The organism is Lutibacter sp. (assembly GCF_013139515.1).
GTDB lineage: Bacteria > Bacteroidota > Bacteroidia > Flavobacteriales > Flavobacteriaceae > Lutibacter.
Genome location: NZ_WTAR01000108.1, coordinates 1 through 42834, shown reverse-complemented (window position 1 = coordinate 42834; position 42834 = coordinate 1). Strand labels below are relative to the sequence as shown.

General features: G+C 30.0%; 36 protein-coding genes and 1 pseudogene. 20 read left to right on the top strand and 17 right to left on the bottom strand.

The window, feature by feature from the left end:
* Positions 1 to 228: 228 nt before the first annotated feature.
* Positions 229 to 387 carry a hypothetical protein gene (locus GQ540_RS09845; RefSeq protein ID WP_291800534.1) on the top strand — a complete coding sequence of 53 codons (159 nt, stop codon included), beginning with the start codon at positions 229 to 231 and terminating at the stop codon, positions 385 to 387.
* A gap of 45 nt (positions 388 to 432) precedes the next feature.
* Positions 433 to 2223 (top strand): chloride channel protein, encoded by a 1791-nt coding sequence (locus GQ540_RS09840; protein ID WP_291800532.1) that lies wholly within the window; start codon positions 433 to 435, stop codon positions 2221 to 2223.
* On the opposite strand, the gene glpQ is transcribed toward GQ540_RS09840, so the two are convergent.
* Entirely contained in the window at positions 2220 to 3212 is a 993-nt protein-coding gene (gene glpQ, locus GQ540_RS09835; RefSeq protein WP_291800530.1) for a glycerophosphodiester phosphodiesterase, read from the bottom strand. The genes GQ540_RS09840 and glpQ overlap by 4 nt on opposite strands.
* 71 nt (positions 3213 to 3283) lie before the next feature.
* On the opposite strand from glpQ, the gene GQ540_RS09830 reads away from it, so the two are divergent.
* The gene (locus GQ540_RS09830; protein ID WP_291800528.1) at positions 3284 to 3532 is read left to right on the top strand and encodes a hypothetical protein; all 249 of its coding nucleotides are present in this window, start codon (positions 3284 to 3286) and stop codon (positions 3530 to 3532) included.
* A gap of 7 nt (positions 3533 to 3539) precedes the next feature.
* Here the strand turns inward: GQ540_RS09830 and GQ540_RS09825 are convergent, their stop codons facing one another.
* A complete protein-coding gene (locus GQ540_RS09825) occupies positions 3540 to 3989 on the bottom strand; it encodes a nucleoside deaminase (protein WP_291800526.1) in 450 nt (149 codons plus the stop codon).
* Positions 3990 to 4136: 147 nt separating this feature from the next.
* Here GQ540_RS09825 and dxs point away from each other — a divergent pair, with 147 nt between their 5' ends.
* Positions 4137 to 5909 (top strand): 1-deoxy-D-xylulose-5-phosphate synthase, encoded by a 1773-nt coding sequence (gene dxs / locus GQ540_RS09820; RefSeq protein WP_291800523.1) that lies wholly within the window; start codon positions 4137 to 4139, stop codon positions 5907 to 5909.
* A gap of 60 nt (positions 5910 to 5969) precedes the next feature.
* Positions 5970 to 6926: a DUF3078 domain-containing protein gene (locus tag GQ540_RS09815; RefSeq protein ID WP_291800521.1), complete on the top strand. Its 957-nt coding sequence runs from the start codon at positions 5970 to 5972 to the stop codon at positions 6924 to 6926.
* Here GQ540_RS09815 and GQ540_RS09810 read toward each other — a convergent pair.
* Entirely contained in the window at positions 6923 to 11101 is a 4179-nt protein-coding gene (locus tag GQ540_RS09810) for a proprotein convertase P-domain-containing protein (RefSeq protein ID WP_291800520.1), read from the bottom strand. The genes GQ540_RS09815 and GQ540_RS09810 overlap by 4 nt on opposite strands.
* 41 nt (positions 11102 to 11142) lie before the next feature.
* Positions 11143 to 12477 (bottom strand): deoxyguanosinetriphosphate triphosphohydrolase, encoded by a 1335-nt coding sequence (locus GQ540_RS09805; protein ID WP_291800519.1) that lies wholly within the window; start codon positions 12475 to 12477, stop codon positions 11143 to 11145.
* A gap of 154 nt (positions 12478 to 12631) precedes the next feature.
* Between GQ540_RS09805 and GQ540_RS09800 the strand changes: the two genes are divergently transcribed.
* From GQ540_RS09800 to GQ540_RS09790, 3 genes are all read left to right on the top strand, one after another.
* Positions 12632 to 13009: a carboxypeptidase-like regulatory domain-containing protein gene (locus GQ540_RS09800; protein ID WP_291800517.1), complete on the top strand. Its 378-nt coding sequence runs from the start codon at positions 12632 to 12634 to the stop codon at positions 13007 to 13009.
* Positions 13010 to 13142: 133 nt separating this feature from the next.
* Entirely contained in the window at positions 13143 to 15878 is a 2736-nt protein-coding gene (locus tag GQ540_RS09795; RefSeq protein WP_291800516.1) for a TonB-dependent receptor, read from the top strand.
* A gap of 212 nt (positions 15879 to 16090) precedes the next feature.
* Entirely contained in the window at positions 16091 to 18046 is a 1956-nt protein-coding gene (locus tag GQ540_RS09790) for a hypothetical protein (RefSeq protein WP_291800514.1), read from the top strand.
* Positions 18047 to 18118: 72 nt separating this feature from the next.
* On the opposite strand, the gene GQ540_RS09785 is transcribed toward GQ540_RS09790, so the two are convergent.
* Together GQ540_RS09785 and GQ540_RS09780 are read right to left on the bottom strand one after the other, a co-directional pair.
* Positions 18119 to 18730 (bottom strand): FAD-dependent oxidoreductase, encoded by a 612-nt coding sequence (locus GQ540_RS09785; protein ID WP_291800512.1) that lies wholly within the window; start codon positions 18728 to 18730, stop codon positions 18119 to 18121.
* 13 nt (positions 18731 to 18743) lie between these two features.
* Positions 18744 to 19325, bottom strand: a complete 582-nt coding sequence (locus GQ540_RS09780) for a MarC family protein (protein WP_291800510.1) — start codon at positions 19323 to 19325, stop codon at positions 18744 to 18746.
* 89 nt (positions 19326 to 19414) lie between these two features.
* On the opposite strand from GQ540_RS09780, the gene GQ540_RS09775 reads away from it, so the two are divergent.
* The gene (locus GQ540_RS09775) at positions 19415 to 19981 is read left to right on the top strand and encodes a DUF3109 family protein (RefSeq protein ID WP_291800508.1); all 567 of its coding nucleotides are present in this window, start codon (positions 19415 to 19417) and stop codon (positions 19979 to 19981) included.
* 88 nt (positions 19982 to 20069) lie between these two features.
* On the opposite strand, the gene GQ540_RS09770 is transcribed toward GQ540_RS09775, so the two are convergent.
* Genes GQ540_RS09770 through GQ540_RS09755 form a run of 4 tightly spaced genes read right to left on the bottom strand, consistent with a single transcriptional unit; the run spans position 20070 to position 22284 of the window.
* Complete coding sequence (locus GQ540_RS09770) at positions 20070 to 20912, bottom strand: DUF3078 domain-containing protein (RefSeq protein WP_291800506.1); 843 nt, start codon at positions 20910 to 20912, stop codon at positions 20070 to 20072.
* A 53-nt stretch (positions 20913 to 20965) separates the two neighbouring features.
* Positions 20966 to 21475 carry a DUF2480 family protein gene (locus GQ540_RS09765; protein WP_291800504.1) on the bottom strand — a complete coding sequence of 170 codons (510 nt, stop codon included), beginning with the start codon at positions 21473 to 21475 and terminating at the stop codon, positions 20966 to 20968.
* Positions 21476 to 21489: 14 nt separating this feature from the next.
* On the bottom strand, positions 21490 to 21810 hold the full coding sequence (locus GQ540_RS09760; protein WP_291800502.1) for an iron-sulfur cluster assembly protein: 321 nt from the start codon (positions 21808 to 21810) through the stop codon (positions 21490 to 21492).
* A gap of 51 nt (positions 21811 to 21861) precedes the next feature.
* Positions 21862 to 22284 (bottom strand): SufE family protein, encoded by a 423-nt coding sequence (locus tag GQ540_RS09755; protein WP_291800500.1) that lies wholly within the window; start codon positions 22282 to 22284, stop codon positions 21862 to 21864.
* A gap of 98 nt (positions 22285 to 22382) precedes the next feature.
* Between GQ540_RS09755 and GQ540_RS09750 the strand changes: the two genes are divergently transcribed.
* From GQ540_RS09750 to GQ540_RS09740, 3 genes are read left to right on the top strand one after another with little or no spacing between them, the layout of a single operon-like run.
* A complete protein-coding gene (locus GQ540_RS09750; protein ID WP_291800498.1) occupies positions 22383 to 23309 on the top strand; it encodes a PfkB family carbohydrate kinase in 927 nt (308 codons plus the stop codon).
* Between the two features lie 58 nt (positions 23310 to 23367).
* Entirely contained in the window at positions 23368 to 25266 is a 1899-nt protein-coding gene (locus GQ540_RS09745; RefSeq protein ID WP_291800496.1) for an amidophosphoribosyltransferase, read from the top strand.
* 32 nt (positions 25267 to 25298) lie between these two features.
* On the top strand, positions 25299 to 27500 hold the full coding sequence (locus tag GQ540_RS09740; protein WP_291800494.1) for a radical SAM protein: 2202 nt from the start codon (positions 25299 to 25301) through the stop codon (positions 27498 to 27500).
* A 56-nt stretch (positions 27501 to 27556) separates the two neighbouring features.
* Here the strand turns inward: GQ540_RS09740 and GQ540_RS09735 are convergent, their stop codons facing one another.
* The gene (locus GQ540_RS09735) at positions 27557 to 28165 is read right to left on the bottom strand and encodes a superoxide dismutase (RefSeq protein WP_291800492.1); all 609 of its coding nucleotides are present in this window, start codon (positions 28163 to 28165) and stop codon (positions 27557 to 27559) included.
* Positions 28166 to 28270: 105 nt separating this feature from the next.
* The gene (gene fbp / locus GQ540_RS09730) at positions 28271 to 29317 is read right to left on the bottom strand and encodes a class 1 fructose-bisphosphatase (protein ID WP_291800491.1); all 1047 of its coding nucleotides are present in this window, start codon (positions 29315 to 29317) and stop codon (positions 28271 to 28273) included.
* Positions 29318 to 29432: 115 nt separating this feature from the next.
* On the opposite strand from fbp, the gene GQ540_RS09725 reads away from it, so the two are divergent.
* The 3 genes from GQ540_RS09725 to GQ540_RS09715 are packed head-to-tail and all read left to right on the top strand — an operon-like array spanning position 29433 to position 33035.
* Positions 29433 to 29912, top strand: coding sequence for a GNAT family N-acetyltransferase (locus GQ540_RS09725; protein WP_291800489.1), 480 nt, complete (start codon positions 29433 to 29435; stop codon positions 29910 to 29912).
* A complete protein-coding gene (locus GQ540_RS09720; protein ID WP_291800486.1) occupies positions 29912 to 31159 on the top strand; it encodes an aspartate kinase in 1248 nt (415 codons plus the stop codon). The genes GQ540_RS09725 and GQ540_RS09720 overlap by 1 nt, the downstream gene beginning before the upstream one ends.
* Before the next feature lie 37 nt (positions 31160 to 31196).
* Positions 31197 to 33035 carry a lysophospholipid acyltransferase family protein gene (locus GQ540_RS09715; RefSeq protein WP_291800484.1) on the top strand — a complete coding sequence of 613 codons (1839 nt, stop codon included), beginning with the start codon at positions 31197 to 31199 and terminating at the stop codon, positions 33033 to 33035.
* 3 nt (positions 33036 to 33038) lie between these two features.
* Here the strand turns inward: GQ540_RS09715 and GQ540_RS09710 are convergent, their stop codons facing one another.
* The 5 genes and pseudogenes from GQ540_RS09710 to panB all read right to left on the bottom strand — a co-directional run bounded on the left by GQ540_RS09710 (position 33039) and on the right by panB (position 36470).
* Entirely contained in the window at positions 33039 to 33530 is a 492-nt protein-coding gene (locus GQ540_RS09710; RefSeq protein WP_291800482.1) for a DUF6428 family protein, read from the bottom strand.
* A 49-nt stretch (positions 33531 to 33579) separates the two neighbouring features.
* Positions 33580 to 33909: a helix-turn-helix transcriptional regulator gene (locus GQ540_RS09705; RefSeq protein ID WP_291800480.1), complete on the bottom strand. Its 330-nt coding sequence runs from the start codon at positions 33907 to 33909 to the stop codon at positions 33580 to 33582.
* 78 nt (positions 33910 to 33987) lie between these two features.
* Entirely contained in the window at positions 33988 to 34263 is a 276-nt protein-coding gene (locus GQ540_RS09700) for a TM2 domain-containing protein (RefSeq protein ID WP_291800478.1), read from the bottom strand.
* 462 nt (positions 34264 to 34725) lie between these two features.
* Positions 34726 to 35652 (bottom strand): annotated as a pseudogene (locus GQ540_RS09695) (2-hydroxyacid dehydrogenase); the annotation flags it as partial.
* A complete protein-coding gene (gene panB, locus GQ540_RS09690) occupies positions 35652 to 36470 on the bottom strand; it encodes a 3-methyl-2-oxobutanoate hydroxymethyltransferase (RefSeq protein WP_291800476.1) in 819 nt (272 codons plus the stop codon). The gene panB and the pseudogene GQ540_RS09695, both read right to left, overlap by 1 nt.
* A 167-nt stretch (positions 36471 to 36637) precedes the next feature.
* Between panB and GQ540_RS09685 the strand changes: the two genes are divergently transcribed.
* From GQ540_RS09685 to GQ540_RS09665, 5 genes are all read left to right on the top strand, one after another.
* The gene (locus GQ540_RS09685) at positions 36638 to 37429 is read left to right on the top strand and encodes a cell wall metabolism sensor histidine kinase WalK (protein ID WP_291800474.1); all 792 of its coding nucleotides are present in this window, start codon (positions 36638 to 36640) and stop codon (positions 37427 to 37429) included.
* 119 nt (positions 37430 to 37548) lie between these two features.
* On the top strand, positions 37549 to 41595 hold the full coding sequence (locus GQ540_RS09680) for a PAS domain S-box protein (RefSeq protein ID WP_291800472.1): 4047 nt from the start codon (positions 37549 to 37551) through the stop codon (positions 41593 to 41595).
* Between the two features lie 77 nt (positions 41596 to 41672).
* Positions 41673 to 42242, top strand: a complete 570-nt coding sequence (locus tag GQ540_RS09675) for a sigma-70 family RNA polymerase sigma factor (protein ID WP_291800470.1) — start codon at positions 41673 to 41675, stop codon at positions 42240 to 42242.
* Positions 42243 to 42252: 10 nt separating this feature from the next.
* A complete protein-coding gene (locus GQ540_RS09670) occupies positions 42253 to 42501 on the top strand; it encodes a hypothetical protein (RefSeq protein ID WP_291800468.1) in 249 nt (82 codons plus the stop codon).
* 76 nt (positions 42502 to 42577) lie between these two features.
* The coding region (locus GQ540_RS09665; RefSeq protein ID WP_367206019.1) for an O-methyltransferase at positions 42578 to 42834 on the top strand (257 nt) is incomplete at its 3' end.

Below are 42834 nucleotides of genomic sequence, written 5' to 3'. Positions count from 1 at the left end.
AATTAAACTTAAAGTTAGATTTATAAAAATAACAATAGGCTGTATAAAAAGTTATAAAATTCGTCATTCTTGATAATGTCACACTGAGCTTGTCGAAGTGTTATTTTAGAATCTTATCATACTGGTTGCCAATTATTATGAGAACCTGAATCAAGTTCAGGTTGACGGAACTTCTACTTTTTAGATAACCTCTTTTTTATCTCTCAACTTTTATTTTAAATTAGCACTGTGAGTAATTCTAAAACTTCAGATATTTTTAACTACGAATTTGATTGGTATCAACCAAAAAACAATTCTTGTAAAAAAGAATTAAAAGAAATTTGTTGTGAAAAATACCTAAAGAAAAAAGAAAAACACTGCAAAAAATGCCCAGAAAAGCATTGTTAAAACTATATTTTAATACTTTTGCTACTCTTTATATTATTATAATAAATGCCAACTCAGTTAAAAAGTATATTGCGTAAGTTTTTAATTTGGAAGTATAAATATATTTCCGAAAGGCAATTTATCTATATTTTAAGTATTCTTGTTGGTTTATTAGCAGGTCTTGGAACAGTTGCTTTAAAAAATATTACACACCTTATTAAGGAATTATTAGAGGGGAAATTTATAAAAGAAATCCACAATACTCTCTATTTTATATTCCCAATTATTGGGCTGTTTATTGTGCATTTATTAGTCAAATACGTTGTAAAAAGAAAAATAAATCACGGAATTCCTTCAACCTTATTTTCTATATCAAAGCAAAATGGGATTATTGAACGTTATAAAATGTACGCTTCACTAATAACCGCTCCAATAACTGTTGGTTTTGGAGGTTCAGTTGGTTTACAAGGCCCAGCTGTGAGTACTGGAGCTGCTTTAGGTTCAAACCTAGCGCAATTCTTCCACATGAATACCAAAACACGAATGTTGTTAATTGGTTGTGCATCTGCAGGAGCAATGGCTTCTATGTTTAAAGCGCCAATTGCTGCTATTATTTTTGCCATTGAAATTTTTAGTTTAGATATTGCGTTTACATCATTGGTTCCTTTATTATTAGCTTCAGTTTCAGCAGTAGTTACTTCTTACTTTTTTCAAGGAACCGATGTTTTATTTAGTTTCGATTTACAAGATGAATTTCAAATAAACGACCTGTTTTTTTATGTGGTCTTAGGAATTGGTACAGGGTTAGCTTCCGTATATTTTTCTAAAATTTATTTTTCAATTCTTAAATTCTTTAACAAGTTCACTAGCCCAATTAAGAAGTTAATAATTGGAGGTTTAGCAATAGGTGTTATGCTATATTTTATACCGCCATTATTTGGTGAAGGGTATGGTTTGATAAATAATCTATTACACGGAGATCATAAAGCTGCTATTGGAAATGTTCCTTTTCTTGAAAATTTACCTGAAAACATTTGGGTAATTATTGGCTTATTGATTGGTATTACAATTTTTAAAGCAATTGCAATGACGGTTACTTTTGCTGCTGGTGGTGTTGGAGGTGTATTTATACCAACATTGGTAATGGGAAGTGTTTTAGGTAATGTTTTCGCTAAAATTATTAATAACATTGGCTTAGGATTTCATGTTTCTGAATCTAACTTTACGCTGATTGGAATGACTGGTTTAATGGCTGGAGTTTTACACGCGCCGTTAACCGCTATCTTTTTAATTGCTGAAATTACCGGAGGCTATGAGTTATTTGTTCCTTTAATGTTAGTTTCAGCCATTTCATTTGCAATTACTCGTTATTTTGTTTCAAACTCAATTTACACACTTGAATTAGCAAAAAGAGGTGAACTAATTACACATAATAAGGATAAAAATGTGTTAATGATGTTAAACCTTGATAAGATAATTGAAACAAACTTTATTTCATTAAAACCTGGAATGACTTTGGGTGAAATTGTAAATAATGCAGTAGCAAAATCTGATAGAAACCATTTCCCTGTGGTGAATGATAACAATGAATTTTTAGGAATTCTAACATTGAATGACATTAGAAGTATCATGTTTGACAAAAACTTATACGAAACTGTAAAGGTTAGTAGTTTAATGCATAGCGCTTCAGATATTATTTATTATGAAAAAGATTCTGCCGAGGAAATTTTAAATAAATTTAAAAGTTGCGGCGCTTGGAATTTAGTAGTTATAAAAAATGGCAAATATTTTGGATTTATTTCAAAATCAAGATTATTAACTGCCTACAGAAGAAAATTAATTGACGTTACTGCTTAGTTTTTGTTTACAAAATTGACCGCTTTATCTGGGAAATCTGTAAAAACACCATCAATGTTTGCTTCATATAAGGCTACGCTTAGTAAATCTTCAAAAGTTTTAAAAGGCCCAAGTTGATCGGCTCTAAACGTATAGGCGTGTACTTTTAAATTAAGTTTATGTGCATTAGAAACCAAGTCTGAAATTAACCATTTTCCATTTTCATCCTTTCCTTTAATAATTTGTTGAATCCAAGGGCCAATCCCATCTGCGTATGTTGCGAATTCTTCTAATCTTAACTCTTCTTCTTCAAACTCAATAAGTTGAACTAAAAATAATTCACTTTCAAGTTCAGTTCTAATTCGTTTCAATTCATGAGCGTCAAAACATTGTAAAATACAGTTATCATCTTTGGTTTTATAACCATAATTTGTTAATACTTCCAATACAATTTTTGAAATATCTTTTCCTTCTTCTAAATGAAAAGCAGGCGCTTTTATTTCAGGATAAATCCCAATATTTTTCCCTGTGCTTTTATTCAATCCTTGAATTAATTCTATTTCTTCTTGTAAAGAATGTAATTTAAACATTGATTTATTTAAAGGGAAACGAGTTGGATATACAGCTTTATCAGTCTTAGGGATAAACCGTTCTGAAACATTTAACTGTTTTAATTCTTCAAATGTAAAATCAATCACATAAAAACGGCCATCTTCTCTATTTCTGTCAGGAAATTTTTTAGCAACGTCTGTCACTGTTTCTAAATGAATATCATGAATTACAACTGCTACATTATCTTTACTTAATACAATATCTTGTTCAATAAAATGAACATTCATTGCATACGCCATTGCCTTTGCCGGTAACGTATGTTCAGGCAAATATCCCGAAGCACCACGATGTGCAATTACACTTTTTTCACTCCTGTTTTGCTTAACTGTTGTATTTACTTCTTTAGTATTACAACCTATAAAACATAAAACTAAAATTACTGCTAAATATTTGGACATATTATAAGTTTAAAACGGTTTAAATATATTACTTTTTGTAGTTTTACAACCATAATTACAAACATCTATTTATGAAATTTGTGTTAAGTACTATTTTAATTTTGGTTATTGGTTTACTAACTTATGGCTTTTATATTAAATCTAATGGCGATACCAATGGTGAAATTATTATTGGAATTTGTGTGTTAGTAGTTGCATTTATATTAATGCCTTTATTTATTTTTCACAGGTATAAAGATAAAAATGTGAGTGAATTTAGATTAGATAAATGGTTTGAAAAATTGAAAGAAAACGAAAAAGAGAACAAAAAAAATAACTAATTTTTTCTTAATTCAAATTTCGTTTTTCAATAAAAAACTTTTTTAAAAGCGTAGCGCATTCTTCTTTTAAAACCCCAGCAACAACTGTTGTTTTTGGATGTAATGTTGTGTTTAAGTTTATAAATCCCCTTTTTTCTTCAGAAGCACCATATACAATTTTACCAATTTGAGTCCAATAACTAGCACCAGCGCACATTTGGCAAGGTTCTAAAGTTACATACAACGTACATTCTTTTAAATATTTTCCACCTAAAAAATCTGCTGCGGCAGTAAAAGCTTGCATTTCAGCATGAGCAGTTACATCGTTCAATGTTTCAGTTAAATTATGAGCACGAGCAATAATTTGATTATTCATTACAATAACTGCTCCAACTGGTACTTCATTTTTATCAAATGCAAGTTGAGCTTCTTGCAAAGCACGTTTCATAAAATAAGTATCATCAAAAGGTTTCATCATAGTTCAAAAGTAATTTTTTTTATTTCAACGTACAATTTAATAGTGTAGTTTTGTATTGCATGAACCGAGTAATACAAATTTTGACACCTATAAAAATGAGGAATAGCGAACACCATCTGTTACCTCTAAAAAATAAAGTTCGAACAGATGAAAACTAATTTGTTAGCACATATTAATAATCCTACAGATTTACGTAAACTTTCTAAAAATCAACTGCCAAAAGTTGCAAAAGAACTGCGTGATTTTATTATTGATATTGTTGCAGTAAAAGAAGGCCATTTAGGTGCTAGTTTAGGTGTTGTGGAATTAACAATTGCACTACATTATGTATTTGACACACCAAATGATTTGTTAATTTGGGACGTTGGTCACCAAGCATACGGGCATAAAATTTTAACTGAAAGGCGAGATAAATTTCATACAAATAGACAATTGGGCGGAATTGCAGGTTTTCCAAATAGAAAAGAAAGTGTGTATGATGCTTTTGGTACTGGACATTCATCTACATCAATTTCAGCGGCTTTAGGAATGGCCATTGCTTCAAAAATTAAAGGTGATTTTGATAAACATCATATTGCAGTAATTGGAGATGCTTCTATTGCAAGCGGAATGGCTTTTGAAGGTTTGAATCACGCAGGTGTTACTGATGCTAATTTGTTAATTATTTTGAATGACAATACGATGGGAATTGACCCAAGTGTAGGCGCATTAAAAAATTATTTTACAAATGTAAAAGCAGGAAAAAAAGTTAGAAAAAACAACATAATTGAAGCTTTGAACTTTAATTATTCTGGTCCAATTGATGGTCATAATATTAATGAAGTTATTATAGAATTAAAACGGTTAAAATCTATTAAAGGGCCTAAATTTTTACATATAATTACTACAAAAGGTAAAGGTTTAGAAAAAGCTGAACAAGATCAAGTAACATACCATGCGCCTGGGAAATTTGATAAAATAACAGGTGAAAGAATTACAAAAAATACAAGTTTTCAGCCTCCAAAATTTCAAGATGTATTTGGTGAAACTATTGTTGAACTGGCTAAAAAAAATGATAAAATAGTTGGAATTACACCAGCTATGCCAACAGGAAGTTCCTTAAAATTAATGCTTGAGGAATTGCCTAACAGAGCTTTTGATGTGGGAATTGCAGAGCAGCACGCAGTAACTTTAGCTGCTGGAATGGCTACGCAAGGTTTAATCCCTTTTTGCACTATTTATTCTACTTTTTTACAACGTTCTTATGATCAAATTATTCACGACGTAGCATTGCAAAATTTATCCGTTATTTTTTGTATTGATAGAGCTGGAATTGTTGGTGAAGATGGTGCAACGCATCACGGAGTTTTTGATATTGCTTATTTACGTTGTATTCCTAATTTAGTGATTTTTGCACCACTAAACGAGTTTGAATTACGTAACATAATGTACACTGCTCAATTAGGAGTTGATTTTCCATTAGCAATTCGTTACCCAAGAGGAAGGGGAACAAGTATTGATTGGAAGCAGGCGTTTTCTACCATTAAAATAGGTAAAGGGGAGTGTGTTTCTGAAGGAAATGAAATTGCAATTTTAACTATAGGAACTATTGGAAATACCATTATTGAACTTCAAAAAGAATTGCCTTTAAACAAATTTGCGCACTACAATATGCGTTTTGTAAAACCTTTAGACAGGGAATTATTGCATACAGTTTTTAAAAATTTTAACACAATTATTACAATAGAAGATGGTACTATTGTAGGAGGTTTTGGAAGTGCTATTTTAGAGTTTGCTTCAAATAATAATTACAAAAAAAACAACATTAAAAATTTAGGAATTCCTGACACTTTCATTGAACATGGCACAACGGAAGAATTATTTGATTCTATTCAACTCTCTAAAGAAAAATTAAAAGATTTTTTAATAAAAGTTTTATAATTATACGATTCTTCTTTTCTTTACCGTTTATTTTATTTCAACATTAATTTTTTTATAAAAATGAAGTTTCATTTATTCATTATTTTTTCACTTTTTAGTATCGTAATTTCAAAAGCGACAGTAGTAAACGATTCTTTAGCCGTACAGCAAGATTCTTTAAGTCATTGGAAAAATAGCAATACAATTAAATTAATCTTCACCCAAAATTCATTTGTAAATTGGAATGCAGGAGGTAATAATTCAATGTCAGGAATATTAAAAATTCATTTGATACGGAATTATAAAAACAATCATTTATCATGGTCTAATGAAATAAAAAGCAATTATGGCTTGAATAAAGAAGCAGAAAGAGAATTAAGAAAAACAGAAGATTTATTAGAAATAAATTCAACTTTTGGTTATAGAGAAAATACAGCGTCTAATTGGTATTATTCAGCAAAATTCAACTTTAAAACTCAATTTACAAACGGTTATAAATACCCAAATACAGAAAAACCGATTTCAAAATTCTTTTCACCTGCATATCTTTTTTTAGGAATAGGATCTGAATATTCCTCCAAAAAAAATAATTTAAAAGTGTATATTTCACCAGTAACTAATAAAACAACATTTGTTTACAATCAAAGTCTTGCAAATGAAGGTGCTTTTGGTGTATCACCTGCTGTTTATGATGAATTAGATGTTTTAATTTTAGAAGGAAAGAATACTAAAATGGAGTTTGGAACATTGCTTACTAGCGAATGGAAAGCAACTGTTATGGAAAATATAAAAATGCAAAATAAATTAAGTTTATACTCTGATTATTTACACGATTACGGAAACATAGATGTAAACTGGGAGTTAAGTTTTGATTTAACAATTAATAAATATGTAACTGCAAATGTTGGTTCTCAACTACTTTTTGATGATGATGTAAACCATAAAGAAGATATTAATAATGATGGAGAATTAGATATTTTAGGACCTAAAATTCAATTAAAACAACTTTTAGGAGTTGGTTTTTCCTATGTTTTTTAATTGATAATTATTTTTTTACTTCCTTGAGATCTATCAGAAGTTAAACGTAAAATGTAAATTCCTGAAGTTAAATTATTGGCTTCTACAAACTCAATATTTCCAAAATTAAAATCTAACATTTTATTAAAAACTCTTTGGCCAGTAATTGTGTAAATTTCAAGAATTGTTTCGCCTAAATTGGTTTTTGAAGAAATTGAAAAATTACCGTTTGAAACTGTTGGGTAAATTGAAACTCCAGCTTCTTTTAAAAAATCTCTACGCACAGCCAATGTTTCATCAATTGAAAAAATAATGGATTGGTCAGCAATAAAGCCGTTAGTTGCATTTGTTATATCTACTTTAAACGAATCGGTTGCTGTAATAGCGCTTGTATTCACAAATTTAATGTTCCCTAAATTAATATCATCTTGAGTAAAAGTTTCTCCAATTGCAAGAGCAACATCACTAAGTCTAATTTCATTGCCTGCATCAGGTAATTCAGTTACCATATAAATTTCATCAGAAGGTACACCTCCGCTAGAAGATTCAACATCAGTTTGTTGTAAAATGTACGTGCTATTTGTTGCAACAGTAATTGGGTTATTGGTGAAAGTAGAACTAGTTATTGCTTCATTTTGACAAATTTCTAGAGACCAACTGTTTATATCTCCAGTATCTTGCCATTCACTATCAATAATTTTTAGATTCCATTCTCCATTAGAAAGTATACCATTAAATCCGGATAAAGGGTTTGCTGGTACTATTGTACCTATTGAGATGGTACCATCTCCTCCGCAAGTTATACTTGCACTTGCATCATCATCATAAGTCACATTTAAACCATCTTCATTATTACATAAATTATTAAATAACATTATCTCAGCCGCACCAGAAGCAGGAGGAGGAACTATTGAAATTGTTAAATCTGACAACCAAGTATGTGTAATATTTACAGATATATTTATATCACTTACAGTAAAGCTTGAAGGGATAGTTATTGGTGATAACCTTGGAGATCCAGGGTTAATTGGGTTTGCATCAGGGATTGAATATGTAGTTGAATTAGTAGCACTTGTACAGTTATTTTGCGTGAGTGTTTGAAATTTTTGAATAACTGAATAACCTCCAATATTACAATCGTTTTTCCCCCTTACTCTCCAATAATATATGGTTCCATTATTTAATAGTGTACTACTTGTATAAGAATTAGTAGTTAAGTTAGTTGCAGTTTCAATAATGGTATTAAAACCAGCATCTGATGAAATATCAATATCATATAAAGTTGCGTTAGTATCTTCAATCCATGTGAAATTTATGTCGTTTAAAGCTATTCCAGTAGCCAAATTATTGGGTAAAGAAGTTGTTAATGTTCCAAAATTAGCATCCACTACTTTTAATATAACAACAGTAGAAAATACTTCATTTCCAGTACCAATAACTGTTATAGTATATTCACCCAAAGCAACAGATCCTATATCACTAACAGTCATTGTAAATGTGCCATCAGTAGCTAATGAGGTAGGACTAAAAGTAATGGTTGATCCGGATGGTTCACCAGAAGTTGTAAAGTTTGTTGTAATATTATATGATTCTGTAGTAATAAAATCAAAAGTAAAAACAGCATTATCAGGTTTACAAGTTGCAACTGTACTATTTTGTGCTGAAAAAGAAAAGTCTGTAGCACTAAATTTTCCTGTAAAAACACCTCTACCATGTGTTGTAGCTAAAATACTATTATCGGCTGTTCGTAAATCTAAATCAACTACTTTAACATCTCGCATACCATTATTAGATTGTATCCAATTTGGAGCAGCATCGTTAAAATTATTGGTAGCCCAAATTCCTAATTCGGTTCCTATTATTACTTCATTGGCAACCAAAGGGTTTTGTAATATACATTTGACTGGCATATCAGGTAAATCTCCTTCTTTATTACTCCAATTTGCTCCTCCATCTGAAGAGTACCAAACACTTGTTACACCATAATTGTGAAATGTTACAAAAATATCGTTTTCTGTTGCTCCAAATTCTATAGAAGAAAGACTTCCTACAAATGAACCTCCAGAAATTTCAGACCAAGATGCTGTTGCATTTGCATTGGTTAATTTTAGCAGTTTGCCATTATCTGTGCCAACTAATAATGTAGTGCTAGCAGTTGTAAAAGGTGAAACTTTAAAGGCTGAAGGATTTCCATCTAATAAAGCGTTACTTAACTGTACTTTTGTAGCAATACTTGTTCCTAATGTATATCTATTAATTTTACCTGAACCATTAGAATACATAATGTTTTGATTATGATCTAAACTTGCAGGATTTATAAAATCTCCTTCATCGGTAGCATTTTCTATATAGTATCCGTTTCCTGTATAAGGTAAATTAAAATAAACATGAGTATTATAAACATACGAAACAACCATATAGTCTCCATCTTTATCAATTGTACTGTAGGCTCCGTCTCCACCAAAAACCTCTATGGTTGCATTTGCTCCGGCAGCAGCTCCGTTTATAAATTGAGATCCGTTGTCTTGTGCGCCAGCAATAATTAATTCATTTGAAACATCTTGACCATAACCACCATAATAAAATTGGGTAACATTATAATCAGTATTCATGACTGTAAAAACATCAGTAGTTTCTGCATTTAATAAATCATTAGCATAATAAACACCTCCATCACCACCAATAACAGCTTGGTTATTATCATCTGGTCTAAAAGTAAATGCATGTTGATCTGCATGTACTATTGAACAAGATAATCCGTCTAAACCTGGATTTGTTGACCATCTAGATATTTGTTTCCATTCGCTGGTTAAATTTGTATTTTCACCTTGGTCTGTTCTAAATAAATCAATTCCACCCACATATACTATATCATCATCTGTTGGGTCAACTTCAATTACTAAATCATAAAAAGCTTGTCCACGTGTAAAATCCGCTGCAGAGATACCATTATCAGCATCATCTGGTTTGGCTAATTCGGTTGTATTAGTAAATCCGTTTGTCGTTACAAAAATATGAGGGTCTGTACCATCTCCTTCAGTTAATGCATATATTTTAGAAGCATTTGATGAAGAAACGGCTAATTCAACTCTATTTGAAGTTGTTAGTGGTGAAACTGCTGCTTCTGTCCAAGTAGCACCATCAGAAGAACTAAACACTCTACCTCCTCCGCCACCTCCAATACCTGGAGTTGAAATAGTTCCCATCCACAATGTGTTATTAGCTGAAATTTCAAAATCATTAGGGATATAGTAAAAATCAAATCCACTCCAAGTAAAAAGCATATTTGATGATTCAATTCTGTTCCAATTTAATCCGTTATCAATTGTTTTATATAATCCAGCCGTTTGTAATCCTAAAATATTATTTGGGTTTGCCGCATCACCATAATAATGCCCTCCAACACCTACAAATATTTCTGTAGTACCTGCATTGTCCCAAGCAATAATATCATTTATATAATAAATACCTGATAAATAATCTGATGTAGAACTAGATAAATCTCCAACTCCCGCCAATTCTACAGGAACATTCACCCAATCAGCACCACCATTTGTAGTTTTGTAAACACCGTTACCAACTGCAGCGCCAAAAGTATATTGCTCACCCGTTCCAATATACCAAATATTTGAATTATTTGGATCTACGGTAATACATGAAATATTCATATTTCCAGGTACTCCTGAAACTTGTGTCCAAGTAGACGCGGCATTTGTAATATCTGGGTTTACCCATAACCCTCCGCTTACACCACCGGCAAAAACACGTTTATTAGTATTATCATTTGGATCAAATAAAACAACTCTAGTTCTACCACCAACATTATTTGGGCCTCTATCTATCCAAGCATTATTGTCAGCGTCTCCGGGGTTTCTTGCTGCAACTGTGTTGTCGTTTAATTTTTTTTGAAGCGCGAATATTTTATTTGGTTCTGGTTTTCCAGTAGCGGGATTCATAGTTAATTCCCACTCTCGTTCGTAATATTTATTTGGAGGTAATTGTATGGCTTTTCTTTGAGGTTTTGAGAGTTTTAATGTGTTTTTAAATGGACTATTTTCTAAAAATTTAGCGTGTTGAACCCTAAGTTTAGATATAGAATCGCTTGTTTCTTCAATGTTATTATTAATTAAATTATATTTTAAATTAACAACAAATAGAGAAACTACAATTAATAAAAAGAGTATTTTTTTCTTCATTGATATATTAATTAAACCGAAAAAAATGAGGGGGAAATTTTTTAAATGCCTTTTAGTTTTTTATAAAGTTGTAATGCAAATCCGTCTGATAAACTTGCAATATAACCACATATAGTTAAAATTCTAAAATATAGAGTTTCTTTGGGTGATTGTAAACTCTCGGGTAGTAAAGATATAATTAATTTATCGTAATTTGTTAATGAGCCTTCAAATTTATTGTTTGAAGCTGTTAAAAACACCTCTAATAATTTGGTAATTATGGAGTATCCAGTAAGCTCTTTTTCAACTACTTCTCTACTTTTATATATTTTTTCGACACTTAATTTTATGATGTCATTTATTTGTGCTTCGTACTTGCATTTTTCTAAAAGTGAGTACGGATATTCCCCATTTAAAATAGCGGTTTCGTTTTCTGAAAAAACAGCAACTGCTTCATTTATTAAAGTTCCAATTGCTAATGCGCGGAGATAACTTAATCGGTCTTTTTTAAATTTTAAGTTGTGATATTTTTCAGAATCAATAGTGTCTTTTACTAATTTTATTAGATATTCTAACGCAAATTCTTCTTCAATTAAACCTAAGTTTATACCGTCTTCAAAATCTATAATTGTATAACAAATATCATCAGCAGCTTCAACTAAATAAGCTAACGGATGTCTTTTATAAGCAATATTACCATTATTTCCTGAAGAAATTAATCCTAATTCTTTAGCAACATCATTAAAAAAAGGAATTTCAGATTGAAAAATTCCAAATTTTTTATCTGCTATTTGGTTTGTAGGTTTTTTAGGTAACGATTCTTTTGGGTACTTAATAAAAGCACCTAAAGTTGAGTAAGATAACCGTAAACCACCTTTAACACCTTCTTTATGTTCGGTTAAAATTTTAAACCCGTTTGCGTTTCCTTCAAAATCAATTAAATCTTGCCATTGTTTAGGTGTAAGTTGCTCTTTATATTTTTGCCCATTTCCGTTTTTAAAATACTCTCCAATAGCTTTTTCTCCATTATGTCCAAAGGGTGGATTTCCAATATCATGCGCTAAAGCTGCAGTAGCAACAATAGCTCCAAAATCGTTCATTTTATAACCTTCTTCGCTTAAATTTGGATATTTTTTTAGTACTTGTTCACCAACAATTCTACCTAAAGAACGTGCAACAACACTTACTTCTAAACTATGTGTTAAACGTGTGTGAACAAAATCGGTTTTTGAAAGTGGTACAACTTGTGTTTTATCTTGTAAACTTCTAAACGAATCAGAAAAAATAATACGATCATAATCTACTTCAAAACCTAATCTGGTTTCATCTTGATTTTTACGTAACCTTTTTTGTGTATCACCAAACCTTTTTAAAGATAATAACTGACTCCAATTCATTATTAATATTTTTGTGCAATATACTTAATTCTTTAGATTTATTGATAAGATAAAAACCACAGAACTTAACATTAAGATTATATAACAATAAAACACACGTAACATTTAATTAACATAAGCGCTGTTTATTTGTAATTGAATAAAATTATAAATAATGAGAATTTTTTGGTTTGCTATTTTTTTGTTTTCAAGCACGTTAATGCATAGTCAATCTTTTGAAGTTGGTTCTTTTTTTACTGATTCAAATAAGGAAGGAATAATTGAAGGTGTTGTATTTGATAATGAAGTTGACAATTCCCCACTATTATTAGCAAATGTAACTGTTAAGAACTCTGAAATTACTACAACATCTAGCATTGATGGGACTTTTTCTTTAAAAGTGAAACCAGGCACGTACACACTTATTTATAGTTTTATTGGTTATAAAACTGTTGAAGTTAAAAATGTTATAGTTGCTTCAAATGAAACAACACAACAACTTCAAACATTATCTGCGCTAGAAGTTACTTTTGATATTTCTTCAATAAACTAAACGCTTATTGCTCTTTAATTAAACTAATTGTTACCTAACATTAAGTTAACGATTATATGAACATTAAATAACCACGAGGTAACCCGTAGTTTATGTGTGTTCTATTTCTTTGCGCCTAGAAATAAAACTAGAAATGAAGAAAATTTTTATAGCAATATTTGTGTTTATCAATGCAATTGCATTTAGTCAAACCACAGGAACAATACAAGGAACTGTTTATGATAAAGAATTTGAAAACGCTCCGTTACCGTTTGCAAATGTATTTATTAAAGGAACTTCAACGGGAACCACTACTGAATTTGAAGGAACGTATGAAATTAAAGTAGCACCAGGCACTTACACGGTAGTTTTCAGCTTTATTGGATACAAAACTATAGAGGTGCCAAATGTAATAATAAGTGCTGATGAAACAGTTACCATTAATAAAACTTTAAGCGCTAGTGAAGGAGTTTCATTAAGTGAAATTCAAATTACAGGAAGCACAAAAAAAGAATCTGAAACAGCGCTTTTAACAGAACAAAAAAAAGCAACATTAATTGTTGAAAGTATTGGAGCAGAAAGATTATCTAAAACAGGTGTTTCTGATGCAGCTGCTGCAACATCTAAAATTTCAGGTGTTACTAAAAATGAAGGCTCAGGAGATATTTACATTCGTGGTTTGGGAGACAGGTATTTAAGTACTACAATGAATGGTTTACCAGTACCTTCTGATGATGTTGAGAAGAAAAATATAGATTTAAAATTGTTTTCAGCAAATATTATTCAAAATGTGGGTGTAAGTAAAACATATTCAACTGAAAATTACGCAGATCAATCTTCAGGTAATATTGATATTACTACAAAAGAATTTAACGGTCATAAATATTCAGTAAGTTTTAGTAGTGGAACGAACACAAATGTTATTAAGAATGGTGTTTTTAATAATTTTAAAGCAACACAGAATAGTAACTATTTAAGCGGGGGTTTTTATACAAGTAAATATGCAGTAATTGATGCTGTTAAATTTGAAAGTTGGAATACCGAAGTAAAAAATACGCCTATTAATTTTGGCGTTTCTTTTTCAGCTGGAAAAAAGATTCAATTATTTGGTAGAGATTTATCATTATTTGCAACGGCTTCTCATGATAATTCATTTAGCCATGAAAAAGGAATATTTCAAAAATACAGATCTAATGTATTAGATAATTCTTTTACAGACGCTGAATCTTACAAATCTAAAATTAATACGACAGGATTATTTAATTTAACGTACAGATTAAATGGTGATCATAAAATAAGTTATAATAGTTTGTTTGTAAATAAAACTATTGACAATTTATATGAACAAGGTAGAAATGGAGAAGGATATGTTTTTGACCAAGACCCTGCTGAAGATGGTGCTTTTGTTAGAGATCAAAATTTGAAACAAACACGTATGTTTGTAAATCAGTTTATAGGAAATCACACAATTACCGATGCAAATAAATTAAAATGGGCTGTTGGTTACAATTATGTAGTTGCAAAAGAACCAAACCGTATTAGAAACGAGGTGAATATTTTAGATGAAAACACGGTTCAATTTGCACACGTTGGTGATTTTCAACAAAGAAAATCAAATCAAAAAATTAAAGACACTGAAATTAACGGGTACATAAAAGATCAAATTACTTTTAATAAAGATGGTGATAATCCATTGAAATTAAATATTGGTGGAAATTTTCGCCAGAAAGAAAGAAGCTTTAATTCGTTATTTATTGGTGTGAGAGCGAAAGGAGTTCAGGTAGCTTCAATAGATGATTTATCTGCCGCTTTTACAAAAACTAATTTTGACAATGGTACTATAATTTTAAGAGAAAGAACACCAGATGTTTATTTTGCAAATCTTGATGTGTATGCAGGTTTTGCGAATGTAGATTTTGGATTCAATAAATTTTCAGGTAACATAGGTGTTAGATATGAAACAGATGAACTAGCAATAATTTGGGATGTTGCAAATTATGTTGGTAGAGCAGGAACTTTAGCTAATACATACGATAATGTTTTACCTAGTTTAAATTTAAAATACGAAATTAACGAGAAAAATTTTGTGAGGTTTGCAGGAAGTAAAACAGTTACGCTTCCAGAGTTTAAAGAGTTAGCGCCTTTTGAGTATGTATCTCCAACAGGTCGTGTAACAAAAGGGAATCCAGGTTTAAAAGAATCTACAAATTATAATTTAGATTTAAAATGGGAATTATATCCTTCAGCTAAAGAATTAGTTTCTTTTACAAGTTTTTATAAAAAAATTGAAAACCCAATTAATTTATCTCAATCAAGAGGTTCGTCAGGAAACTTTACGTATGGTAATACAGGTGAAAAAGCGGATGTAGTTGGATTAGAGCTTGAAACAAGATTAACAATTATTGATACTGAAAATAATAACCTTAGAGTTAATTTTAACGCTACTAAAATGTGGTTTAAACAAGATTTATTAGAAGAATTTCAATACAATGGAAAAGTTGAATCTAACTTACAAGGGGCTTCAGATTTTATTGTAAACACAGCGTTAAGTTATTCAAATAATAAAGAAAATGAACTTGTAGCAACTTTAGCTGGTAACTATTCTTCAGATAAAATTTATGCATTAGGTTCTCCTGAAGATTTTACAAATAGCGCTGTATTGTATAATGATGAAATTATTGAAAAAGGATTTGTAACACTTGACTTAGTTTTAAGTAAAAAATTATCTGAAAACCTTTCCATAAAATTTACAGGTAAAAACATATTAGATCCAGTTATTGAGAACACCCAAAAAGTAAAAAGCTTATCAACTCAAATTGAAACTACTGAGATTATAAGTTCATATAAAAAAGGAATGAATTTAAGTTTAGGTGTAAAATATACGTTCTAAAAAATTAGTTAGAATACTTTTAAAAAAGCGATTGTTATAGAATTAACAATCGCTTTTTTTTGCATTAAAATACCGTTTAACAATTACCTAACATTAGAAATTAAATCAATAAAATTCATAATAAACACTTAACATTCTCTTAAAAGCTTAGTGTTTTAAAAAAAAGTTATTTGCATTATAATTTATATCTAAAATCTAACAATAGAATCAAAATGAAAAAAACAAACTTCAAATTTATTGGAATAACAGCAATTTTTGCTTTATTATCTTTAACTAGCTGTGATAATGATGATCCAGCCCCAATTGTTGTACCAACAAATGTTGTACTTGAAAATTTAAAAGCAGGAACAATGAATGGTCAACTTGAAGAAGACTTTACATTAAACGCTGCTACTAGTTATGAATTAACAGGATCGTTTATTGTTACTGATGGAGTTACCCTTACCATACCTGCAGGTACTCAAATTGAGGCTGATAATGGAGGTACAGATGTTTATATAGCAGTACTAAAAGGAGGAAAAATAAAAATTAATGGAACAAACAACAATCCTGTTGTTATGTCTTCATTTAACGGAAACCCTGGTGATTGGGGTGGGTTAACTATTTGTGGTAATGCAACTACAACTGCTGGTGTTGATGCTGAAGCTGAAGTTGGTGGATTTATCTACGGAGGTAGTGATGATGCTGATAATTCAGGTGTAATTAAAAATTTAGTAATAATTGGTACTGGAGCTCAAATTAACTCAGAATCTCAATACAACGGTGTTTCTTTTTACGCTGTAGGTTCTGGAACAATTGTTGAAAACCTTGCTGTTATTAATGGATCTGATGATGGTGTTGAATTCTTTGGTGGAACAGTTTCTGTAGAGAATATTTACTTAGAAAATAATGAAGATGATGCTATTGACTGGACTGAAGGTTGGAGCGGAACAATTGATAATGCATATGTTGCGCATACAATTGCTGGTTTTTCAACAGTTGTTGAAGGAGATAAAGACAACAACAACCCTCATATTAACAACTTAACTGCAATTTCTATTGTAGGTGGTAAAGCATTACAATTCAAAAAAGAATCTGGAGCTACAATTACTAACTTATTTTTAAGTGGTTACGATACTAATCTTGATATGAAAGATGACGGAGCGTTATCAAATGTTCAAATTGATGGTGCTGATGCTTCTACTGAAGCTTCATATAATGAAGGTGCTAAAGTTGATATTTCTGGTTGGGATTTTATTAACGGTCAATTTGTTCCTGTTGAAGTTTTAAACGGACAATTAAATGCTGATAAAACATTAAATGCTGATACTAAATATAGCTTAACAGGCTCTTATATTGTAAATAACGGAGCAACACTAACTATTGAAGCTGGCACTAAAATTTCTGCTGATAAAGGTGGTACTGATGTTTATATCGCAGTATTGCAAGGTGGTAAAATTAATGTTCAAGGTACTGCTGATAATCCAGTTGTAATGTCTTCAGTAAATGCTAGCCCTGCTGATTGGGGTGGATTAACTATTTGCGGTAAATCTACAACAACTGCTGGTGTAAATGCTGAAGCTGAAGTAGGTGGTTTTATCTACGGAGGTGTTGATTCTGCTGATAATTCAGGATCTATCAAATATTTAGTAATTAAAGGAACTGGTGCTCAAATTAATTCTGAATCTCAATACAACGGAGTTTCTTTATATGCTGTGGGATCAGGAACTGTAATTGAAAATATTGCTATTATTGACGGTGCTGATGATGGTGTTGAATTTTTTGGCGGAACTGTATCTGTTACTAATATCTACTTAGAAAACAATGAAGATGATGCTGTTGATTGGACTGAAGGATGGAATGGAACGGTAACAAACACCTATATTTCGCACACTGTTGCAGGTTTTTCTACTGCTTTTGAAGGGGATAAAGTAAATAATAATCCAAACTTTGTAAACGTAACTGCAATTTCAACTGTAGGTGGTAAAGCTTTACAATTCAAAAAAGAATCTGGAGCTACAATTACTAACTTATACTTAAGTGGTTATGATACTAACATTGATATGAAAGATGATGGTGCATTATCTAACGTTCAAATTGATGGTGCTGATGCAACCACAACTGACGCTTATAATAGTGGTGCTCAAGTTGACATATCTTCTTGGACTTGGAGACAAGTTGGTTTATAGAAATCTTTAAAATACAAAAAAAGGGATGCTGTTTTTAGCATCCCTTTTTTTTATCTAAAAAATTAGAAATTGTTACTCAATTACATCATGAATCATAGTATGATTTCCGTTGTTCCATTGAGTTAATATATCTGTAGCAACTTGCGCTCCGCTTCCTGCAGCAATTGAAAATTGACTTCTCCATCCAGCTAAAACACCTGCAACAAATAAGCCTTCAGCTATTAAATGATTGTTATTTTTAAGCATTATACGCTCTTTTTGTGGAGGTAAATTTTTATGAGGAATCACATACTGCATTAATCCTTCAATATTAAAAAGATTTGATGGCCCAACAGCAACAACAATATTTTTAGCTGTGTAAATACATTTATTAGTTGTAATTGTAAAGTTTGAGAACACACCTTTAATGTTAGTTACTTTTTCTTTTTCAATTTGAATAACTTCAGGATATAAATTAGTTAACTGATCTAATCCTTTTGCAAGAATTTCGCCTCCTTGAGTTCCTTTTTCAAACCCTAAAACATTATTTAATAATGCGTTTTGTAATGCTGAACTTTTTTGGTGCGTTATAATTCCAACTTTTTTATTTTTAGCAAAAGATTTTGTTGAGGCTGAACCTAAAATTAATGCGCATGACAATCCTGCTGCGCCTCCACCAATAATTAATACATCAAAAGTCTTCATTTTTTAAATTTAATTATGAAAGTAGTCCTTGAATATTCGTAGCAAATAACTTTACAGCAATTGCTAACAAAATAACTCCAAATATTTTTCGAAGAATGTTAATTCCGTTTTTACCAATTAGTTTTTCAATTTTTATAGATGTTTTTAAAACAATGTACATAAAAAGAATATTAATAATAATAGCTATTACAATGTTAATGGTTTCATACTCAGCTCTTAACGATAGGATGGTTGTTAAGCTACCAGGACCAGCAATTAGTGGAAATGCTAATGGAAATACCGAAATAGTTTTAGCACTATTGTCTTCTTCTTTATAAAGTGAAATTCCTAAAATCATTTCTAGCGCTAAAAAGAACAAAATAAAAGCTCCAGCAACAGCAAAAGAATTTACATCAATTCCAATTAGATTTAAAATACTTTTTCCTAAAAAAAGAAAAGCTATCATTATAATTCCTGCAATAATAGATGCTTTTTCAGATTGAATTTGCCCAAATTTTGCACGTAAATCTATAACAATTGGAATGTTTCCAATAATATCAATTACAGCAAATAAAATCATAGTTGCAGTAAGTATTTCTTTAAAATTTAAAATCATAACCTATTAATTTGAAAGGTTGGCAAAAGTATTAAATGACAATTTAAATTATAGTAAAAGTATGTAAAAAATTAGTTTATTTTTGCTAAATGTTTCAATTAGGAAAAACCATAGTTTCAGAAGATATTATAGAAAAAGACTTTGTCTGTAATTTATCAGTTTGTAAAGGAAAGTGTTGTATTGATGGAGAAGCTGGAGCGCCATTAGAAGAGCATGAACTCAAAATATTATTAGATGTTTACCCTAAAGTAAAACCATATCTACGACCAGAAGGAATAGCTGCCATTGAAAATCAAGGACTTTTTATTACTAATGAAGGTGAATATGAAACTACGCTGATAAACGAAAAAGATTGCGTTTTTGTTATTTTTGATGAGAAAAACACTGCTAAATGTGGTATTGAAGAAGCTTATAACAATGGTGATATTAAGTGGAAAAAACCAATTTCTTGTCATTTGTACCCAGTTAGAATTATGGAATATAGCGAGTTTTCAGCTGTAAACTACCACAAATGGCCTATTTGCGATGATGCTTGTACTTTAGGAAAAGAATTACAAGTGCCAGTGTATAAATTTGTTAAAGAAGCTTTAATTAGAAAGTTTGGTAAAGATTGGTATACTGAACTAGAAAAAGTAGCCGAGAATTATAAAAAATAACTGTTTTTCAGTTATCAAACTAAGCTTGTAAAAGATAATTAAATATTCACTTCAACAAGCTTAGATGGAATAGTTGAATAAAATAAAGTTAAAATCCGTAATTAATACCAACTCCAAATACTTCTCTGGTTTGTAAACCGTTAAAAGCATTGTCATCATAAATAGTTTGAAATGATAAATTTGCAGATAAATATTTATTAATAGACATTACAATATTCATTGTATAATCTAAATCAACATTTTGTGCTTCTTCTAAATAATTTGAATATAAATTTAAAATGTTCTCCATAGAGACATTTTCCATAATGGTTAATTTATAGTAAGCGCCAATTGCTAGTCCTAATTCAAAACGAGTACTTTTTCCTTCTTCTACACCAAAATAAGCTTCATTTGGCAAGGTTAAATTTTTGTCAACAATAACTAATTTTGCTGTTGAAGGCGCAAAGTTAACTTTTAAATTATCTGATTTTTTCCATAACATACCTGGTCCAAATTGTAAGTATCCGGGAGATGAAAATTTAGTAGGTCCATCAGTATCGCTATCTAAATCATCTGCAAATTGAGTTTTAAAATTTAGAAAAGCAGAATAAAACCAATTACCAGAAGCTTTTTTCCCAAGTAATGAATTCCATTCAATTCTATCATCAGATTTTTGTACGTCTTCACCTTTAATTTTAGTTATGCCAAAAGCTAGGATTAGTTTATTATCCCAATTAATAGCTCCTTTTGAGAAATTAAAATCATAGTTTACACCTAAAGTTCCAGTTACATTACTATTTCCTCCTGCTATCCAATTGTCAAATGCAGATTGGTTTAATAAAAATGAAATGTTACCTGATCGTTTCCAGCCATCTTTAGGTGCTTCTTTTTCTTGAGAGAAAGTTACGGTGCTTACTATTGCGAATGCAACTAATAAAATTACTTTTTTCATAATTATTTAATTTTTGGATGGTTAGTAAATTAAGGTGTATTAAGGTATGAAAATTAGTTGATTCTTTTAAAAAGCGGAACCGTTGAGCAAGCTTCACCAAACATGATAGATTTTGCTATAGGTTGTAGTTTTTCAATAAGTTGTATGTATGCAGTTTCAGGAATAGGTTTGTTTGCGCAACCTTTAATTATTACAGGCTTGTTTTTATAGGCTTCTATATTAAGATGTGTAATAATGTCATGAAATATTGAAGTTTCTAGCGTTGTTAAATTACCAACCACTACTTTTTTAGAGAAAGGAAAAACATACGTGGTAATTAGCATAAAAGCCCAAGAAGGAATTATAGCATCAGATGAGCAAGTAAGTGCTACAAAATGATTTTTGTATTGCCCCCAATCATGGTTTTTCAAGTGTTCACGAAATTCAGTTTCTTTTAAAATAAGTTCTTGAAATAACCAGTTTTTTATGTCAATTGTAGTTCTGGTTCCTTGAGGGTATAATTCTTCAAGGTCAATTGTTTTTAGTTGACTATTGGCAACTCTATTTACAATTTCATCAGCCATTTAAGGTCGTGTTTTTAAAGAAATCCAAGTTCTAATTTAGCTTCTTCACTCATCATATCTTGTGTCCACATTGGATCAAAAGTAATTTCAACTTCAGCACTTTTCACTTCTTCTAAAGTTTTTACTTTTTCTTCAATTTCAACAGGTAAAGTTTCAGCTACAGGACAATTAGGCGATGTTAAGGTCATTAAAATTTTTACATCATCATTTTCACTAACCATAACGTCATAAATTAAACCTAATTCATATATATCTACAGGAATTTCAGGGTCGAAAATAGTTTTTAATACTTCCACTATTTTAATTCCTAATTCTTCTACGTGGTTACTATTCATTGCTTTCAGCTCTGTTTATATTCATTCTAAATAAGTGCAAATATACACTAATTAACTTAATTTAGATTTATAAGCCAAGGCATATAATTTAATTTGTTTAATCATAGAAACTAAACCATTAGCTCTTGTTGGAGATAAATGTTCTTTCAAGCCAATTTTATCAATAAAATAAAGATCGGTATCTAAAATGTCTTTTGGATTTTGGTTGTTAAAAACACGTAACAAAATAGCAACAATTCCTTTGGTTAAAATAGCATCACTATCTGCTGTAAAGTTAATTTTTTTATCTTTTATTTCAGAATGTAACCAAACTTTAGATTGGCATCCAACAATTAAGTTTTCGTCTATTTTAAAAGATTCATCTATTAACGGAAGTGATTTCCCAAGATCTATTATATACTCATAGCGCTCCATCCAATCATCAAACATGGAAAACTCATCTATAATTTCTTCTTGTATTTCTTTGATAGTCATTTTTTAAACTTATTTTTGCAAAAATAATCACATCTACTGTTTAAAAAAAATATAAACACAAATAAAGTTAAAAGGTGTGTATAGAAATTTAAATAAATATGAATAAATTATTAATTGTTGGTACGGTTGCTTTTGATGCTATTGAAACTCCGTTTGGGCAAACAGATAAAATCTTAGGAGGAGCAGCGACATATATTTCACTTTCAGCATCGCAATTTGGAGTGAAATCTGGAATTGTTTCTGTAGTTGGTGGAGATTTTCCGAAAGAATATCTAGATAAATTAAATGCTAAAAATATTAGCACAGAAGGAATTGAAGTGATTGAAGATGGTAAAACATTTTTTTGGAAAGGAGTGTATCACAACGATTTAAACTCAAGAGATACGTTAATTACAGATTTAAATGTGTTGGCCGATTTTAACCCGGTTGTACCACAAGAATTTAAAGATGCAGATTTTTTAATGTTGGGTAATTTACACCCTGCAGTTCAAATGGCTGTAATTAATCAAATTCCAGTTCGTCCTAAATTAGTAGCTCTAGACACTATGAATTTTTGGATGGATAATACCTTAGATGAATTAATGGAAGTAATTGCAAAAATTGATGTAATTACAATTAATGATGAAGAAGCTCGCCAGCTTTCAGGAGAATATTCTTTAGTAAAGGCGGCTCAAAAAATTCATAAAATGGGACCAAAATTTGTGGTAATTAAAAAAGGAGAACACGGTGCTTTATTATTTAATAACGGAGATGTGTTTTTTGCACCAGCTTTGCCTTTAGAAGAAGTTTTTGATCCAACAGGAGCAGGAGACACTTTCGCAGGTGGTTTTATTGGTCATATTGCAAAATCTGGCGATATTTCATTTGATAATATGAAAAGAGCTGTAATTTCAGGTTCAAACTTAGCTTCGTTTTGTGTAGAGAAATTTGGGACTGAGCGAATGGAAAATCTGTCTGAGGATGAAATTCAAAAAAGATTATTACAATTTAAACTTTTAACACAATTTGATATTGAGTTAAGTTAGAATAAATTCCGCCACTGTGCGGAATTTTTTATTTAATTTTACTACGAAAACTACAACTATGAGCGACGCTATTAAGCATGAATGTGGAATTGCAATGGTTCGGTTATTAAAACCGTTACAATATTATAAAGACAAATATGGAACGGCGTTTTATGGTTTAAATAAAATGTATTTGCTAATGGAAAAACAGCACAATCGTGGTCAGGATGGTGCAGGTTTAGCAAGTATAAAATTTGATGTTGCTCCAGGAACAAGATATATAAGTCGTGTTCGTTCAAATGAAGACCAACCAATTCAAGATGTTTTTGCGCAAATAAATGGTCGTTTAAACGAATTAAATGAAAAGCATCCAGATAAAATTGATGATGTAGAGTGGCAAAACGACAATGCACCTTATTTAGGAAATCTTTTTTTAGGTCACGTACGCTATGGTACTTTTGGAAAAAATAGCATTGAAAGTGTTCATCCGTTTTTACGCCAAAGTAATTGGATGCATAAAAGTTTATTAGTTGCAGGAAACTTTAATATGACTAATTCAAAGAGTTTATTTAATGATTTAGTTGAGTTGGGGCAGCACCCAAAAGAAATTACCGATACTGTTACAGTGATGGAAAAAATAGGTCATTTTATTGATGATGAAGTTGCAAAATTATATGTAAAAATTAAAGATGAAGGTCTTAGTAAAAAAGAAGCTTCACCTATAATTGAAGAACGTATCAATATTAAAAAAATACTAAAAAGATCTGCTAAAAATTGGGATGGAGGTTATGCAATGGCTGGTTTATTAGGTCATGGAGATGCATTTGTTTTACGTGACCCTGCAGGGATTAGACCCGCATTTTATTATGCTGATGATGAGGTTGTAGTAGTTGCTTCAGAACGCCCAGTAATACAAACAGTATTTAATGTGGCTATTAGTGATGTGAAGGAAATTGAAAGAGGTGAAGCATTAATTATTAAGCGTAACGGAAAAATTACTACAGATAAAATTATTGAAAAATTACCACAAAAATCATGTTCTTTTGAACGTATTTATTTTTCAAGAGGAAGTGATTCAGATATTTATACTGAACGTAAAAATTTAGGAAAACTGGTATTTCCTCAAATCTTAAATAAAATTAACAACGATATAAAAAACACCGTTTTTTCATACATCCCAAATACTGCTGAAACTTCTTTTTATGGAATGCGAGAAGCTGCTGAAGATTTTTTGAATCAGCAAAAAGCTGAAGTTATTTTAAAAGGACAACGAAGTTTATCGGTTGAAAAAGTAAAAGAAATTTTATCAGAAAGACCTCGAATTGAAAAACTAGCAATTAAAGATGCGAAACTACGTACCTTTATTGCAGATGATAACAGTAGAGACGATTTAGTAGCGCATTTATACGATGTAACTTACGGGATTGTAAAAAGAACGGATAACCTAGTAATTATTGATGATAGTATTGTTCGTGGAACAACTTTGAAGCAGAGTATTATTAAAATTTTAGACAGATTAAATCCTAAAAAAATTATCATAGTTTCATCTGCACCACAAATTCGTTTTCCAGATTGTTATGGAATTGATATGGCAAAATTAGGTGATTTTATTGCTTTTAGAGCAGCCTTAGAATTACTAAAAGACACCAATCAAACCAAAATTATTGATGAAGTTTATAAAAATTGTAAAGCTCAAAAACAGCTTGAAGATACTGAAATTAAAAATGCAGTAAATGCAATTTATGCACCATTTACAGATGCTCAAATTTCAGGTAAAATTGCTGAAATGTTAAAAACCCCAGAAATAAATGCTAAGATTGAAATAATATATCAATCTGTTGAAAACCTTCACAAAGCATGTCCAGATCATTTAGGAGATTGGTATTTTACGGGTGATTATCCAACTCCAGGAGGTAATCGGGTTGTAAATGATGCTTTTATTAACTTCTATGAAGGGAGTGACGCAAGAGCATATTAGGTGAATCTAAAAATCAGTTTTATATTGCAGTTGTGAAAGATATCCTTTTTATTACGCCACCATTTACTCAGTTAAACACGCCATATCCGGCTACGGCATATTTAAAAGGGTTTTTAAACACCAAAAAAATCACTTCATTCCAAATGGATTTAGGTATTGAAGTAATTTTAGAACTTTTTTCTAAAAATAAACTTGAAGAAGTATTTGATATTGCTTTTGAAAATGAAAGATTAAGCTCTTATAATTCACAAAGAATTTACACGTTAAGAAATGAATATTTAAAGAATATTAATCTTGTTATTGCTTTTTTACAGGGAAAAAATTTAACAGTTGCTCGTCAAATATGTTCAGATAATTTTCTTCCGAAGGCTTCAAGATTTGAGCAAGTTGAAGATTTAGATTGGACTTTTGGTTCTATGGGAATTCAAGACAAGGCAAAACATTTAGCAACGTTGTTTTTAGAAGATGTATCCGATTTTATTGTTGAATGTATTGATGAAAATTTTGGATTTAGCAGATATGCTGAACGTTTAGGTAAAAGCGCCAATAGTTTTGATGAGTTGTATAAAGGTTTACAAGAAGAACAATCTTATATTGATGCAATTACGTTAAAAATTCTAGAGGAAAAACTAACGGAAATTCAACCAAAACTGGTTTGTTTTTCAGTGCCATTTCCTGGCAATTTATATAGTGCATTTCGTTGTGCGCAATTTATGAAGGAGAAGTATCCTGAAATTAAAATTGCTATGGGTGGTGGTTTTCCAAACACTGAATTAAGAAGCTTAACAGATACTCGTGTTTTTGATTTCTTTGATTACATTACTTTAGATGATGGAGAATTACCAGTAGAATTATTGCATTCAAACGTGATAAATTCGACTTCAAAAAATCCAGATTTTAAACAGTTTAAAAGAACTTTTTTATTAGAAAATAATAAAGTAGTTTACAATAATTTATCTTCAAAAAAAGAGTACAGTCAAGCAGATTTAGGAACTCCAGATTATTCAGATTTGTTGCTTGACAATTATATTTCAGTGATAGAAATTGCAAACCCAATGCATAGTTTATGGAGTGATGGACGATGGAATAAATTAACTATGGCACACGGTTGTTATTGGGGAAAATGCACTTTTTGCGACATTTCTCTTGATTATATAAAAGTGTACGAACCAATAACAGCTAAATTGTTGGTTGACAGAATGGAGCAAATGATTGCTCAAACTGGTGAAACCGGATTTCATTTTGTAGACGAAGCCGCACCTCCAGGATTAATGAAAGAGCTTGCACTTGAAATTATAAAACGAAAATTAACTGTAACTTGGTGGACGAACATTCGATTTGAAAAAAGCTTTACCAAGGACTTGTGTTACTTGTTAAAAGTATCAGGTTGTATTGCTGTTTCGGGCGGATTAGAAGTTGCTTCAGATAGGTTGTTGGCCTTAATTAAAAAAGGCGTAACGGTTGAGCAAGTAGCGCAAGTTACTAGTAATTTTACGGAAGCAGGTGTTATGGTTCATGCGTATTTAATGTATGGTTTTCCAACTCAAACAATTCAAGAAACGGTTGATAGTTTAGAAATGGTGAGACAATTGTTTGAATTAGGTGCTATCCAATCTGGGTTTTGGCATCAGTTTGCGTTAACAACACATAGCCCAATTGGTTTAAACCCTGCTGAATTTGGAGTTTTACCAAATTATAAAGAAATTACGTTTGCTAATAATGATGTAGATTTTAAAGATAAAACAGAAATAAATCATGATAAATTTAGCTTCGGACTAAAAAAATCTATTTATAATTTTATGAACGGAATTGGTTTTGATTTGCCTTTACAAGAGTGGTTTGAGTTTAAAATTCCGAAGACAACTATTAAAAATGATTTCATTATTTCTTGTTTTGAAAATGAAGATGATTTTACAACAAAATCTTCAACAAAAATTTATTGGTTAGGAAATGCACCTTTAATTTCAGAAGTTAAAAAATCTAAAAGAGGTAAAACTCAAAAAAAATTACAACTAATTTTTCATGAAAACAGCATTAATTTTCAAATTTCTTTAGAAGAAGATAAAGGCTATTGGCTTTTAAACACCTTAAATAAGTTGGCAATTACATCCGGTTCCTCAATCATTTTTTCTGAATTAAAATCAGATTTTGAAACTCATTTTAATAATTTTGAAATGTTTTGGTATTCAAAACCCATAAACCTGTTAAGAGAAAATGGGTTGATAGTTTTATAAAATAAAAAAACTCGCCATAGACGAGTTTTAAAATTAATTTAGGTAGTGTATAAAATTTATTTGCTTTCAGCATAACGTCTTTCAACTTCATTCCAGTTAATTACATTAAAAAATGCATTGATATAATCTGGTCTTCTGTTTTGATAGTTTAAGTAATAAGCGTGTTCCCATACGTCTAAAGCTAAAATTGGAGTTCCTTCACAACTTACACCTGGCATTAACGGATTGTCTTGGTTTGGAGTTGAACAAACTTCAACTTTTCCACCTTTATGAACACAAAGCCAAGCCCAACCTGAACCAAAACGAGTTGCTGCAGCTTTAGCAAAAACATCTTTAAAAGCATCAACTGAACCATATTCAGCAACAATAGTATCTTTTAATTCTCCAGATAAATATCCTTTTCCTTCAGGATTCATTACATCCCAAAATAAAGAATGGTTGTAAAACCCACCACCATTATTTCTAACAGCAGCATTGTTCATGTCTAATCCATCTAAAATATTTCCAATAGATTTTCCTTCTAAATCAGTACCTGCAATAGCATTATTTAAATTGTTTGTATATCCTGCATGATGTTTACTGTGGTGAATTTCCATAGTTTTTGCATCAATATGTGGTTCTAGCGCATCATAAGCGTACGGTAATTTTGGTAGTTCGAAAGCCATAATTGTATTTTTTAGTTTAAATTTTAATATATTCAAAGGTAAAGAACGATTTCCATTCTTAAAAATCTTAAAAATCGAATGTATTTATAGTGATATTAGAATATCTTATTCTAATTGCTCTTCAATTAAAGCGTAATCAGCATCTTTTGGATATTTAGCCATAAATCCCTCCACTTTTTTTACCATATTTTTACTCCCGCAGAAAAAAGGAACACGCTGATGCAATTCGGTTGGTTTAATGTCTAAAATTCTTACATAACCATCACTTGCAGTTCCATTTGCTTGTTCAGCTAAAAATGCCATTGGGTTACATTCGTATAATAGTCTTAATTTTCCTTGTGGATTTTTGGTACTTGTTGGATACAAATAAATACCACCTTTAATCATATTTCTGTGAAAATCGGAAACCAAAGAACCAATATAACGAGAAGTATACGGGCGGTCTTCTTTTTCTTCCTGACAGTATTTTAAATAATCTTTAACTCCTTGCGGAAAGTGAACATAATTCCCTTCGTTTATAGAATAAATTTTCCCAATTTCAGGATATGTCATATTTGGATGTGATAAATAAAACGATCCAATAGCTGGGTTTAAGGTAAAGCCATTAACACCGTGACCGGATGTTAATACTAACATTGTTGAAGTTCCGTAAATAACATAACCTGCTGCTACTTGTTGGTTACCACGTTGTAAAAAATCGGCTTGTTCAACAGGTGTTCCAATTGGAGTTACTCTACGGTAAATTGAAAAAATAGTTCCTACAGAAACATTTACATCAATATTAGAAGAGCCATCTAAAGGGTCCATTAAAACAATGTATTTGTTTTCATTTGTACCATGTTTACCTTTAATAGTAACGTAATTATCTTCTTCTTCACTGGCAATTCCACAAACAATTTCTCTGTTTATTAATGTTTGCATAAAAACATCGTTGGCATAAACGTCTAATTTTTGTTGATCTTCACCTTGAATATTTGTGTCGCCAGCATCACCAGTAATATCAACTAAACCAGCTTTGTTAACTTTGTAATTTACAACTTTAGCAGCTAATTTTATAGAACTTATAAGCCTGTTGAATTCTCCGGAAGTAGATTTGTAGTGTTTTTGATTTTCAATTATAAACTCTCCTAAAGTAAGGTTGTTATTTTTCATAATTGTATTTAGTTGTTTGTATATGCAAAGATGGAAAAAATTATTTTTAAAAAGACCTTTGTTTTTCAGATACTTTGATTAAAGATTTTTATTTTAGCTAAAAGTATTTTTTTTTATGAGTTTTAAAATAAAAAAAGGTGAAATAACCGATATGCCATCTGTATTAAAATTAATACAAGAGTTAGCGCATTTTGAGAAAGAACCTGACGCTGTAGTAGTTACCGTTAAAGATTTAGAAAATGACGGCTTTGGAGCTGTGCCATTATTTAAAACTTTTGTTGCTGAGCTTGACAATGAAATTGTTGGAATGGCCTTATTTTATCCTCGATATTCTACTTGGAAAGGACCAACCATTCATTTAGAAGATTTAATTGTAACTAAAAGTAAAAGAGGTTTAAATATTGGTAGCGCTTTGTATAATAAAGTTATTGAATACGGTTTTAACAAAGGTGTAAAACGTATAGAATGGGTAGTTTTAGATTGGAATACGCCAGCTATAGAATTTTATAAAAAAACGGGCGCAATTGTTTTAAATGATTGGAATACTGCTCAAATGAATGAAGAAGGAATTAAAAGTTATTTAGAAACACTATAATGAGGATTTTTAAATTTGGAGGAGCATCAGTAAAAGATGCAGAAGGTGTAAAAAATGTACTTCGTGTTTTAAACCATGAAGGAATTGAAAATACGCTTATTGTGATTTCTGCAATGGGTAAAATGACCAACGCTTTTGAAAAAATAATAGATTCTTATTGTCAAAAAGCAGAAGATTTAAATCTAAATATTGATGTTGTTAGAAACTTTCATTTAATGATTATAAATGAATTGTTTGAAGAAAAAAATCATCCTATTTTTATTGAAGTTGAAAACTTATTTGGACAATTAAGTGGGTTTTTAATTCAAAATAAATTAACAGATTATAATTTTATTTACGACCAAATAGTTGGTTATGGAGAATTGCTTTCAACAAAAATTGTGAGTGCTTTTTTAAATGAAAACAACATTAAAACCAGTTGGATTGATGTTAGAGATCTTATAAAAACAGACGCTAATTATAGAGATGCTTCAGTAAATTGGGAATTAACTTCAAAAAACATTTCGAAATTAAACCAACAACAATTGCATATTACACAAGGGTTTTTAGGTTCAAATTCAAAAGGTAAAACCACAACACTCGGCAGAGAAGGTTCAGATTATACAGCGGCTATTTTTGCACATTGTTTAAATGCTAAAAGTGTTACTATTTGGAAAGATGTTGATGGTGTTTTAAATGCTGATCCGCGTTATTTTTCAACAACACAATTGTTAGAAAAAATCTCTTATTCAGAAGCTATAGAGATGGCTTTTTATGGTGCATCTGTAATTCATCCAAAAACGTTAAAACCGCTTGAAAATAAAAATATTCCGTTGTATGTTCGTTCATTTTATGAGTTAGATAATAATGGAACAACTGTTGAAAAAGGAACTGCTATAGTTCCAGAAATTCCTTGTTTTATTTTAAAACAACAACAAATTTTAATTTCAATTTCAGCGTTAGATTTTTCATTTATGGTTGAACATAATTTGAGCGAGCTATTTAAAATTCTTCATAATTATAAATTAAAAGTAAATTTAATTCAAAATTCGGCTTTAAGTTTTTCTGTTTGTATAGAAGATAAATTCAATAATTTTAAACAGTTTTCATCAGAACTAAAATTAAAGTACAACATTAGTTATATTGAAAACGTTTCATTATATACAATAAGACATGCAAATAGTACAGCAATTAGTAAAATTGAACAAAAGGGGAAAGTGCTGCTAAAACAAGCAACAAAAGGAACTGTTCAAGTAGTAATGCAATAATTTTGCGTATTTTTGTAATTCCCAATAATTTAAATAAATGAGCTTAGTAACCGCTAAAGAAATTGCCAAAGTAACACATCTAGATAGATATGGATTTATAGGCACGTTTTTAGGATGGTTGTTAATGAAATTGCTTAGAATTTCTACAATTAATAAAATTTATAACAAGCACAAACATTTAAAAGATTTAGCTTTTTTTACGGCATTGTTAGAAGATTTAGAAATTAAATTTGAAATACCAGAGGATGACCTAAAAAGAATCCCTAAAGAGGGTGCTTTTATTACGGTTTCTAACCACCCGTTAGGCGGAATTGATGGTGTTTTATTGTTGAAATTATTGATTGAAAAACGGCCAGACTATAAAATTATAGCCAACTTTTTACTGCATAGAATTGAGCCAATGAAGCCTTTTATAATGCCAGTAAACCCGTTTGAAGACAGAAAAGATAATCAATCAAATATTTCAGGAATTAAGAGTGCATTATTGCATTTAAAAGAAGGAAATCCACTAGGTGTTTTTCCTGCAGGTGAAGTATCTACCTATAAAGACGGAAAATTAATAGTAGATAAACCCTGGGAAGATGGGGCAATAAAATTAATTCAAAAAGCTAAAGTACCCGTAATTCCAATTTATTTTCATGCTAAAAACAGCCCATTGTTTTATGCGTTATCTAAGCTAAACGGAAAATTAAGAACAGCAAAATTACCTTCGGAATTATTATCACAAAAAGGAAGAGTTATTAAAGTTAGAATAGGAAAACCTATTAAAGTTAAAGACCAGTTAGATTATAAAAACAGTAAAGATTTTTGTGACTTTATTCGTAGAAAAACATACATGTTAGCAAATCCTTTTGAAAAAGAAGCGAAAACATTAAATACAGCTTCCTTAAAAATGCCAAAATCGCCAAAAGAAATTGTTTGTCAAAAAAATATTGATAAAATGATTCTTGAAGTTGAAGCACTTAGAAATAGTGACGGGCGCTTGCTTAAAAGTAAAAATTATGAAGTTTTTTTTGCTCCAAGTAAAAAAATTCCAAACATTATGTTTGAAATTGGGCGTTTGCGAGAAATTACATTTAGAGAAGTTGGTGAAGGAACCAATGAATCTATTGATTTAGATAAATATGATGGTTATTATCACCATTTATTTTTATGGGATAGCGAGGCAAACTGCTTGGCAGGTGCTTACCGAATGGGTTTAGGGAAAAGCATTTATAAAAAATATGGTATTGAAGGTTTTTACGTTCAATCCTTATTTAAGTTTGAGCCTGAATTACATTCTATGATGGAAAATTCTATTGAAATGGGACGGGCTTTTATTGTCAAAGAATATCAGCAAAAACCAATGCCTTTGTTTTTATTGTGGAAAGGAATTGTTCATATTACTTTACGATATCCAAAATATAAATACTTAATTGGGGGTGTAAGTATTAGTAATCAGTTTTCAAATTTTTCTAAATCGTTGATGATTGAGTTTATGAAATCTCATTATTACGACCCTTATATTGCGCAGTATGTGCATCCAAAAAAAGAATATAAAGTAAAGTTGAATGATGCTGATAAAGATTTTGTTTTTGATGCAACTCAAGCTGATATGAATAAGTTTGATAAAGTTATTGATGAAATTGAACCTGGAGCTTTACGCATGCCTGTTTTAATAAAAAAATACGTAAAACAAAATGCGCGTTTAGTTGCTTTTAATGTAGATCCTAAATTTAATAACGCCGTTGATGGTTTAATGTATATAAGAGTTGCAGATATACCTGAAAGTACTGTAAAACCTGTTATGGAAGAGTTTCAAGCAGAGCTGGAAAGTAGACTTGAATACGAAAAAAACAAAGATGAAGTTATAAAAACTCCATCTTCATTTGAGTAAAATTTAGCAGCAATTACTTTCTGAAGGTGTACAGCAAGTTTCATTTTCTTTTATTTCTTTTTCAGTTTCACAACAAAAATCATTGGCCTTACATTGCGTACTGTCTGAATGTAGTTTTACAATTATACTTTTATCATTTTCAACAATTGCTTGAATTACCAAATTAGCAGTATGAAATGAACTATTACCATATTCAATTTTAATTTCTGTATCTAAAAGTAAAGGTTTAATAGAATTTACTCTATCAAATATCTCAATTGCTTTTGAAACGGTCATAAATGAGCGTTTACCAACTTCTAATGGGCTTTCCCAAAGTTGCACAATAGTTTCTTTCCAAAAATTAGTTTTACCTCCACAATCTACTGAATCTATAGTTGTATTTTTAATTTCGGTGATATGATAATTTGCATTTACAAATGTATCAGGTGAGTATTCAAATAAAAGTTCCTTGTTTAAATTGTTTTTTAATGTGTTTAAAAATGTTTCTGTTTTCATGTATTTGAATTTTAAATCGTATTATTACGATAATAATTAATAAATTTTTTTAACAGGACTTTCCTGAATTGTTTAACGTATTAAAAAATGTAAATAATTGGTTTTGAATTTCATTCCATCGTTTAGTCTCTAAACAGTAACAAATACGTTTGCCTTCAATTGTTCCTGAAATAATTCCAATTGCTTTTAATTCTTTTAAATGTTGAGAAATTGTTGCTTGTGCAAGACCTATTTCATCTACTAAATCATTACAAATACAAGCATTAGACTTTACAATATGTTCTAAAATTGCTATTCGTGCAGGATGTCCTAGCACTTTTGCTATTTGAGCTAAATTATTTTGTTGTTCTGTAAATATTTGTGATTTAGTTGTACCCATATATTGTTTTAACATTGCAATATTACGATAATAAATTGAATAAAAAAACTCATTTTAATAAATGAGTTTTTTATTTTTTTAGAACCACTCTTTTTTATTAGTTTGGTATGTGTTTATAAACTCTTCATCAGTTTTTGTAAGGTAAATAATACCTTCAATAAGAGACAGAATACCTACAAAACCACACGTAGCAAAAGTTAAAATTACTTGAATAATACCCGTTTTAGTATAGCCAAGAATAAATTTATGTACAGCAAATCCACCAAGTACAATTGCTAAAACACCAGCTACTATTCTTTTACTTTCTTCATTGCTTTTAGGAAGTACATTTCCGTTTTCATCTGTTATTTCCATTATTTTCAGTTTAATTAGTATTACAAAATTACAAATTTCTTATAAGAATGGAGCGTCAATTGGTTCCCAAAGTTCAATTTTATTTCCATCAGGGTCTAATATCCACCCAAACTTACCGTATTCATACTCTTCAACCTCTCCAACAATTGTTATTTCTTCCTTTTTAAGCTTCATTAAAAGCTTTTTTAAATTGTGAACTCTATAATTAAACATATACTCTTTTGTTGACGGAGAAAAATAAGTTGTATCGTTTTTAAAAGGGCTCCATTGTGTACTTGCTTTATTACCTTTTTCATCTTTTCCCCAAAAAGTACAGCCCCAATCATCAGTATTAAAACCTAAATGATTTTTATACCATTCTTTTAATTTTTCAGGATTTTCAGTTTTAAAAAATAAGCCTCCAATACCAGTAACTCTTTTAAGTTCTTTTTTAGTTTCAACAGTTTGTTTTGTAAAAAAATGGGCTTCAACCTTATCAACTATTGTTTGTGCTAATTTAATTTTAGATTCAACGGTCCAACCCGCAACATGAGGTGAAAGCAATACATTTTCAGCATGAATTAAATAATCAAATGCTTCTGGAAGTTCATCATTTTCAAATAAATTCTCGAATGATAACTTTTCGTATTCTAGTACATCTAAACAAGCTCCTAATACCTTTTTATTTATAAGTCCTTCAACTAGATGATTTGTTACAACTGCCGATCCGCGAGCTGTGTTTATAAGATAGAATGGCTTTTTAAAATTATTGATAAATTCATTATTTACCATATTATGTGAAAGCTGATTAAAAGGTGTGTGCAAGCTTAAAACATCTGTTTTTTCTTGCAATTCTTTTAATGAAACTTGTTTGCAATTTTCATCGCTAACACCTTCTTTAATATCATAACAAATAACTTCAACATCAAAACCTTTTAATTTTTTAGCAAAGGCTTTTCCCATGTTTCCATAGCCAATAATGCCAACTGTTTTTCCTTCTAATTCAACACCTCTATTTGCTTCGCGAAGCCATTTTCCATTTCTAATTTCAAGATCAGCTTTTATTAGGTTATTAAACAACATTAATAGCATTCCTAAAGCATGTTCTCCTACGGCATTTCTATTTCCTTCAGGAGCAGATATTAATTGTACGCCTTTTTTCACAGCGTATTCTTCATCAATACTTTCTAGACCGGCGCCAACTCTAGCAATAAATTTTAAGTTAGTTGCTTTGTCTAAAAATGGTTTATCAATATTAAATCTACTTCTAATAACTACACCATCATATTTGTGAATTTTCTCTTCAATTTGCTGTTTGGTTGAAGTATAATCTTCATCACAAATACAGCCTAGTTTTTCTAAACCGGTTTGAAGTAATTGGTGGTTAGTATCAATAAGCAGAACTTTCATTAATATTGTTCTTCTTCGTTTGGAAAATCTTTACTTTTCACATCAGAAATATAATTTTCAAAAGCGTTGTTCATTTCGGTATATAAATCTAAATAGCGACGTAAAAAACGTGGGTGAAACTCGTGTGTCATTCCAAGCATATCATGAGTAACTAACACTTGTCCGTCAACCCCATTTCCAGCACCAATACCAATTACAGGGATAGAAATACTTTCGGCTACTTTTTTTGCCAATTTTGCAGGCACTTTTTCTAAAACCAATGCAAAACAACCTAATTGTTCAAGTAGCAAAGCATCTTCAATTAATTTTTCGGCTTCTTCTTCTTCTTTAGCTCTAACGGTGTACGTTCCAAATTTATAAATAGATTGTGGTGTCAATCCTAAATGACCCATTACAGGAATTCCGGCGGTTAAAATTCTTGAGATTGATTCTCTAATTTCGCTTCCTCCTTCAAGTTTTACTGCATGACCACCAGATTCTTTCATAATTCTAATAGCAGAATCTAAAGCACTTTTAGAGTTTCCTTGGTAACTTCCAAAAGGTAAATCTACCACTACCAAACAGCGTTCAATTGCTCTAACAACAGAACTTGCGTGGTAAATCATTTGATCTAGAGTAATTGGTAGTGTGGTTTCATGACCAGCCATAACATTTGAGGCAGAATCGCCCACTAAAATAATGTCTATTCCTGCGTTATCAACAATTTTAGCCATTGTATAATCATAGGCGGTAAGCATAGCAATTTTCTCGCCATTATTTTTCATTTCTACCAAACTTTTAGTGGTAATTCTTTTATAGTCTTTTTTTGCTGTTGACATGTATTGTTGTTTAAAATCTTAAAAGGTAAAAGTAGTAAAAAATCAGTTTTGTTTTAAAAAGTTCTTATTTTGAATTTATTTTAATTTTTGAATAAAGAAAAACCTTCCTATAAAAGTTTGAGAAATTATGAGAATAAGGTTATATTTACTTCAAATTTAATTCAACTTTGAAAGAGAAAAGTAAAAATACTGATGCATATATTGATCAATTAGAAGAAAAAATTGTTGAGCTTAGTTTACAATTGAAAAGCAAAACAAATGAACTTTCTTTGGTTCAGGAAAGCAATCAAAAATCTATGGGTAAATTAGTTCATAATTTAAAAAACCCAGTTGGAGTTATTTTTTCTTTTTCAGATATGATTTTAGAAGGTATTGATGATTATACTTCTGAAAAATTGGAGAAACACATACAGATAATAAAAAAATCTGCAGATTTCTCAATCCAATTACTAAATCAAATTGCTAAATACACACAATTAGATGCAACTGATTTCAACTTTACTTTTGCGCCTTTAAACTACATTGAAATACTAATGAATATTAGTAAAGAGTTTAAGAATATAGCTTCAGAAAAAAATATTATAATTGAGAAAGAATTTCCTAAAACTCCAATAATACTAATGGTTGATAAGGAGGAAATTAGTGTTGCAATAAGAAATATTTTAAATAATGCTTTAAGATTTTCTAACAAAAATACTACAATTACAATTAAGGTTAAAGAAACTTCAACAGCTATTGAAACTACAATAACAGATGAAGGAATTGGTATTTCTGAAGATGATTTACACGCTGTTTTTAATAATTTTCATGTAGTAAACACCTATTCTGAAGATAAACAAAAATGCATAGGTTTAGGATTATCTATAGCAAAAAAAATAGTTGTAAGTCACAATGGAAAAGTTAGTGCTACAAGTATTTTTAATAAAGGAACTAGCATAACAATAACGCTTCCCAAATAATATTTTTTCTTTTTTCGCTTTAAACGCCTGGTATTTAGATGTATGTAATTTAAAAAATATTTAATTAAATTAAAAAAAAGTGTATCTTTATAAATTACTAAACCCCAAACTAAAACACAATGACAAAGAAGATTGTCACAAATAAAATTTCTTCAAATTTATTAAGTATTTCAAAGGATAAACTAAGTGATACTTATTATTCTTTTTTTGAACATGCACCCATCTCACTTTGGATAGAGGACTTCTCTAAATTAAAAACACATATTGATACTATAGCAAAAGAAAATAATACAGATGCTAAGTCGTACATTAAAGAAAGTAGTTTAAATTCAATTCAAAAATTAGCTACACTAGTTACAATTAAAGACGTTAATTCAACTACTTTAAAATTATATAAAGCCAAAACAAAGCAAGAGTTATTTTCAAATTTAGATAATACTTTTACTGAATCTTCAGGTATTGCTTTTTCAAAACTATTAACAGATGTTTTATTAGGAGCTAAAGTAACCGAAATAGAAACAGTTAATAAAACTCTTGAAGGTGATGAATTTGATATCGCAATTAAATTTAAAGTTGTTGAAGGAAGTGAAAACACACTAGATACAATTATTGTATCTGTAGAAAATATAACCGAAAGAATTAAAGCACGTAAAGCATTAGCTTTAAGTGAAAAAAGATATAGAGCAGCTCAAGAAGCATCAAAAACGGGAAGTTGGGAGTTTGATTTTTCTACAAAAAAAACACATTGGTCAGATGAAGCTTATAAATTAATTGGCTTTAAACCAGAAAAACAATACCTAACGCCTGATTTTTATTTAAAATATGTTCATGCTGATGATAGACACTTGGCAAATGATTTTAGTGTAGATTTTTTACTTAAAAACCCAAATCAAAATTTAAATTATAGAATTATTACGCATCAAGGTGAATTAAAATACCTTAATGAAAAGCGGACAGCAGTAATTAAAAATGGTAGAATTTTAAAAATAATTGGAATTTGTCATGATGTTACCGAAAGTGTACTTTCTGAACAAAAACTAAACACTACTAAAAATTTATTTTCTAAAACACTTTCAAGTATAAAAGATGGGTTTGTAATTTTAGATTATAACTCAAATTATTTATACGTAAATGAACAAGCTTCTAATTTACTTGGAAGATCTTCAGAAGAATTAATAGGAAAACATATTTGGACTGAATTTCCAGAAAAAGAAGGAGACACCTTTTTTGATAATTATCAGGAAGCATTAGAAACACGAAAACCAATAAGTTTTGAAAATTATTTTGAACCTTGGGGACGATGGTTTGAAAACAGAATTATTCCTTCAAGTGAAGGTATGTTATTGTTTTTTCATGAAATAACAAACAAAAAAAGTAATGAAAACAAGTTAAAAACAGCTTACAATATTATTAATAATAGTGCATCTGTATCTGTTTTGTGTAAAAATGAATGGGATTTCCCTGTTGAATTTGCTTCAGAAAACACCATAGATTTGTTGGGTTACAAGCATGTAGATTTTTTAAATAGTAACATAAAAATATATGAAGTTTTACACTCTAATGATATAGAATTTGTAGGATCAGAAATTCTTAAATTTAGTAAAGGAATTTATTCTGACAGACATGCTTTAAAACCTTTTAGAATTATCACAAAACAAGGTGAAGTAAAATGGTTGAAAGTTAAGTTAGAAGCTATTAGAAACCAGCAGAACATATTAACCCACATACAAGGTATTGGTGAAGATATTACAGAACAAAAAAGAACAGAAGATTTATTTATTATAAGTAATCAGCGCATTCAAGATCAATTTAATAATACGCCACTGGCATCAATAATTTGGGATTTGGATTTTAATGTTTTAGAATGGAATAATTCAGCTCAAAGAATATTTGGTTATACTGCTGAAGAAGCTATTGGTTACCCAATTAAAGATTTAATAACACCACCTCACTTAGTAGGTGAAATGAAAAACATTTTAGAGAAACTATTAGTACAAAAAGAAGGTTTTAGAAATACCAATGAAAATGTAACTAAAAATGGTAAAATAATAACGTGTAGCTGGTATAATGTTGGGTTAAAAGATGTTGATGGAAAAGTTATTGGTATGGCATCATTGGTTGATGACATTACAGAAAGGGTAAATTCAAAAATAATAATTGAAAATTCTGAAAAAAAGTACAGAGCCATATTTGAAAAATCTGCTGATGCTGTTTTTATATTAAAAAATGATGTATTTGTTGATTGTAATGAGGCTTCATTAAAAATGTTTGGGTATAGTAGTAAAGAAGTTTTATTTCAAATACATCCTTCAAAAGTATCTCCAAAACAACAACGCGACGGCAGTGATTCAGCAATTAAAGCTGAAGAAATGATAAATCTAGCGATAGAAAATGGAAGTCACAGGTTTAGATGGTGTCACCAACATAAAAACGGTGAAATTTTTCCAGCTGAAGTTTCTCTTACAAAAATTAATGATATTGATAGTCAACCAACAATACATGCAGTAGTAAAAGACATATCAGATAAAGTAAAAAATGAAGAGTTAGAAAAAGTTGTTTATAACATCTCAAAAGCAGCACTTACAATTAATGATTTTAGCGAGTTTGGATTATTTATTAAAAATGAATTACATAAAATAATAGACACTAGTAATTTTTACATAGCACTTTACAATGAAATAACAAACATGTTTAGTACACCATGTTACACTGATGAAAAAGAAGATATTACTGAATTTTCAGCCAATAATACGTTAACAGGTTATGTATTAAAAACAAAAAAATCATTATTAGTAAATGGTAATTCTCATACAGAGTTAATTTCTAAAGGTTTAGTTCATTTAGTAGGTGAAGATTCAAAAATTTGGGTAGGTGTACCTTTAAAAATTAATGAAGAAGTTTTTGGGGTAATTGTAGTTCAAAGTTATGAAAATAAAAATGCATATAATGAAAGCGATGTGCAATTATTAGAGTTTGTTGCAAACCAAATTAGCACAACAATACAGCGAAAAAATGCTGAAAATGAATTAAAAATAGCATTAAATAAAGCACAAGAATCGGATAAATTAAAATCGTCCTTTTTGGCAAATATGAGCCATGAAATAAGAACACCAATGAACGGGATTATTGGTTTTTCAGAATTATTTTTAGAAGATGAATTATCACCTAAAGAAAGAAGAAAATACGCTAAAATTGTAATTAATAGTAGCAAGCAATTGCTATCAATTGTGAATGATATTTTAGATATTTCAAAAATTGAAGCAGGTGCTGTACAATTGCATTACGAAAGCATTAATTTAAATAAGTTATTAGAAGAACTTTACAATTTCTATAAGCCTAAAGCTAATGCTTCTAACTTGCAATTAAATTGTGTAAAGGGTTTGAAAAGCTTTGATAGTTTAATTGAAATTGACCAAACAAAACTAAACCAGGTATTAACAAATTTATTATCTAACGCGTTTAAATTTACCGAAGAAGGAAGTATAGAGTTTGGGTACCAACTTATAGATAGTAACCTTCAGTTTTATGTAAAAGATACTGGAGTTGGAATTGAAAAAGATATTCAAGATAAAATTTTTGATAGATTTATTCAAGCAAACATAGATATAAGTAAAAAACTTCAAGGTACCGGATTAGGATTAGCAATTTCAAAAAAGTTTGTTGAATTATTTGGAGGAAAAATCTGGATAGATTCTAACGCTAAAGGAACCACAATTAATTTTACAATACCATATATAAAATCGAAACTACCAATCATTACTTCTGTTGTGGAAGAACAAAAACCAGCATTACAAGTGAAAGATAAAGAATTAACAATTTTAGTAGCCGAAGATGAGGAATACAATATGATGTTTATTAACGAGTTGTTTTCAAAAACCAATTTTAAACTTATTGAAGCCGATAATGGTAAAAAAGCTGTTGAATTGTCTCAAAGTAATCCAGAGATAGATTTAGTGCTAATGGATATTAAGATGCCAATTATGGATGGAAATGAAGCAATGAAACTTATAAAAAAGGACAGACCAAAGCTACCAATTGTTGCATTATCAGCTTTCGCTATGGAATCTGATAAAAAAATAGCTTTAGAAAAAGGGTTTGATGCTTATTTAACAAAACCAATAGATAAAAAATTACTTTTTAGTATTATTGGCAAATACACTATTTAGAAATAGTATTATTTTTCACAGAGACTAAAGCAGTGTAAACTTAAATTTATATTTTAGCTAAAAATTAATTTATAATAATGTCATCAACAAACATACACGTTCTAAATCCTAGTAAATGGGTGGCATTACATGCTGATTATTTGTATAATTATACTATTAGTAGAATTAATAATCAGGATTTAGCTAAAGACATTGTACAAGATACATTTGTTGCAGCATTAAAAGCAAAAGAAAACTTTCAAGGAAAGGCAAGTGAAAGAACTTGGTTAATTTCAATTCTCAAAAGAAAAATTATTGATCATTACCGTAAAATTAATTCGGCAAAAGGTAAAGCTGAAGTGAAAATGAATTTTTATACAGATGGAGATAGAGAAGGAGAATGGATTGAAGAAAGAGTTCCATCATCTTGGGATAATGAAATTGAAAAAGACATTAATAATACTGAATTAAAAGAAGCCCTAGAAAAATGTATTGGAGCTTTACCAGAAAAGTATGAAATGGTTTTTAGAATGAAAACAATTCAACAGTTTGAAACAGAGGAGATTTGTAAGGAGTTAGAAATAACCTCGTCAAACCTTTGGGTAATTATCCATAGAGCCAGAACTCAATTAAGGAAATGTATGGAAGAAAGTTGGTTTAAAAATTAAATAGATTAAAATGAAATTAAGCTGCGACGAAGCAACAAAAATTTGTGATAAAAACCAATACGGTGAAGCTTCACTTTGGGATAAAATAAGATTAAGTTTTCACTTGTTTTTATGTGAAAAATGCGGAATGTATTCAAAGCAAAATACGGTATTAACTAAATGTTATAACAAACAGAAAGATGAAGAAGGAAGAAAAGAACATTGTTTAAGTGAAGCCGATAAAAAACACCTAGAAAAAGAAGTTAAAGCTAGAATTTAATTTCTTATAATAAACTTTAAACAATAAAAAGGAGCTTAATTTAAGTTCCTTTTTTTGTACTTTTATAATTAAAAAAATGAATTTTATACCTGATATTATTGATGATTATGTTGTAAAACACTCTCAAAAAGAGCCTGAACTTTTACAGCAATTATATAAAGAAACCTGGCAAAAAGTGGTAAACCCACGTATGTTAAGTGGTGCATTTCAAGGGCGTGTATTATCTATGATTTCTAAATTAATACAACCAACCACAATTTTAGAAATAGGAACTTATACAGGATATTCAGCTTTATGTTTAGCTGAAGGAATACAAGAAAGAGGTGCACTTTA

Excerpts from the sequence above, each read along its gene's own strand:
- GQ540_RS09840 (WP_291800532.1), top strand. The coding sequence starts at position 433 with ATGCCAACTCAGTTAAAAAGTATATTGCGTAAGTTTTTAATTTGGAAG.
- glpQ (WP_291800530.1), bottom strand. The coding sequence starts at position 3,212 with ATGTCCAAATATTTAGCAGTAATTTTAGTTTTATGTTTTATAGGTTGT.
- GQ540_RS09830 (WP_291800528.1), top strand. The coding sequence starts at position 3,284 with ATGAAATTTGTGTTAAGTACTATTTTAATTTTGGTTATTGGTTTACTA.
- GQ540_RS09825 (WP_291800526.1), bottom strand. The coding sequence starts at position 3,989 with ATGATGAAACCTTTTGATGATACTTATTTTATGAAACGTGCTTTGCAA.
- dxs (WP_291800523.1), top strand. The coding sequence starts at position 4,137 with ATGAAAACTAATTTGTTAGCACATATTAATAATCCTACAGATTTACGT.
- GQ540_RS09815 (WP_291800521.1), top strand. The coding sequence starts at position 5,970 with ATGAAGTTTCATTTATTCATTATTTTTTCACTTTTTAGTATCGTAATT.
- GQ540_RS09810 (WP_291800520.1), bottom strand. The coding sequence starts at position 11,101 with ATGAAGAAAAAAATACTCTTTTTATTAATTGTAGTTTCTCTATTTGTT.
- GQ540_RS09805 (WP_291800519.1), bottom strand. The coding sequence starts at position 12,477 with ATGAATTGGAGTCAGTTATTATCTTTAAAAAGGTTTGGTGATACACAA.
- GQ540_RS09800 (WP_291800517.1), top strand. The coding sequence starts at position 12,632 with ATGAGAATTTTTTGGTTTGCTATTTTTTTGTTTTCAAGCACGTTAATG.
- GQ540_RS09795 (WP_291800516.1), top strand. The coding sequence starts at position 13,143 with ATGAAGAAAATTTTTATAGCAATATTTGTGTTTATCAATGCAATTGCA.
- GQ540_RS09790 (WP_291800514.1), top strand. The coding sequence starts at position 16,091 with ATGAAAAAAACAAACTTCAAATTTATTGGAATAACAGCAATTTTTGCT.
- GQ540_RS09785 (WP_291800512.1), bottom strand. The coding sequence starts at position 18,730 with ATGAAGACTTTTGATGTATTAATTATTGGTGGAGGCGCAGCAGGATTG.
- GQ540_RS09780 (WP_291800510.1), bottom strand. The coding sequence starts at position 19,325 with ATGATTTTAAATTTTAAAGAAATACTTACTGCAACTATGATTTTATTT.
- GQ540_RS09775 (WP_291800508.1), top strand. The coding sequence starts at position 19,415 with ATGTTTCAATTAGGAAAAACCATAGTTTCAGAAGATATTATAGAAAAA.
- GQ540_RS09770 (WP_291800506.1), bottom strand. The coding sequence starts at position 20,912 with ATGAAAAAAGTAATTTTATTAGTTGCATTCGCAATAGTAAGCACCGTA.
- GQ540_RS09765 (WP_291800504.1), bottom strand. The coding sequence starts at position 21,475 with ATGGCTGATGAAATTGTAAATAGAGTTGCCAATAGTCAACTAAAAACA.
- GQ540_RS09760 (WP_291800502.1), bottom strand. The coding sequence starts at position 21,810 with ATGAATAGTAACCACGTAGAAGAATTAGGAATTAAAATAGTGGAAGTA.
- GQ540_RS09755 (WP_291800500.1), bottom strand. The coding sequence starts at position 22,284 with ATGACTATCAAAGAAATACAAGAAGAAATTATAGATGAGTTTTCCATG.
- GQ540_RS09750 (WP_291800498.1), top strand. The coding sequence starts at position 22,383 with ATGAATAAATTATTAATTGTTGGTACGGTTGCTTTTGATGCTATTGAA.
- GQ540_RS09745 (WP_291800496.1), top strand. The coding sequence starts at position 23,368 with ATGAGCGACGCTATTAAGCATGAATGTGGAATTGCAATGGTTCGGTTA.
- GQ540_RS09735 (WP_291800492.1), bottom strand. The coding sequence starts at position 28,165 with ATGGCTTTCGAACTACCAAAATTACCGTACGCTTATGATGCGCTAGAA.
- fbp (WP_291800491.1), bottom strand. The coding sequence starts at position 29,317 with ATGAAAAATAACAACCTTACTTTAGGAGAGTTTATAATTGAAAATCAA.
- GQ540_RS09725 (WP_291800489.1), top strand. The coding sequence starts at position 29,433 with ATGAGTTTTAAAATAAAAAAAGGTGAAATAACCGATATGCCATCTGTA.
- GQ540_RS09720 (WP_291800486.1), top strand. The coding sequence starts at position 29,912 with ATGAGGATTTTTAAATTTGGAGGAGCATCAGTAAAAGATGCAGAAGGT.
- GQ540_RS09715 (WP_291800484.1), top strand. The coding sequence starts at position 31,197 with ATGAGCTTAGTAACCGCTAAAGAAATTGCCAAAGTAACACATCTAGAT.
- GQ540_RS09710 (WP_291800482.1), bottom strand. The coding sequence starts at position 33,530 with ATGAAAACAGAAACATTTTTAAACACATTAAAAAACAATTTAAACAAG.
- GQ540_RS09705 (WP_291800480.1), bottom strand. The coding sequence starts at position 33,909 with ATGGGTACAACTAAATCACAAATATTTACAGAACAACAAAATAATTTA.
- GQ540_RS09700 (WP_291800478.1), bottom strand. The coding sequence starts at position 34,263 with ATGGAAATAACAGATGAAAACGGAAATGTACTTCCTAAAAGCAATGAA.
- panB (WP_291800476.1), bottom strand. The coding sequence starts at position 36,470 with ATGTCAACAGCAAAAAAAGACTATAAAAGAATTACCACTAAAAGTTTG.
- GQ540_RS09680 (WP_291800472.1), top strand. The coding sequence starts at position 37,549 with ATGACAAAGAAGATTGTCACAAATAAAATTTCTTCAAATTTATTAAGT.
- GQ540_RS09675 (WP_291800470.1), top strand. The coding sequence starts at position 41,673 with ATGTCATCAACAAACATACACGTTCTAAATCCTAGTAAATGGGTGGCA.
- GQ540_RS09670 (WP_291800468.1), top strand. The coding sequence starts at position 42,253 with ATGAAATTAAGCTGCGACGAAGCAACAAAAATTTGTGATAAAAACCAA.